The 57,671-nt window shown below is 59.5% G+C and carries 48 protein-coding genes and 1 pseudogene (2 of these 49 cut by a window edge); 27 read left to right on the top strand and 22 right to left on the bottom strand.

The annotated features are described in order from the left end of the window. The 5 genes in view from NQ559_RS15935 to dapB are tightly spaced (at most 47 nt apart) and all read right to left on the bottom strand, a layout consistent with a single transcriptional unit that may run on beyond the window. On the bottom strand, positions 1-259 hold the beginning of the coding sequence (locus tag NQ559_RS15935) for a M16 family metallopeptidase (protein ID WP_018695805.1). The gene continues 956 nt to the left of window position 1, outside the view; 259 of the gene's 1,215 nt are visible here — the first part of the coding sequence; its start codon is at positions 257-259; its stop codon lies off the left edge, out of view. Between the two features lie 47 nt (positions 260-306). Continuing rightward, positions 307-3,096 carry an excinuclease ABC subunit UvrA gene (gene uvrA, locus NQ559_RS15930; RefSeq protein ID WP_018695806.1) on the bottom strand — a complete coding sequence of 930 codons (2,790 nt, stop codon included), beginning with the start codon at positions 3,094-3,096 and terminating at the stop codon, positions 307-309. Further along, complete coding sequence (locus NQ559_RS15925; protein WP_018695807.1) at positions 3,097-3,702, bottom strand: IMPACT family protein; 606 nt, start codon at positions 3,700-3,702, stop codon at positions 3,097-3,099. A gap of 3 nt (positions 3,703-3,705) precedes the next feature. Beyond that, positions 3,706-5,058, bottom strand: a complete 1,353-nt coding sequence (gene lepB, locus NQ559_RS15920; protein WP_018695808.1) for a signal peptidase I — start codon at positions 5,056-5,058, stop codon at positions 3,706-3,708. Positions 5,059-5,072: 14 nt separating this feature from the next. Beyond that, a complete protein-coding gene (gene dapB, locus NQ559_RS15915; protein ID WP_018695809.1) occupies positions 5,073-5,828 on the bottom strand; it encodes a 4-hydroxy-tetrahydrodipicolinate reductase in 756 nt (251 codons plus the stop codon). Between the two features lie 751 nt (positions 5,829-6,579). Between dapB and NQ559_RS15910 the strand changes: the two genes are divergently transcribed. The 4 genes from NQ559_RS15910 (at position 6,580) to NQ559_RS15895 (ending at position 11,166) form a co-directional block, all read left to right on the top strand. Further along, positions 6,580-8,010, top strand: a complete 1,431-nt coding sequence (locus NQ559_RS15910) for an aspartate ammonia-lyase (RefSeq protein ID WP_018695811.1) — start codon at positions 6,580-6,582, stop codon at positions 8,008-8,010. A 40-nt stretch (positions 8,011-8,050) separates the two neighbouring features. Continuing rightward, on the top strand, positions 8,051-8,815 hold the full coding sequence (gene truA / locus NQ559_RS15905) for a tRNA pseudouridine(38-40) synthase TruA (RefSeq protein WP_018695812.1): 765 nt from the start codon (positions 8,051-8,053) through the stop codon (positions 8,813-8,815). Positions 8,816-8,837: 22 nt separating this feature from the next. Beyond that, complete coding sequence (locus tag NQ559_RS15900; RefSeq protein ID WP_026318354.1) at positions 8,838-9,026, top strand: hypothetical protein; 189 nt, start codon at positions 8,838-8,840, stop codon at positions 9,024-9,026. A 103-nt stretch (positions 9,027-9,129) separates the two neighbouring features. Further along, positions 9,130-11,166, top strand: a complete 2,037-nt coding sequence (locus NQ559_RS15895; RefSeq protein WP_033395206.1) for a sensor histidine kinase — start codon at positions 9,130-9,132, stop codon at positions 11,164-11,166. A 19-nt stretch (positions 11,167-11,185) separates the two neighbouring features. Here NQ559_RS15895 and NQ559_RS15890 read toward each other — a convergent pair whose 3' ends face one another. After that, positions 11,186-11,767, bottom strand: a complete 582-nt coding sequence (locus NQ559_RS15890) for a sigma-70 family RNA polymerase sigma factor (RefSeq protein WP_018695815.1) — start codon at positions 11,765-11,767, stop codon at positions 11,186-11,188. A gap of 314 nt (positions 11,768-12,081) precedes the next feature. Between NQ559_RS15890 and NQ559_RS15885 the strand changes: the two genes are divergently transcribed. The 7 genes from NQ559_RS15885 (at position 12,082) to NQ559_RS15855 (ending at position 23,174) form a co-directional block, all read left to right on the top strand. Continuing rightward, complete coding sequence (locus NQ559_RS15885; protein ID WP_015547829.1) at positions 12,082-13,029, top strand: FecR family protein; 948 nt, start codon at positions 12,082-12,084, stop codon at positions 13,027-13,029. A 177-nt stretch (positions 13,030-13,206) separates the two neighbouring features. Then, entirely contained in the window at positions 13,207-16,542 is a 3,336-nt protein-coding gene (locus NQ559_RS15880) for a TonB-dependent receptor (RefSeq protein WP_033395207.1), read from the top strand. A 12-nt stretch (positions 16,543-16,554) separates the two neighbouring features. Beyond that, positions 16,555-18,147 carry a SusD/RagB family nutrient-binding outer membrane lipoprotein gene (locus NQ559_RS15875; protein WP_026318356.1) on the top strand — a complete coding sequence of 531 codons (1,593 nt, stop codon included), beginning with the start codon at positions 16,555-16,557 and terminating at the stop codon, positions 18,145-18,147. 26 nt (positions 18,148-18,173) lie between these two features. Beyond that, the gene (locus NQ559_RS15870; RefSeq protein ID WP_018695818.1) at positions 18,174-19,070 is read left to right on the top strand and encodes a glycoside hydrolase family 18; all 897 of its coding nucleotides are present in this window, start codon (positions 18,174-18,176) and stop codon (positions 19,068-19,070) included. A gap of 8 nt (positions 19,071-19,078) precedes the next feature. Next, positions 19,079-20,443 carry a DUF1735 and LamG domain-containing protein gene (locus tag NQ559_RS15865; protein ID WP_018695819.1) on the top strand — a complete coding sequence of 455 codons (1,365 nt, stop codon included), beginning with the start codon at positions 19,079-19,081 and terminating at the stop codon, positions 20,441-20,443. A gap of 2 nt (positions 20,444-20,445) precedes the next feature. Continuing rightward, positions 20,446-22,071 carry a BT_3987 domain-containing protein gene (locus tag NQ559_RS15860; protein ID WP_018695820.1) on the top strand — a complete coding sequence of 542 codons (1,626 nt, stop codon included), beginning with the start codon at positions 20,446-20,448 and terminating at the stop codon, positions 22,069-22,071. A gap of 101 nt (positions 22,072-22,172) precedes the next feature. Beyond that, a complete protein-coding gene (locus tag NQ559_RS15855) occupies positions 22,173-23,174 on the top strand; it encodes a glycoside hydrolase family 18 protein (protein WP_026318358.1) in 1,002 nt (333 codons plus the stop codon). 472 nt (positions 23,175-23,646) lie between these two features. Here the strand turns inward: NQ559_RS15855 and lpdA are convergent, their stop codons facing one another. Together lpdA and NQ559_RS15845 are read right to left on the bottom strand one after the other, a co-directional pair. Beyond that, positions 23,647-25,023 (bottom strand): dihydrolipoyl dehydrogenase, encoded by a 1,377-nt coding sequence (lpdA, locus tag NQ559_RS15850; protein ID WP_018695822.1) that lies wholly within the window; start codon positions 25,021-25,023, stop codon positions 23,647-23,649. Positions 25,024-25,027: 4 nt separating this feature from the next. Further along, positions 25,028-26,722: a C69 family dipeptidase gene (locus tag NQ559_RS15845; RefSeq protein WP_018695823.1), complete on the bottom strand. Its 1,695-nt coding sequence runs from the start codon at positions 26,720-26,722 to the stop codon at positions 25,028-25,030. A 191-nt stretch (positions 26,723-26,913) separates the two neighbouring features. On the opposite strand from NQ559_RS15845, the gene NQ559_RS15840 reads away from it, so the two are divergent. The 3 genes from NQ559_RS15840 (at position 26,914) to proC (ending at position 29,742) form a co-directional block, all read left to right on the top strand. After that, a complete protein-coding gene (locus tag NQ559_RS15840; RefSeq protein ID WP_026318359.1) occupies positions 26,914-28,170 on the top strand; it encodes a WD40-like domain containing protein in 1,257 nt (418 codons plus the stop codon). Between the two features lie 116 nt (positions 28,171-28,286). Then, a complete protein-coding gene (locus NQ559_RS15835; protein WP_026318360.1) occupies positions 28,287-28,955 on the top strand; it encodes a YggS family pyridoxal phosphate-dependent enzyme in 669 nt (222 codons plus the stop codon). Between the two features lie 4 nt (positions 28,956-28,959). After that, on the top strand, positions 28,960-29,742 hold the full coding sequence (gene proC, locus NQ559_RS15830; protein ID WP_018695826.1) for a pyrroline-5-carboxylate reductase: 783 nt from the start codon (positions 28,960-28,962) through the stop codon (positions 29,740-29,742). A 146-nt stretch (positions 29,743-29,888) separates the two neighbouring features. Here proC and NQ559_RS15825 read toward each other — a convergent pair whose 3' ends face one another. Genes NQ559_RS15825 through NQ559_RS15800 form a run of 6 tightly spaced genes read right to left on the bottom strand, consistent with a single transcriptional unit; the run spans position 29,889 to position 34,772 of the window. Beyond that, positions 29,889-30,935, bottom strand: a complete 1,047-nt coding sequence (locus NQ559_RS15825) for a LysM peptidoglycan-binding domain-containing M23 family metallopeptidase (RefSeq protein WP_018695827.1) — start codon at positions 30,933-30,935, stop codon at positions 29,889-29,891. A 31-nt stretch (positions 30,936-30,966) separates the two neighbouring features. Then, positions 30,967-31,539 carry a DUF3109 family protein gene (locus NQ559_RS15820; RefSeq protein ID WP_018695828.1) on the bottom strand — a complete coding sequence of 191 codons (573 nt, stop codon included), beginning with the start codon at positions 31,537-31,539 and terminating at the stop codon, positions 30,967-30,969. After that, positions 31,536-32,522 carry a D-alanine--D-alanine ligase gene (locus NQ559_RS15815; RefSeq protein ID WP_018695829.1) on the bottom strand — a complete coding sequence of 329 codons (987 nt, stop codon included), beginning with the start codon at positions 32,520-32,522 and terminating at the stop codon, positions 31,536-31,538. Before NQ559_RS15815 ends, NQ559_RS15820 begins: the two co-directional genes overlap by 4 nt. A 2-nt stretch (positions 32,523-32,524) precedes the next feature. Next, positions 32,525-33,334 (bottom strand): nicotinate (nicotinamide) nucleotide adenylyltransferase, encoded by an 810-nt coding sequence (gene nadD / locus NQ559_RS15810; protein ID WP_018695830.1) that lies wholly within the window; start codon positions 33,332-33,334, stop codon positions 32,525-32,527. After that, positions 33,331-33,900, bottom strand: a complete 570-nt coding sequence (gmk, locus tag NQ559_RS15805; RefSeq protein ID WP_018695831.1) for a guanylate kinase — start codon at positions 33,898-33,900, stop codon at positions 33,331-33,333. Before gmk ends, nadD begins: the two co-directional genes overlap by 4 nt. Continuing rightward, positions 33,900-34,772 carry a YicC/YloC family endoribonuclease gene (locus NQ559_RS15800; protein WP_018695832.1) on the bottom strand — a complete coding sequence of 291 codons (873 nt, stop codon included), beginning with the start codon at positions 34,770-34,772 and terminating at the stop codon, positions 33,900-33,902. The genes gmk and NQ559_RS15800 overlap by 1 nt, the downstream gene beginning before the upstream one ends. Positions 34,773-34,973: 201 nt before the next feature. On the opposite strand from NQ559_RS15800, the gene serC reads away from it, so the two are divergent. The 9 genes from serC (at position 34,974) to NQ559_RS15755 (ending at position 42,986) form a co-directional block, all read left to right on the top strand. Continuing rightward, positions 34,974-36,047, top strand: a complete 1,074-nt coding sequence (gene serC / locus NQ559_RS15795) for a 3-phosphoserine/phosphohydroxythreonine transaminase (RefSeq protein WP_018695833.1) — start codon at positions 34,974-34,976, stop codon at positions 36,045-36,047. 90 nt (positions 36,048-36,137) lie between these two features. Beyond that, on the top strand, positions 36,138-37,061 hold the full coding sequence (locus tag NQ559_RS15790) for a 3-phosphoglycerate dehydrogenase (RefSeq protein ID WP_026318362.1): 924 nt from the start codon (positions 36,138-36,140) through the stop codon (positions 37,059-37,061). 70 nt (positions 37,062-37,131) lie between these two features. Beyond that, positions 37,132-38,376 (top strand): DUF1015 domain-containing protein, encoded by a 1,245-nt coding sequence (locus tag NQ559_RS15785; RefSeq protein WP_026318363.1) that lies wholly within the window; start codon positions 37,132-37,134, stop codon positions 38,374-38,376. 175 nt (positions 38,377-38,551) lie between these two features. Continuing rightward, a complete protein-coding gene (locus NQ559_RS15780) occupies positions 38,552-39,016 on the top strand; it encodes a DUF805 domain-containing protein (protein ID WP_018695836.1) in 465 nt (154 codons plus the stop codon). Positions 39,017-39,172: 156 nt separating this feature from the next. Next, complete coding sequence (locus NQ559_RS15775) at positions 39,173-39,400, top strand: 4Fe-4S binding protein (protein ID WP_022333079.1); 228 nt, start codon at positions 39,173-39,175, stop codon at positions 39,398-39,400. Positions 39,401-39,402: 2 nt separating this feature from the next. After that, on the top strand, positions 39,403-40,497 hold the full coding sequence (gene vorB / locus NQ559_RS15770; protein ID WP_018695837.1) for a 3-methyl-2-oxobutanoate dehydrogenase subunit VorB: 1,095 nt from the start codon (positions 39,403-39,405) through the stop codon (positions 40,495-40,497). Between the two features lie 5 nt (positions 40,498-40,502). Next, the gene (locus NQ559_RS15765; RefSeq protein ID WP_018695838.1) at positions 40,503-41,264 is read left to right on the top strand and encodes a thiamine pyrophosphate-dependent enzyme; all 762 of its coding nucleotides are present in this window, start codon (positions 40,503-40,505) and stop codon (positions 41,262-41,264) included. Positions 41,265-41,272: 8 nt separating this feature from the next. Further along, positions 41,273-41,818, top strand: a complete 546-nt coding sequence (locus tag NQ559_RS15760) for a 2-oxoacid:ferredoxin oxidoreductase subunit gamma family protein (protein WP_018695839.1) — start codon at positions 41,273-41,275, stop codon at positions 41,816-41,818. Positions 41,819-42,281: 463 nt separating this feature from the next. Next, positions 42,282-42,986: a peroxiredoxin gene (locus tag NQ559_RS15755; protein ID WP_018695840.1), complete on the top strand. Its 705-nt coding sequence runs from the start codon at positions 42,282-42,284 to the stop codon at positions 42,984-42,986. A gap of 101 nt (positions 42,987-43,087) precedes the next feature. On the opposite strand, the gene NQ559_RS15750 is transcribed toward NQ559_RS15755, so the two are convergent. From NQ559_RS15750 to NQ559_RS15735, 4 genes and pseudogenes are all read right to left on the bottom strand, one after another. After that, a complete protein-coding gene (locus NQ559_RS15750) occupies positions 43,088-44,449 on the bottom strand; it encodes a histidine-type phosphatase (RefSeq protein WP_018695841.1) in 1,362 nt (453 codons plus the stop codon). Beyond that, a complete protein-coding gene (locus NQ559_RS15745; protein WP_018695842.1) occupies positions 44,446-45,819 on the bottom strand; it encodes an FAD-dependent oxidoreductase in 1,374 nt (457 codons plus the stop codon). The genes NQ559_RS15750 and NQ559_RS15745 overlap by 4 nt, the downstream gene beginning before the upstream one ends. Before the next feature lie 269 nt (positions 45,820-46,088). After that, a pseudogene (locus NQ559_RS15740) lies at positions 46,089-47,069 on the bottom strand (MFS transporter); the annotation flags it as partial. Positions 47,070-47,138: 69 nt separating this feature from the next. Further along, positions 47,139-48,797 (bottom strand): ribulokinase, encoded by a 1,659-nt coding sequence (locus NQ559_RS15735; RefSeq protein WP_018695844.1) that lies wholly within the window; start codon positions 48,795-48,797, stop codon positions 47,139-47,141. Positions 48,798-49,025: 228 nt separating this feature from the next. Between NQ559_RS15735 and NQ559_RS15730 the strand changes: the two genes are divergently transcribed. After that, on the top strand, positions 49,026-49,913 hold the full coding sequence (locus NQ559_RS15730; protein WP_018695845.1) for an endonuclease/exonuclease/phosphatase family protein: 888 nt from the start codon (positions 49,026-49,028) through the stop codon (positions 49,911-49,913). Positions 49,914-50,139: 226 nt separating this feature from the next. On the opposite strand, the gene fmt is transcribed toward NQ559_RS15730, so the two are convergent. The 4 genes from fmt to NQ559_RS15710 form a co-directional block, all read right to left on the bottom strand. Further along, positions 50,140-51,111, bottom strand: a complete 972-nt coding sequence (gene fmt / locus NQ559_RS15725) for a methionyl-tRNA formyltransferase (protein WP_018695846.1) — start codon at positions 51,109-51,111, stop codon at positions 50,140-50,142. 64 nt (positions 51,112-51,175) lie between these two features. Further along, complete coding sequence (locus NQ559_RS15720; protein WP_018695847.1) at positions 51,176-52,399, bottom strand: bifunctional 3,4-dihydroxy-2-butanone-4-phosphate synthase/GTP cyclohydrolase II; 1,224 nt, start codon at positions 52,397-52,399, stop codon at positions 51,176-51,178. Next, the gene (locus tag NQ559_RS15715; protein ID WP_018695848.1) at positions 52,374-53,876 is read right to left on the bottom strand and encodes an LptF/LptG family permease; all 1,503 of its coding nucleotides are present in this window, start codon (positions 53,874-53,876) and stop codon (positions 52,374-52,376) included. The genes NQ559_RS15720 and NQ559_RS15715 overlap by 26 nt, the downstream gene beginning before the upstream one ends. Then, the gene (locus NQ559_RS15710) at positions 53,873-54,706 is read right to left on the bottom strand and encodes a metal ABC transporter permease (protein WP_018695849.1); all 834 of its coding nucleotides are present in this window, start codon (positions 54,704-54,706) and stop codon (positions 53,873-53,875) included. Before NQ559_RS15710 ends, NQ559_RS15715 begins: the two co-directional genes overlap by 4 nt. A gap of 112 nt (positions 54,707-54,818) precedes the next feature. Here NQ559_RS15710 and mtaB point away from each other — a divergent pair, with 112 nt between their 5' ends. The 3 genes in view from mtaB to NQ559_RS15695 are tightly spaced (at most 36 nt apart) and all read left to right on the top strand, a layout consistent with a single transcriptional unit that may run on beyond the window. Beyond that, positions 54,819-56,117 carry a tRNA (N(6)-L-threonylcarbamoyladenosine(37)-C(2))-methylthiotransferase MtaB gene (mtaB, locus tag NQ559_RS15705; RefSeq protein ID WP_018695850.1) on the top strand — a complete coding sequence of 433 codons (1,299 nt, stop codon included), beginning with the start codon at positions 54,819-54,821 and terminating at the stop codon, positions 56,115-56,117. Between the two features lie 36 nt (positions 56,118-56,153). Next, positions 56,154-56,939: a hypothetical protein gene (locus NQ559_RS15700; protein WP_018695851.1), complete on the top strand. Its 786-nt coding sequence runs from the start codon at positions 56,154-56,156 to the stop codon at positions 56,937-56,939. 4 nt (positions 56,940-56,943) lie between these two features. Continuing rightward, on the top strand, positions 56,944-57,671 hold the 5' portion of the coding sequence (locus NQ559_RS15695; RefSeq protein WP_026318364.1) for a TrkH family potassium uptake protein. It continues 718 nt past the right edge of the window; only the first 728 of its 1,446 coding nucleotides appear in the window; it begins with the start codon at positions 56,944-56,946; its stop codon lies beyond the right edge, outside the window.

The following is a 57,671-nucleotide window of genomic DNA, read 5'->3' as shown; positions in this document are numbered from 1 at the left end:
GTATGGTCGTGTCCTCCTTGGTGGTGAAGGCGTTGAGCTCGCCGCCGAGGTTTTCCAGCCGGCAGTTGACCTGCCAGGCACGGCGGCGCTGCGTGCCTTTGAAAAACGCATGTTCGGTCAGATGCGCCAGCCCGTACTGGTCGGGATGCTCGTCGCGGCTGCCGGCGTTGATGACCAGCGCACAGTGCGCCACGTTGCTTTTCACCTGGCGGTGGATGCCCCTGATGCCGTTGGGGAGTCGGTATGTGAAGAATTCCATTGTTGTTGCTTGTCGGGGAATTTCCGCCTTTACAGGGGCGGTGTTCGTTATAATTTCGTACGCAGGCGGAGGTATTTTCCCGTGTAACTCGCCGGGCATTGCTCCAGGTTGCGGGGCGTGCCCTCGAATACGACCCTGCCGCCGCCCGTACCGGCCTCGGGCCCGAGGTCGACGACCCAGTCAGCGCATTTGATGACGTCCATGTTGTGCTCCACGATGACGATCGTATGCCCCCGTTCGATCAGGGCGTTGAATGCCGCCAGCAGCTTGTTGATGTCGTGGAAATGCAGCCCCGTCGTCGGCTCGTCGAAGATGAACATCACGCCGCCCTGGGCGCTGTCCTTGGTCAGGAACGATGCCAGCTTCACGCGCTGGCTCTCGCCGCCCGAAAGGGTCGACGACGACTGCCCGAGCTTGATGTAACCCAGCCCCACGTCCTGCAACGGTTTGAGCCGTTCGACGATGCGTTTGCAGGTCGAGTCCTTTCTGTCCTCGCCGAAAAACGCAATGGCGTCGTCGACGGTCATCTCCAGCACGTCGTAGATCGACTTGCCGCGGTATTTCACTTCGAGTATCTCGTCGCGGAAACGCTTGCCGCCGCAGGCCTCGCACACCAGTTCGACGTCGGCCATGAACTGCATCGAGACCTTGATGACCCCCTCGCCCTGGCACTCTTCGCAGCGGCCTCCCGCGATGTTGAACGAGAAGGACGACGCCCCCAGTCCCGTATGCTGGGCGTAGGGCTGGTCGGCGAACAGCTTGCGGATCTCGTCATAGGCCTTGATATAGGTCACGGGGTTCGACCGCGACGACTTGCCGATCGGGTTCTGGTCGATCATCTCGACCGACCTGAGCAGCTGCACGTCGCCGCCGATGCCGTCGAAGTCGCCGGGCTTGACGCCCGTGTCGAAGAGCAGGCGCCGCAGCGCCGGGTAAAGGATGCCCTTGGCCAGCGACGACTTGCCGCTGCCGCTCACGCCCGTGATGCAGGTCATGACGCCCAGCGGAATCCGCACGTCGATGTTGCGCAGGTTGTTCTCACGCGCCCCTTCGATGAGGATCGAGTTGCTCCAGCCGCGTTCGGTGGCGGGGGGCGCTATCGCGCGGCGCCCGGTCAGGTAGTCGGCCGTGAGGCTCTTCCTGCTTTTGAGCAGTTGGGGCAGCGTGCCGCTGAAGACCACCTCGCCGCCGTTGTAGCCCGCCTTGGGGCCGATGTCGACGATGTAGTCGGCGGCGCGGATCACCTCCTCCTCGTGCTCCACGACGATCACCGTGTTGCCCAGGTCGCGCAATTGCTGCAAGACCTTGATCAGGCGGTTCGTGTCGCGCGGGTGCAGGCCGATCGAAGGCTCGTCGAGGATGTAGAGCGACCCCGTGAGGTTGCTGCCCAGCGACGTCGAGAGGTTGATGCGCTGGCTTTCGCCGCCCGATAGGGTCGACGAAAGGCGGTCGAGCGTCAGGTAGCCCAGCCCCACGTCGGCCAGGTATTGCAGGCGGTTGCGGATTTCCACGAGGATTCGCGCCGCGGTCTTCGTGTCGTGCCCGTCCAGTTCCAGCCCGGCGAAGAACGCGATCAGTTCGTCGACCGGCATCACCACCAGGTCGGCGACGGTCTTGCCGCCCACCTTCACGTAGAGCGCCTCCCTGCGCAGGCGGCTGCCGCCGCATTCGGGGCAGGTGGTCTTGCCCGTATAGCGGGCTTTCATCACGCGGAACTGAATCTTGCGGCGTTCCGAGTCGATGTAGGCGAAAAAGTCGTCCAGTCCGTGGAAATATTCGTTGCCGCGCCACAACAGGCGTTTCTGCTCCTGCGTCAGTTCATGGAACGGCGTATGGATCGGAAAATCGAACTTGTAGGCGTTCTCCACCAGCTGCTCCTTCCACTTGCGCATCGTCTCGCCGCGCCAGCAGGCCACGGCGTCCTCGTAGATGGTCTTGCTCTTGTCGGGGATCACCAGGTCTTCGTCGATGCCGATCACCTTGCCGTACCCCTCGCACCGGGGACATGCCCCCAGCGGGTTGTTGAAGCTGAAAAGGTGTTCCGAGGGGTGCTCGAACTGGATGCCGTCGGCCTCGAAGCGCGACGAGAACTCCGTGGCGCCCTTGTCGGTGATGACCGTGCAGATCCCCTCGCCGTAGGAGAACGCCCGGGCTACGGAGTCCCGCATGCGGGTCTGCGTATCGTCGTCCGCGGCGATGCGTGCCCGGTCTATGACCACGAGGATCTCCTCCGCCCGGGTCTTTTCGTCGACCTGGGGCAGGATATCCTCGATGAGCCGCGTTTCGCCCTTCGTCCAGACGCGCATCAGGCCGTCGGAGAGCAGCAGCGTGAGTTTCTCGATGATCCCCTGCCCCCTGCCCAGCGTGAGCGGCGCCGCGATCACGACGCGGCCGCCCTCGCCCTGCTGCTGGATGTAGGCCGCCACGTCGTCCACGCTGTAACAGCGCACCTCCTGCCCCGACACGGGCGAAAAGGTGTGCCCGATGCGGGCGTAGAGCAGCTTCAGGTAGTCGTATATTTCGGTCGTGGTACCCACCGTCGAACGGGGATTGCGCGTGTTGACCTTCTGTTCGATGGCGATGGCCGGCGCGATGCCCGTGATGATGTCCACGTCGGGCTTGCTGATCTTCCCGAGGAACTGGCGCGCATAGGCCGAGAGGCTCTCGACATAGCGGCGCTGCCCTTCGGCGAAGATCGTGTCGAAGGCCAGCGTCGATTTTCCCGAGCCCGACAGGCCCGTGACGACGACCAGCTTTTCGTGCGGGATCTCCACCTCGATATTCTTGAGGTTGTGCACCCGCGCACCTTTGATATAGATGGATTTTTCGTGTGCCATTTATTGCTCTTCGGGGACGGAGCCCCCGGCTTTTTTCAGTTTTTCAATCAGTTCCGCCGCACGGCTTTCGCGGATGGCGAAGACCATCGTGCACAGGTTGTCGAACTCCTGCGATACGATTTTCGGCTGCTGCTCCTTCACGACGCGCATGATGTTGTTCAGGACGATGTAGGGGAAATCCACGCGGACGGTGCGGTCGACGGTGCGCTCCACGATCCGGGCGGCCCCGATCGCCGCGGCCGCCGACTCCCGGTAGGCTGCGATCAGCCCCGGGACGCCCAGTTTCGTGCCGCCGAAATAGCGGACGACCACCACCAGGCAGTCCGTCAGCGAGTTCGCGAGCAACTGTCCGAGGATCGGCCGCCCGGCCGTCCCCGAAGGCTCCCCGTCGTCATTGGCGCGGAAATGCTCACCCCCGGGCCCGAGCCTCCACGCATAGCAATGGTGTGTGGCGTCGTAGTATCTCTTGCGCAGGGCGTCGAGTATTTCGCGTATCTGTCCCTCGTCCTGCACGGGATAGGCATAGGCGAGGAATTTGCTGCTCCGCTCCCTCGATGCCGCCTCGGCGGGCGCCGCGATCGTCAGATAGCTGTCCCCTGCTTCCACCCTTTAGCGTACTTTCTTGAAGAGGCGCTCCCAGCGGATATTCGACGGGAACGACTTGTTCGCGTCGAGCGACAGCCATACGAACGAAGCCTTGCCGACGATGTGGTCTTCGGGCACGAAGCCCCAGAAGCGCGAGTCGGCCGAGTTGTGGCGGTTGTCGCCCATCATCCAGTAGTAATCCATGCCGAACGTGTAACTGCCGGCCTCGGCGCCGTCGATGTAGATGCGCCCGTCGCGTTCTTCGAGCTCATGCCCTTCGTAGGTTTCGATGATGCGGCGGTACAGGGGCAGGTTTTCGGCCGTGAGCTGCACCGTGGCGCCCTTCTGCGGAATCCAGATCGGCCCGTAGTTGTCCTGGCTCCAGCGCGGTTCCGCCCACTGCGGGAAAACGTCCGTGTTGGGCGTGTAGATATAACGGCGCACGGAGAGCACGTTGCCGAGCGCCCTGACCTTTTCGGCCGCCTCGTCCGTGAGGAACATGTAGTACATTGAGCCGTTGCCCGTGTATTCGGTGATGCCGAGGTTGTCGAGGGCATATTGCGTCAGGGGCGAAGTGACCTGTACGACATACTGGTACTGGATGCCGGGGAACGGCTCCTGCGGCGATCCGTTGACCCACACCTGCCCGTCGCGCACTTCGAGCGAATCGCCCGCGATGGCGACGCAGCGCTTGATGTAATTCTCGCGCTTGTCCACCGGGCGGCTGACGATGGTGTACTTTTCCGCGAGGCGCTTGCGTCCCTCCTCCTTGCCGAACGACTCTTCGTAGCCGCGCAGCACGTCGTAGTAGGTTACCGCCTGGTTTTCGAGCAGTACGGTGTCGCCCGCCGGGAAATTGAAGACCACCACGTCGTTGCGTTTGATCCTGCGCAATCCCTTGAGCCGGTGGTAGGGCCACTTGACCGCCTCGGAAAACGATTTTTTCGTCTGCGAGAAGGGCATCGTGTGGTGTACGAACGGGAACGACAGCGGCGTGTTGGGCATCTGCGGGCCGTAGGTCACCTTGCTCACGTAGAGGTAGTCGCCGATCAGCAGCGACTTTTCCATCGACGAGGTGGGGATGACGTACATCTGGAAGATGAAGATGTGCACCAGCGACGCCACCACCGTGGCGAAGATGATGGCGTTGACCCATTCGTAGACGGTCTTGTAGGTTTTGCTCCGCTGGCAGAGGCGTACGTTGTGGCACCACACGTAGCGGTAGAAGAACTTCGAAATGTAGAGGTCGAAGATCACCACCAGCCCCAGCAGCAGCCAGAGGTTGCCCGTCCATACGACGAACCACAGCGTGTAGAGCAGCGAGGCGAGCGTGAAGCCGACCCATTTGTTACGGAAGAATGCCTTGATCTTTCCCATGTCCTAATCTTATCTTATTTCAGCAGGTCGTCCATCGAGTAGACGCCCTGTTTGCCGCAAAGGAACTCGGCGGCTATTACGGCCCCTATTGCTAACGTGCGGCGGTTCTTAATCGTATGTTTGAGCTCGAGAATATCGTCTTCCGACTCGTAGGTCACGGTGTGTATGCCCGGTACCATGCCCTCGCGTACGGAGTCGATCACCACCTGGCGGGGCGTCGCTTCGGCCGGGCTCCCGATGCGGTTCGCGGCGTGTTCGATCCCCGGGGCATAGTTCACCCACTCCGTTTTGGCGGGCAGGCCGGCGATGACGCCCTCGGCCAGCGTGATGGCCGTACCGCTCGGCGCATCCTTCTTCTGGGTATGGTGTATCTCCGCGATGCGTACGCCGTAGCCGCCCACGCGGCCGATCATCTCCGCCAGATAGCGGTTGAGGCGGAACATCAGGTTTACGCCCAGGCAGTAGTTCGAGGCGTAGAACAGCGCCCCGCCCTTTTCGCGGCACAGCTCCTGGAGCTCCGGCAGACGATCCGTCCAGCCCGTCGTGCCGCTCACCACGGGGATGGCGTTCTCGATGCAGGTGCGGATATTGCCGTAGGCGGTCGTGGGCATGGTGAATTCCAGCGCCACGTCTGCCTGTGCGAGGTTGGCGGCGTTCAGGTCGGCCGCATTGTCCGTGTCGATCACGAGCGCTACGCTGTGGCCGCGTTCGAGGAGTATCTTCTCGATCTCGTGCCCCATCTTGCCGTAACCTATGATAGCTGCTTTCATATTTTTCCGGATTATAAAGTCGTGCAAATCCCGTACGGGGGCTGCGGAGCCGGGCGCAGGTGCAGACTTTGCCTGCACGCTGCCGGGGCTGCCTGTCCGGGCGGGAATTTATTGTGAGGCAAAGATAATACAAGCTGCGCCGACTGCCAAATTTATTTGGCGGTTGTGGCCGTGCGGTTTATTTTCCGGGGAAATCGGCGCCCGTACGGCATACCTCCGCCCCGTCCTCTCCTCCTGTTCTCCTCCGCCATGCCCTGTTTCCTCGGCACGCCGAGTCGCTGCCCTCCTCCGCCATGTCCGTTCCCTTCGGCACGCCGCTCCTCTCTCGCCCCATCGCGGCCATCGGATTACCTGCTGCCCTCCCCTGCATCGTTTCCCGCCCCGGCCTTTTCCCGGACATCCGCCCGGTATCCACCCTACTCATGACAGACTACCCTCTTCTGTATCTGCCCTGCCCCGGTATTCCCTTTCTTGGCATCCGCCCTCCTCGCCCCCGCCCTTCCCCGTCCCTTCCCCGTCCCTTCTCGTCCCTTCTCGTCCCTTCTCGTCCCTTCTCGTCCCTTCTCGTCCCCTCCTCTGTATTCCCCGTTTCCGACCCCGGCCGTGCCGGTCGTTTTTTCGGGAGGCCGGCGATTTTGGCATGAAAATGCGAAATACTTCTTTATTTGAGAAATAATTGTTAACTTTCTGCTGCTTTTAGCTTTTAATGTGAAATAGAAACAAGTCGAAATATTTTTATATTGTAAGGGATATGAAAAACGAATCAAAGAAAACACGCACCGAATGCGACCTGCTCGGTTGCGTAGAGGTGCCGGACAACGTATTGTACGGCGTGCAGACCATGCGCGGACTGGAGAATTTCGCCATCAGCAAATTCCGCCTGTGCGAATACCCGCGTTTCATCGAGGGGCTGGCCATCGTCAAACTGGGTGCCGCCATCGCCAACCATGCGATGGGGCTTCTCTCCGACGAACTTTTCGGAGCCATATCGCAGGCTTGCCGCGAAATCATGGCGGGCAGGTTCCACGAGTTCTTCCCCGTGGACATGATCCAGGGCGGCGCGGGCACCACGACCAACATGAACGCCAATGAGGTCATCGCCAACCGTGCGCTGGAGATCATGGGGCACGCGCGCGGCGAATACCAGTACTGCTCGCCCAACGACCACGTCAACTGTTCGCAGTCGACCAACGACGCCTACCCTTCGGCCATCCACCTCGGGCTTTACGCCACGCACCTCGAACTGCGCCGGCACCTCGAAGCGCTGATCGCAGCCTTCGGGCGCAAGGGCGACGAGTTCGCCCGCGTGCTCAAGATGGGGCGCACGCAGTTGCAGGACGCCGTACCCATGACCCTCGGGCAGACGTTCCACGGTTTTGCGAGTGTCCTGCGGGGCGAGGTCGACAACCTCGACCATGCGGCGCAGGAGTTCCTGTCGATCAACATGGGCGCCACGGCCATCGGCACGGGCATCTGCGCCGAGCCGGGCTATGCCGAGCGCTGTACGGCGGCCATCCGGGAGATCACCGGCTGGGACGTGACGCTGGCCGAAGACCTCGTCGGGGCGACGTCCGACACGGTCTGCATGGTCGGTTACTCCTCCGCGATGAAGCGCATCGCGTCGAAGATGAACAAGATCTGCAACGACCTGCGGCTGCTGTCGTCGGGGCCCTGCTGCGGGCTGGGCGAGTTCAACCTCCCGGCACGCCAGCCCGGTTCGTCGATCATGCCCGGCAAGGTCAACCCCGTGATTCCCGAGGTGATGAACCAGATCGCCTTCAAGGTCATCGGCAACGAGCTGTGCGTGACGATGGCCGACGAGGCGGCGCAGATGGAGCTCAACGCCATGGAGCCGGTGATGGCGCAGTGCTGTTTCGAGTCTGCCGAACTGCTGATCAACGGCTTCGACACGCTGCGCATCCGCTGCGTCGACGGCATCACGGCCAACGAGGAGAGGTGCCTGCAATATGTCCGCAACAGCATCGGCGTGGTGACGGCGCTCAACCCGATCATCGGCTACAAGAACTCCACGAAGATCGCCAAGGAGGCGCTGGAAACCGGGCGCGGCGTCTACGAACTGGTGCTCGAACACGGCATCCTCAACCGCGACGAACTGGACGAGGTGCTCCGGCCCGAGAATATGATCCATCCCGTAAAACTGGCGATAAAACCGCGGCGCTAACCGATTTTTTTGTATTTTTGCGCAAACCACTCCGATCGCGATGCGCTATTTTCTGGAACTCAGGTACAACGGGGCCGCCTATTGCGGCTGGCAGCGGCAGCCCGACATGCCGTCGGTGCAGCAGACGCTCGAGAGGGCGCTCGCTACCCTGCTGCGGGAACCTGTCGAGGTGACCGGAGCGGGACGCACCGATACGGGTGTCAACGCCTCTTATTATGTGGCGCATTTCGATTGCCTGTCGCCCGTGCCCGACCCGGCGCATACGGTCTACAAGCTGAATTTCCTGCTGCCGGGCGACATTGCCGTGGGAAGCATGACGCCCGTGGACGACGGCGCGCACGCGCGTTTCGCGGCGCGCGAGCGCGAATACCGCTACTACATCGAGCCGCGCAAGAACCCTTTTACGCGGGGCACGACGTGGCAGTATTACGTGCCGCTGGATGTCGGGCGGATGAACGAGGCGGCGGCCTGGCTGCTGCGCTACGACGATTTTACGTCGTTCGCCAAGCTCAATTCGAACAACAAGACCAACATCTGCCGCGTCATGCACGCGGCATGGATGGTCGACGGGCAGGGCGTGCTCTGCTTTACGATCCGTGCCGACCGTTTCCTGCGCAACATGGTGAGGTCGCTGGTCGGGACGCTGGTCGACGTGGGGCGCGGGCGCTATGGCCCGCAGCAGTTCCGCGAGATCGTCGAAAGCCGCGACCTGTCGCGCTCGAGCGGCGGCGCCCCTGCGCAGGGGCTTTTCCTGAGCGATGTGGTCTATCCGCCGGAACTTTTCGAACGGAAGGTATTTTACTGATTTTTAATAAATATTATCGACTATGATTGGGACAGTTATTTGGCTTATCGGTGTCTTCTGCGCAATATGGTGCGTGATGGACATCTTCAAGAAAAACATTTCGACCGCGGGAAAGGTGATCGCTTCGATCGTGGTGCTGCTCACCAGCTGGCTGGGTTTTGCGGTGTATTATTTCTACGCCAAAGACCACCTGCAGGAGTGGTTCAAGTGAAAGGCGGAATGGGTTTGAACTGAGGGAGATTTCATTGCGAATCTCCCTTTTTGTTTTGATATTGGATTTAAATGCCTATATTTGATCGCCAATTCCAACTTATATGAAAAAATCCCTGTGGACGCTGTTGGCTGTCGGATGGATGGTCACTTCTTCCGCGACACCTCCGGCGCATCTCGTAGATTCGCTGGAATCTGCTTACCAGGCGGAGCCGGATGCCCGCAAACGTGTCGATATTCTGCTGAACCTGAAAGACCTGAACGACTCCTCGGAAGACGAATTGTATTACAGCCGCAAGCTGTTCGACGAGGCGGCCGCCGTCGGTGACGGATTTGCCGTCGGGGCGTCGCTGGGTTCGCTCGCTGCGCACTACATCTCCTCGCCCGGTGCCGGGGATTCGCTCGCCCGGGTGCTGGCGCAGGCGGAGCCGCTGATGCGGGGCAGCGGCATGGAGGGGCTCGGGGCTTATTACCGCATGGTGGAGCTGGCACGCAGGATACAGGTTGCCGGGGCGGAGGAGTCCGCGCGGCTGTGCCGTGAATACATCGACTCGGTACGGACATTGCCCCCGGGCGATGTATACGAAGAGGCGTCGCGGCTCTTCCTGAAAGGCATAGCCGCCTTCAGGCTGGTCTCGGCCGAAGGAAACCTGCAGATGGAGCGCGGCCTGCCTTTCTGGAATGACGAACTCGCCCTGCTGGGGCGGATGCGTCCCACGGCACGCCGGAATTTCCATGCCAACCTGATCACCTGCCTGATCGCGGCTTACAGCAGTTTGGAAGACCAAAGCGGGCTGGTACATGCGGCCGACGGTTACCTTGCGATGCTCGACGAGTATTACCGCGATCCGGAGATCGTACGGCGCAGGCCCTATATTTCCAAGGAGATGTCCTACCTGGTCTGTTACTATTCGATGTGCACCTCGCCGCTGCTCGACGAGCGCAATCTGCAGGCGTATTACGAGCGTTACCGCCGTTTCGCGGACTCCGCGGCGGCGGATGCGGGCAACCTGCTGACCAACAGGCAGGGATTCTATACGATCAGCGCAGAGTATTACAACCGCCGGGGCGATTACCCCAGGGCGCTGGCTTATCTCGATTCGCTGACTGTGCAGTTGCGCCCGGGCGGTGTCACGTCGCAGTTGGTGGCGATATCCGCTAACAAGGCCAAGATCCTCGAACGCATGGGGCGCTACAAGGAGGCATGCGGGGTTTATAACGAAGTGGTCGGCCTGCGCGACTCGCTCTCGTCGCACAGGTATGCCGAGAAGGTGGGCGAACTGGAAGTGCAGTATGGGCTGGACAAGGCTGAGCGTGATAAAGCATTGCTGCTGGCTCAGAAACGGCAGAACTCGCTCTACTTCGCCCTGACGATCCTGCTGCTGGCCATCATCGCCGTTGTCTACCTGTGGCGGAACCTGCTGCGCATCAAGCACCTGCAGCACAACCTGTCGGTCGAGTCGCAGCGCGCGCAGGAGAGCGAGCGGCTCAAGCGGGACTTCATGGGGTCGATGAGCCACGAAATACGCACGCCGCTCAATGCCATAAGCGGCTTTGCCGAGCTGATCGCCGGGGAGGATCTTTCGGAGGAGGAACGCCGGGAATTCGCACAGATCATCCGCGACAATACGCAGCTCTTTACTTCGCTGATCAACGATATGCTCGAAGTGTCGCAGCTGGATAATACGAGTGCCGAAATGCCCCGGAAGCTGCTCGACATCAGCAAGATTATCCGCGCCGAAATGGAACACCTGCCCGTAAAGGAGGGCGTTGAATACCGGCTGGAGCTCGCGGCCCCGGAGATCGTATTCCCGTTGCACCGGAGTTACGTGTCGCTGCTCGTACGCGAGTTGCTGAAGAATGCCGTCAAATTCACCGAACAGGGATCCGTGACGGTCGAATGCGGCCTGACGGGGCCCGGTACGCTGACCTTGTCGGTCACCGACACCGGCTGCGGCGTGGAACCCGGGCTGGCGGAAAGGGTTTTCGATCGCTTCTACAAGGTCGATCCTTTTGCGCAGGGGCTTGGACTGGGCTTGAGCCTCTGCCGGCTGATCGCGGAGAAATTGGGCGGAACGATCGGGCTCGACACGACCTATACCGGGGGTGCACGGTTCGTGGTGACGCTCCGGGATGCCTGACCTGCGGCTTTCTCCTTAATTATTTATGCAGCAGCATAAACATAATTACAATGCCCACCAGATAGTCTTTCAACGGCGTTCGCAGTAAAAAGCTCGCCCGCTGAATCTCCGAAGTAACCTGCCGGACGGTCAGGTTGAATTTTTCCGCAATTTGATGGTAAGTCATATCCTCCAGACGGCTTGCCAAAAATACATTACGGGTAAGAGACGGCATCTTGGCCAGTTCGCGCCGGTAAATCTCGATTATTTCGGATTGGAACAGTTTGCCGATCTGTTCTTCGTTGGATAATGTATTGATGCTCGATTCGATCCGCCATTGTTCCTTTTTATAAAGTTCACTTTGGGCTTTGAGCATGGATTTGCGCTTGCGCAGGTGCGAAATACAGCGAGTCTTGACGTAATTGTAAATATAGCCTTTGATATTCACGTCGAAGTCAAGGTGTTCCCGGTGTTCCCACAAATACATGAAGCCGTCGGTCGTAATATCCGTTGCCATCTCCATGTCATTTATATAGGAGTATGCGATTCGGATAAAACGCTCCTTGTCGTTGAACAGCTTGTCGAACTCTTCGGCTGTCAATATTTTCGTCGGCTTCCCCATCCCAATCTTTCGATACTGTTTCCAAAGATAGCAATTATTCCCGAAAATGCAAGTCGAGAATTCATCCCCGGTTTTTCGTTTCCGATGTTTTGAAAGCGCCTGCAAAAAAGAAATGAAAATATTTTTGAAACAAAATAAGGTTCCGGGAAGCAAACGCAGGCGATCAACACACTCATTGTCAATACATTGGCTAAATAAATAATTTTACATTATTATTAAATATATTTATTTATAAAAAAGGCTGTAAACTCGGTTCGCTCATGCGTTTAAAAAGAGAAAGCAATGAAGCCGGCATATAATTTAATTACAAGATAATGGATCAAGAGGTAATATACAAAGCTCTGCGCGGCGAAGCAACCCCAGATGAGCTGGAACAGGTGGCACGGTGGCATTCCGAAAATCCGGAGGACTTCCAGCGCTGCGCGGATGAGGTGCACATGCAGATCGACATGATGGAGTTGTACGGCGAAGAGATCCGTCCAGCAAGTTGGATCGCCGTGCACTGGAGAAAGGTAGTCCGTATTACCGTACAAGCTGCCGCCATGCTCGCCATCGGGCTGTTCGTCGGGGGATATATCAGCAAGGAACGCACCTACGATATGCTTGCCGAGCAAATCAACACGTTGCAGGTTCCTTACGGCCAACGCTTGAAGTTCACGCTTCCGGACGGTTCGAGCGTTCAGCTCAATTCCGGAGCAAAGATCGAATATCCATCCGTATTCAAAAAGAATCTCCGCAGAGTAAAGCTTTCCGGCGAGGCGGTATTCGATGTCGAACATGACGAGAGGTGTCCGTTCGTTGTAGAAACTTTCGCATCCGATATTCGGGTGTTGGGTACGAAATTCAACGTTGTGGCCGATGAGCGCCACCAACGCTTTTCGACTGCATTGCTCCAAGGTCGGGTGCAAATTACAAACCGGCTCGATCCCACGCAAAAAGACATTATACTGAAACCTAACGATATTGCTAATCTCTCGAACGGTCATCTTTTCATCGAACCGATAACCGATCCGGAAATATTGTGCTGGACGGAAGGTCTTATCAACATTTCGGGTCTGCCTTTCGATGAACTGATGGAGAAATTCGAGCGGGCATTCGACGTGAAGATCGACATCTCCCTTGAGAAACTTCCGAACATCAGAAACGTCAGTGGTAAAATTCGTGTGAACGACGGCATTGACAAAGCCCTTCACATTTTGCAGTATACCGCGGACTTTTCTTACAAGAAAAATTCGGAAACAAACGTAGTGACGATCTATTGATGTGAAAGCCTGATTGTTTAACGCCTAAAATGATTGCCTATGAAAACGTAACCAACATCGTTCATAGCTTGTTCAATGAAAAAGCCTGCGGAGGTAGAGATCCGCAGGCCGGATAATAGATTGAATCGAGCTTTTTTGAGACACTAATTAACCTATTATCTAAAACTTCGCAAAGATATGAATAAAACAGTATTCTTCAACAAGTTTCGAAGACTGTTTGGGTTCGTACTCACAATCTCTTTGCTTGGGAACGTATTCGCTGCATCTGCACAGAATGCCCGAATTTCCATTAAGATGGAAAACGTCCCTATTTCGCAGGTTATAAAAGAGATTGAAAATCAAACCCGTTACTTGTTTATCAACAAAGGCGTCGATACCAAAAACAAGGTCAGTATCAACGCTGTCCAAAAAACGATCCAGGATGTGTTGGCACAACTGTTCGCCGGCACGGAAATCGCTTACCGGATCGATGAATCCTACATTATCCTGACCAAAAAGAACGATGCGGGGAATCCGGTTTCCGTGACCGGAAAAATCAGGGATGCAAAAGGTAATCCGATCGTCGGAGCCAGTATCCTTGTTCAAGGAACTACAATAGGCGTCAGCTCCGACGCCGATGGTGCGTTTGCGCTTCAGGTACCCCCCCCCGCAGCAGACAGACAGCTGGAAATCAGTTTTATTGGTTATACTCCTGTGTCTATTGTCGTGGGCAGCCGGACTTCTTTCGAAATCACGCTCGAAGAGGCTGCGTCCGAGATCGAGCAGGTCGTGGTCACTGCTCTTGGTATTAAGCGTTCGGAAAAGGCCGTAGCCTACAATGTTCAGCAGATCAAGGCCGAAGACATCACAACCGTCAAGGATGCCAACTTCATCAACTCGTTGACGGGTAAAGTGGCCGGTGTCACGATCAACGCCTCATCGTCAGGTGTCGGCGGTGCCTCGAAGGTCGTACTGCGCGGCAACAAGTCCATTTCGCAGTCTTCGAACGCCCTTTACGTTATCGACGGCATTCCGATGTACAACTTCGGTGGTGGTGGCGGTACGGAGTTCGATTCGCGCGGTGCTACGGAATCCATCGCAGACCTCAACCCCGAGGATATTGAGTCGATGTCGGTGCTGACGGGTGCTGCCGCGGCCGCGCTCTACGGTTCGGAAGCCGCGAACGGCGCTGTGATGATTACGACGAAAAAAGGCCAAGCCGGGACTCTGAAAGCTACGTTTTCGAGTAATATCGAATTTCTCGCACCTTTCATCCAGCCGGAATTTCAGAATCGCTACGGTACGGGTTTGAACGGCCAGCGCAGCGGCTCGAGCATTTACAGTTGGGGCGAGAAATTACGCCCTGAAGCCCGTTACGGTTATACTCCGGACGATTATTTCGAGACGGGACACGTTTATACGAATGCTGTTACGGTTTCTGGCGGTACGGACAAGAACCAGACCTATTTTTCGGCTGCTTCGGTCAATTCGGACGGCATTATCCCCAATAACGAATACGACCGTTACAACTTCACGTTCCGCAATACTTCGTACTTTCTGAAAGACCGGCTCAAGCTCGATGCGAGCGCCAGCTACATCTATCAGAAAGACCAGAACATGACCAATCAGGGAGTCTATTCGAACCCGCTGGTTCCGGCCTACCTGTTCCCGCGGGGTGAGAATTTCGACCTTTACCGTCGCTTCGAGCGTTACAACGAAGGGACGAAACTCATGGAGCAATTCTGGAGTGCGGATATGGAAGGCGGTGATTTGCGCATGCAGAATCCCTACTGGATCAACTACCGCAACCTGCGCAATACGGACAAGAAGCGTTATATGCTGTCGTTCTCGGCCAGCTACGACATTCTTCCGTGGCTTAATGTTGCCGGACGTGTCCGCATTGATAATTCGAATTCGCTCTACACGCAAAAACTCTATGCCTCGTCGAACACCACGATTACGGAAGGCGGCAAAAACGGCCACTATACCGAAGCCCGTGCTTACGACACGCAGACCTACGCCGATCTGATGGTAAACATTAACAAGACTTTCGGCGAGGATTGGTCTCTGAACGCGAATATCGGCGCCTCGATCAACAATATCAAGACCGATGAGTTGTCATACCGTGGGCCGATTCAGGAGAACGGACTTCCCAACATATTCAATGTTTTCGATCTGGATGACACGAAAAAACGTGCCGAAAAGGTCGGCTGGCACGACCAGACGCAGTCGATTTTCGCCTCGGTCGAAGTAGGTTGGAAACAGATGCTTTACCTCACGGTGACGGGGCGTAACGACTGGGCTTCGCAACTGGCCAATTCGCCCGAGTCGTCGTTCTTCTATCCGTCAGTAGGCCTGTCTTGGGTGCCTTCTTCGACATGGGATCTGGGCAAGACGTTCAGCTATCTGAAGATCCGCGGTTCGATCGCCTCGGTAGGTATGCCTTTCCCGCGTCACCTGACGGTTCCGACCTACGAATACGACGCTACGAATAAAGTGTGGAAGGACAAGACGCACTATCCGATCGGCGACCTGAAGCCGGAGCGTACCATTACCTATGAGGTCGGTCTGGATGCCCGTCTGTGGCAGCATATCAACCTTTCGGCTTCGTGGTATCAGGCCGACACGAAAAACCAGACCTTCGACCCGTCACTTCCGCCCTCGTCGTCCTATACGACCATCTACCTGCAAACCGGACACGTTCGCAATACAGGTGTCGAGCTGTCGCTCGGGTATGACAATCAGTGGCGGAATTTCCGCTGGACGACGAACTTCACCTACTCATGGAACAAGAACGAGATCATCGAACTGGCAGCCAATGCCGTGAACCCGGTTACGGGCGAAGCGTTGAATCTTACCAAGTTGGACATCAAGGGGCTGGGTAAGGCGAAGTACATCCTCAAGGAAGGCGGTACGCTGGGCGACCTTTACACGACGTCCAACCTTCGCTTCAACGACAACGGTTATGTCGAGGTGGACAAGAACGGCAACCTGCTGATGACCGACGAAGGCGAGGACATCTATCTCGGATCGGTTTTCCCTAACCACAACCTCGCATGGCGCAATGACTTCAGCTATAAGGGTATTAACCTCGGCGTGCTGTTTACGGCCCGTCTGGGCGGTGTCTGCTATTCGGCGACGCAGGCCAACCTCGACCTGTACGGCGTCTCGGAGGCTTCGGCCGCGGCGCGCGATGCGGGCGGTGTTTTGATCAACGGCCGTGAGATGGTCGATGCCCAGAAATGGTATCAGGCGATCGGCTCGCAGTCGGGTTTGCCGCAGTATTATCTCTATTCGGCGACGAATGTCCGCTTGCAGGAGTTGTCGCTGGGTTACACTTTCCCGCGCAAGTGGTTCCGCAATAAGCTGGGGCTTACCGTGTCGTTCGTAGGGCGCAATCTGTGGATGATTTACTGCAAAGCGCCGTTCGACCCCGAAGCCGTCGCTTCGACGGGGCTGAACTATCAGGGTATCGACTACTTCATGATGCCCTCGGTGCGCAACCTCGGTTTCAATGTCAAATTCCAATTCTAAAGCGCAGCAACCATGAAAAAGATGAATAACAGATGGCAGTCGGTGCTGCTTTCACTGGCGCTGTTCGGATTGGCAGCCTGCACCGGCGATTTCGAAGACATCAACCGCAATCCCAATCAGGTTACGGACGACCAGATGGATGCCCTGAATTATAAGACCGGAACGAAGTTCAAAGCTCTTCAAAGTCTTGTGATTCCGGTGCAGGAGCATATGTATCAGTTCAACGAATCGCTTTCGGGCGGGCCGTTCGGCGGTTACATCGGTGCTACGGTCGATACGTGGCAGACCAAGTTCGAGACGTATAATCCGTCTGCCGACTGGCGTAAATGGCCTTTCGCCAACGTCATCACCGAGACCTATACCCCCTATAAGGGCATCATCAACGGCACGGAAGACGAAGTGGCCATCGCTTTCGCCCGCCTGTTGCGTGTGGCCATCATGCACCGTGTGACCGATTCCTACGGCCCGATCCCCTACACGAAGCTGGAAAGCAACGAGTCGATCTATGTGGAGTACGACTCGCAGGAGGCGGTCTATACGAAGATGTTCGAGGAGCTGGACGAGGCCATCGAGATACTGGGCCGCAATACGACGCTCCCAGCCGAAGCATGGAGCCGCTACGACGGCGTCTATTACGGCAATATCGCGCAGTGGCTCAAATATGCCAATTCGCTCAAGCTGCGGATGGCGATGCGTCTTTCCTACGTGAAGCCCGGCATTGCCCAGGCCAAAGCCGCCGAGGCGATCGCCGGCGGCATCATCACGGCCAATGCCGACAATGCGGCGATGCACGCAGCCGAAAACCGCATGACGCTGATCTATAACGATTGGGGCGACCACCGTGTCGGGGCCGACATCATCAGCTATCTGGACGGTTACGACGACCCGCGTCTGGAAAAGATGTTCCTGCCCAACGACGTAGACGACTACGTGGGTATCCGCATCGGCATCGACGTGGCGGGAAAATCGACGGCCATGTCGAAGTATTCGAATATGATCGTTGCGAGCGATACGCCCTATTTATGGTTCAATGCCGCGGAAGCGACCTTCCTGCATGCAGAGTACGAACTGCGCTGGGGATCGGCCGAGACGGCGAAGACACTCTATGAACAGGCTGTCCGGCTTTCGTTCGAGGAGCGGGGAGCATCGGGGGCCGACGCCTACCTGGCCGACGCCACGAAGAAGCCCGCGCCTTATACCGACCCGCTGGGCAATTACAGCGCATCGGCCCGGAGCGAGATCACCGTTCCCTGGGAAACGGCTGTGGCATCTACCGATGCGGAGGCCGTGAAAGAACGCAACCTCGAACGCATCATCGTGCAGAAGTGGATCGCCATCTTCCCGCTGGGCGTCGAGGCGTGGTCGGAACACCGCCGCACGGGGTATCCCAAGCTGTTGCCCGTGCCTACCGACAAATCGGGCGGCACCGTGAATGTGGAACAGGGTGCCCGCCGTCTGCCGTATCCCGTCGAGGAGTACCAGCAGAACAACGCAAACCTCCAGGCGGCAATCCAGACACTCGGTGCGGAGCAGCAGAACGGCGACCGTTCGGGCGATGTCATGGGAACCCGCGTATGGTGGGATTGCAAACCGTATAACAAGTAATCGCTATGAATATGAAACCAAACCGAATGATACGTTTCTTCGTCCTTTGTGCCGCCGTCGCAACGTTTGCGGCCTGCAACGACTGGACGGAGATGGAAACGGTGGACAGCAAGGTCGAGAAGCCCTGGGAGCAAGATCCGGCACTATGGGCCGAATACACCGCAGCGCTGAGGGCCTATAAACAATCGGAGCACTTCATCGTTTATGCCCGCCTGCACAACTCGCCCGAAAAGGCTTCGAGCGAGCAGGATTTCATGCGCTGCCTCCCGGATTCGCTGGACATCGTGACGCTGACCAACGCCGATAACTTCTCGAAGTTCGACGCCGAGGATATGGACGTCATGCGCGAGAAGGGGACGAAAGTACTTTATCAGGTCGATTATGCCGCACGCGCGGAAGAGTTCGCCGATATGCAGGCGCTCGATGCCTATCTGGATCGGGTTGTCGCCGCCGTCGCCGCCAACGGCATGGACGGCTACTCGTTTACGACCGACCCGCTGGCGACGGATGCCACAGCCCGCATCGTCGAGAAATTCGCTGCGGCGAAATCCGAGGGCCAGCTCCTCGTCTTCGAGGGCAACCCGCTGTCGCTTGCGGCCGCCGACCGTCCCAGGGTCGATTTTGTCGCCCTCGATACGGAGAAACTCGAAAATGTGCAGGAGGTGAGGCTCCGGGTGATGAATGCCACGGGGTATGCCGGTATCGCGCCGGAGAAGCTGCTGCTGGCGGCCGAGATCAGCGCACCCCTGCTGGATGAGGATCGCACGGAGTTCGCGGCCGTCGAGGAGATGTCGCGCCGCGTCATCGAGTTCGGCCCGCTGGGCGGTCTTGCAGCTTATAACATCGCTGAGGACTATTACCATGCGGAGATGAACTACCAGACGATCCGCAAGGCGATCCAGACGTTAAATCCCGCTAAATAGTGAACGCCATGAAAAAATACGGAAAATATCTGATTGCAGCCGTCGCGGGGCTCGTGTTTTTCGCGGCCTGCGATAATTATGAGGCCGACGACCACAAGTTCGGAAACGCCGTTTATCTCGACGTCGCTGAAACGAACGAGGTGCAGCTTACGACCTTCGGCAACAATAAACCGACCTACGACTGCGCCTTGCAGGCGGAGCTGACCTATCCTGCGGGACAGGATGTGGCGGTGACGCTCACGGTCGACCCGTCGCTCGTCGGGACGTACAATGCCCGCTACGGTACGGAGTGGACGATGCTCGATGCCAAGTATTATGAACTGTCGGCCGGGAGTGTCACGATTCCCGCAGGGAAAACGACCTCGGACGTCGTAACCCTGAAGCTCAAGGAGCTGATGGGCCAAGGCGAGGAGCAGGCCGGCGCACTCCCCATCGACGAAACCTATCTCGTCCCCGTGCGCATCGGCCATGCCTCGATGGACGTGCTTCACGGTTCCGACGTCGCCTATTATGTCGTGAAACGATCCTCGGCCATCACCGTCGCAGCGCAGCTCACCGACAACTGGATCGAGTTCCCGACCCTCGACAAGTATTCGGAAAGCAGCAAGGCTTGGAACGGTCTGACGGCCGTGACCTACGAGGCCCTTATCTACCTCGACGATTTTGCGACGAGCAACGCTACGGGCAGCCCCGTCAACATCTCGTCCATCATGGGTGTCGAGCAGTATCTGCTGCTGCGTATCGGCGACACGAATTTCGAGCGTCAGCAGTTGCAGTTCGACGGATCGGGTGCCGGCTCGTCCTTCGGGAAGATTCCCGGACGCGATGCGACGAAGAACCTCGAAAAGGGGCGCTGGTACCATGTCGCCTGCACATATGACCAAGCGGCGCGTACCGCACGCATCTATGTCGATGGCCAGATTCAGAGCGAAGCGACCGAGGTCGGCATCTCGGCGCAGAGCAAGAAGAACCAGATCAATCTGGCCATGCGGGCGCTCTACGACCTGTGGAATACGGCTCCCGACAACGAAAAACCGCAGTACGAGACCGACGACACGGGTTACAACAAGCTGGGCGAGGCTTACCAGTTCTTCCTCGGCCGCTCCTACGACGATTACCGTCCTCTGAACGGCAAGATCGCCGAAGCACGTGTCTGGTCGGTGGCCCGGACGCCCGAACAGATTTGGGAGAGCATGTACGAGATCGAGAACCCGCAGGACGACCCGACGCTTCTTGGCTATTGGAAGTGCAACGACGCTTCGGGAAATACGGTCAAGGACTACTCGATGTACGGCAACGACGGCGTAGCCAAGTACGATATTATCTGGCCTCAGGGCATCGAGATTCCGAAACTTAACGAAAACAACGAGTGATTATGAAGACGATTTTTAATTTGCAAACAGGGATGGTGACGCTTCTTTGTACGGCGGTATTCGCGGGCCTTACGGCCTGCGAAGCCGATACCGTGGAATGGGAAGGCGGAAAACTCCCCGATAAGGAACCGTTGGAAACCGTATCCGGGATGCTGCGCAGCGGTAATTCTTCGGAAAAGACGATAGACGTGCTGCTGACCGAAGGCGGCGGCGGGTTCGTGATGAGGAATTTCTATTTCCAACAGACAAAACCGGCCTCCGACGGTTTTTCGCTCGACGCATGGGTCGACGCAACCCTGCTCGACGATTACAACGCTGCCGATGGGGTCGAACGAACCCTGCTTCCGGAAGCGAATTACGAATTCCCCGACGGTAAGGTGCTCGACCTCTCGTCCGAGGCGCAGCGCTCGGCACTGAAACGTGTCAAATTCACGGCGGCGGGGCTCGCTGCCGGAGAATATGTGCTGCCGCTTACGGTCGCCGGGCAGGATGCTCCGGACGCGAACAAGACGCTTTACTACAACGTCTCGGTTCGCCAGCCCTATACGGACGAGTATGCGCTGCACGACGGGCATGACCTGTTCTTCGTGTTCTACATCAACACGAACGATTTTCAGCCGCTGCTGGCGCAGGACTACATCATGCGGAAGAAACTGGCCCGCGGAACGACCGTGGCCTGGTACGATGCCGTAGGCAACATCATCAACCTGCGCACCGTGATGCTCGATTACGATGCGGCTACCGGCCGTGCGCTGCTGAACCTCGGAAACGACATGCGCTATGTCCTCGACCATGCCGTGAAATACATCCGTCCGCTGCAGGAGCATGGCAGCAAGGTCTGCATCTCGATCGAAGGCAGCGGGAAAGGGCTCGGATTCTGCAACCTGACCGACGAACAGATCGTCGATTTCGTAGCGCAGGTGAAAACCGTGGTCGAAGAGTTCGGTATCGACGGCATCAACCTGTGGGATCGCAGCGCCGGATACGGCAAGGAGGGGATGCCGGCCATGAACACCGCCTCTTACCCGAAACTCATCAAAGCGTTGCGCGAGGCGCTCGGCGGGGAGAAACTGCTGACGGTCACGGTTTACGAGGAGCCGACCTCTACCTTCTGGGATACACAGGCGACGGGCGGCATCGCCGTCGGGGACTATATCGACTATGCCTGGTCGGGCTACAACAGCGAGAGCGAAGTCCCGCAGTTGCTCGACCCGTGGCATCCCGAACTGGCGTATGTATCCGACTATACGCAGAAGCCGATTGCCAACCTGCCCAAGGAGCGATACGGATGTATCAATTTCCCGATATATTCGACCACATCCGTGGATATATCAACAGATATAGAGCAAGTACTTAATGGTGACCTGCTTGACTGGGTGCCGAATTACAAGCCGAACAACATCATCGTCTTCGACGATCTGCATACCAATTTGCAGGACAATTACGAAGCGTATTGGGATACTATGTTTGCGAATTGTTGCACGGCTATGGACTCAGAAAATCGCAATATTCTCGGCAGCAGAAGCGGATATTCTTATCTATTTGATAATTATAGACTTGGCACACTACCCAATGAAGCAGGCGAATGGATAGGCGGATACGGCAAATGGAAAAAGGATTGGCAATAAAATCGGTCGATGCGACATATCGAACTTCCCTAATCACTCTCTCACGGCTCCTTAACCGGAGCGACAAACAACCTTATTTTATTACTAATTTCACTTGAATTATGAAAAAGACTTTTAAACTGATGGCAGCCCTCGTGATGGGCGCCGGTATGATGTTCTCCTGCCAGCAGGCAGAGGAACCGACGATGGACAAGGCTCAGGAACCCGTCGTCGAAACGCGTGCTTACGGGGACAAGACTCCGACGGTCACGATCTATGTCGAGACCAATGACGTGAACCCGCTCAACGCCGGGGATTACAAACTTCCTAATGGCAAGCCCTATGCCGACATCGTGGAGTTTTTCGCATCGAACATCCACAAGCGGACGGTGAACGGCGTTGTCGAGCCTACGCTCTACCTGAACGACAAGATGACCAACCTGCTCGAAAACGGCGGCGCCGCGACGTATGTCCAGGGGTTGCAGGCCAAAGGCATCAAGGTGGTGCTGACCGTGCTGGGCGACTGGCAGGGCATCGGTGTCGCCAACATGAACGATACCCAGACCACGAAGTTCGCCAAGATCCTGGCCCATGCCGTTGAGAAATACGGTCTGGACGGAATCGGGTTCGACGACGAATACTCCAACTACTCGTCCTCGCTCATCAGCGGTTCGTTCGGCAGCATTATCACCAAGTTGCGCAACCTGATGCCCGCCGGAAAGCTCATCACCGTATTCCAGTGGGGCAATTACGGTTCTTCGCAGATCAATGCGACGGCCGGCGCCCAGATCGACCATGCTTATGCCAACTTCGGCTACAGCACCTCTATCGGTATTTCCGGCGTAACCAAGGATCGTTTCGCTCCGCTATCGATCAATCTGGGTTCTATTGGAAATGTAACACGTTACGGTGATTATGCCTATGAATTGGCCGAAGCCGGTTACGGTTCGATCATGCATTTCAACCTGCGTACGAGAAGCCAAGCCGATCCGCTGCCGCTGTTCAAGGCGATCGCCGACGGTGCCTGGGGTGAAACCAACGTCACCTGCGACAACGGTAACCGTTCGCAGGACTGGACTTTCGTTCCGTCCGGGTATGAAATCACCATGGACGAAGTGGAATAACATGATGGCGATGTGTTCGCATTGGCTGATTTGAGTTGGTTATATACCCGAAAGTGACCGATTCCAGACCCGCACACCTGACAGGTGTGCGGGTCGTTTTTTGCCGGCGAAGGGGGGGGGATAGAAAATGTGTTTCCCCATCCGGAAAACGAATGGGGAAACAGAAACTACCGCAAATGCATGGCCGATTCGAGTCGATATATACCCGTAAGTGACCTTTCAATATAAACTCTCCGGCAGGTTTGTGATAGTATTTATCTAACGTACGGATTTGTGAATTCGTATTCAGCCATTGTGTTTTATCGGCACAATAAACTGGGATGGCAAAAAGGCACGGGTCGCAGCCTGCACTTCCCGGCCGTAGATCGACCGATGGTGCTTGGTGATCCGTGGCCTGCTGTTTTCAAGGGGCTGGCGGAGGTCGCCGGGTGCTCCCTGACTATGCGCCCTGTGCGATTTATTCCCGGCGGGCTCAGAGGTGTATGGCCTCCCCCAATGCCGCCTCGGCGGCCTCCATGACCCCTTCGTTCATCGTCGGGTGGGCGTGTATCGTGCGGGCGATCCGGTGTGCCGTGGCGCCCAGCATGCGTGCCAGCGTCGGCTCGGCGATCATCTCGGTGACGTTCTGTCCGACCATGTGCGCCCCCAGCAGGGTGTCGTCCTCGCCGAAGAGGAGCTTCACGAAGCCGTCGCGGTCGCCCGCGGCGGTCGCCTTGCCCGATGCCGTGAACGGGAAACGCCCTACCTTATAGGCGATGCCCCTCTCCTGCGCCTGCTGCTCGGTCATGCCGACCGAAGCCACCTCGGGCGAGGTGAATACGCACGACGGGATGGCCGAATAATCCACCGGTGCTGGATCCAGCCCGCAGATGGCCTCTACGCAGCAGATACCCTCGGCCGAGGCTACGTGCGCCAGCGCCGGGCCGCCCACGATGTCGCCGATGGCGTATACGCCCGGAACATTGGTGCGGTAGAACCGGTCGACGAGCACTTTGTCGCGCTCCACGGCGATACCCAGCTCTTCGAGGCCGATCCCCTCGATGTTGGACTTGATCCCCACGGCCGAGAGCACGATGTCCGCCGTCAGGGTTTCGGGGCCCTTTTTGCCCTCGATCTCGACCTCGCAGCGCCCTTCGGCGTTGACCCTGACCGATTTCACGGTCGTCGAGGTCATCACCGCCGCCCGCAGTTTGCGGAATGCGCGCTCCATCGCCTTCGACACCTCCTCGTCCTCGAGCGGCATCATGCGGGGCATGTACTCCACCACGGTGACCTTCACGCCCAGCGCGGCGTAGAACCACGCGAACTCGCTGCCGATGGCGCCCGAGCCTACGACGATCATCGTTTCGGGCAGCCGGGTGAGCGTCAGCGCCTGGCGCGACGAAATCACGTGCCGGCCGTCAATGGGCATGAACGCCATTTCGCGCGGGCGCGCCCCCGTGGCGAGGATGATATGGTCGGCTTCGTAGTGCGTGCCGTCGACCTCGAGCCTGCCTGCCGCCGTCAGGCGCCCGAAGCCCTGTATGAGGTCTATGTTGTTTTTCTTCAGCAGGAAGGCCACGCCCTTGGACATGGTTTCGGCCACGCCGCGCGAGCGCGCCACGATCTTTTCCGGGTCGGGGCACACCTCGCCCGCGAGGGTGAGCCCGTAATGCTCCGCCGATTTGCAATAGGTGTAGACCTGTGCGCTTTTCAGCAGCGCCTTGGTCGGGATGCAGCCCCAGTTGAGGCATACGCCGCCCGCCTCGGCACGCTCCACGAGTGCGACCTTCCGTCCCAGCTGCGAAGCCCGGATTGCGGCCACATAGCCGCCCGGGCCGCTTCCTACGACGATGATATCGTATTTCATAGCTCTATTTTATCACTTTGAGTATTTCTCCGTTGTCTTTGGCCACGGCACGTTTCCACTTCTCGCCGTAACCCGGGAACTGGATCTTGTCGGGGATCTGTTTGCCGTTGCCGTTGTCCACGAAATGCGCCGGGCCGCCCTTGCCGTCGAGGTATTCCAGCACGCCCGCATGTTCGCTTTTCACGTTGCCGTCCATGTATTTCACCAGCAGGTACTTGTCGAGCTTCGACCAGCGGTCGAACAACTGCTGCGCCGTGGCGATGCTGAACTCCGAGAGGAATTTGCCGCGGGCCTTGGGCGAGAGCGTCATCGCCTCGGCATCGACGTCGCGCACCAGGCGGAGCGCCTCGTTTTCCCATTTGTCCACGACCTTGCGGATGTCGCCCGCGATCATGTCGTAACGCAGGTAGGCGAAGTTCGAAACGCGGTTGAAGAGCCAGAACGCCGACGTCGGCGAATATTCGAGCATCGAGCCGTTGCCTTCGCTCAGGCACTCGGGGACGCCCTGCGTGCAGCAGTAGATGGGCGTCAGGCACGACGTGGCCGCATCGTCCACGCCGAACCAGAGGATGCCCATGTTGTCGGGCACGTCGGGGCGTGCCTGCGCCACGAACCAGAAGCCGGTCTGCTGCGTGGCCGTCGCACGTTCGTTGCAGTATTCCACGCCGTCGACCTCGAAATACATCGGACGCCAGCGGTAGGGGCATGCGCTGCCCCCGGCGCCTATGTCGGTGGTCATGTCCATCGGCGTGCCTTCGTAGTGGTCGCGCATGCAGTCGAAGACTACCTTGGGCGACACCTTCGTGCGGGGTTTCACCCACAGGGGCATGCGGTTTTCGGCATTGTGCCCCATCGCATAGTCCACGTATTTGTCCATTCCGTCGGCCACCGTGCGGAAGAATGCCCACACGCGGGCCTCGCAGCCTCGCAGCGCGCCGAAATCGGCCGGGGCGTAGGCTTCGCAGAAACTGAAATCCTCGTCCGTGCCGTCGTAGTAACCCATCTCGCGGGCGAACGCCGCCACGTCGGGCGAATAGAGGCAGTTCTCGGGGTCGTCCTTCGGGAAGGTCGTGATACGCGCCTGGTTGGCGTGCGCCGAGACATAGCCGTCGGGGATGCGGCGGGCCACCCATACGATGCCCTTGCGGGCGTTGCCGCCCTTGCCGTCGTCCTTGTAGCCCTTGCCGATCAGCTCCATGATCCACGCCTCTTCGGGGTCGACGATCGAGAACGACTCGCCGCTCGAGGCATATCCGTAGGTGTTCGCCAGCTCGGCGATCGTGAGGATCGCCTCGCGGGCGGTCTTGGCGCGCTGGAGCGTGATGTAGATCAGCGACCCGTAGTCGATCAGTCCGGTCGAGTCCTCCAGCTCCGGGCGGCCTCCGTAGGTCGTTTCGCCGATGATGAGCGAATGTTCGTTCATGTTGCCGACGGTCGAATAGGTTTCGCCCGCCTGCGGGATGTCCGTCAGGTAGCGTCCCGTGTCCCACTCGTAGACGGGCAGCATGGCCCCGGCCCTGAATTTCCCGCCGGGGGTGTGGTACAGGGCGCCGTAGAGCGCGTGCGAATCGGCGGCATAGGAGACCATGGCCGAGCCGTCGGTCGATGCCCCTTTGGTTACGATGAAATTGGTACAGGCTGCGGCTGCGCCATAGGTGAAGAGGGCTGCCGCCGCGAGGCAATACTGGAGTTTTCTCATAGGTTTTCCGGTTTTGATCCCAAATGTACGAAACAAATCCTAAACGGCAAAACGCAGCGGGTACGATATGTCGTATTTTATTTGGATATTAGGGCTTTATGTCATATCTTTACGACGTATGCAAGCGCATTGCATTCCGGCGGATACCCCCCCCCGGTGCGGAGGTATGTAATTGTTATATAGTAGGTTATATGAAGAAACTATTGTTTTTATCCTTTTTCGGGCTTTTCCTGCTGGCATGTACCACGGACGAGGGCGATGGTGCGCCGTTCGTCACCGACGTGGTGATGCCCCCGTCATCGCAGCTTTTCGTGCCCGGCGACGAGGTGACCGTTTCGGCGCGCGGCTTCGAGGCCGACGACGACATCATGCTGCGGATCGCGTGGCCCCTGTCGCAGGCGGCTCTCCCGGAAGGATATGCCGACGGTGTCTGGGCCGTCGTGACGAAACATACCGAATTGGACATTACGTTCCTGGCCCCCGGAGGCTACCCCGCCTCTACGACCGAGGTGAAGCTCTTCCGCCGCGGCAAGGCCATGACGCTGGGTAAAATATCCGTATCCGACGGCCGCCCGCCCGAGGAGCCGTCGCTCTACGGCGTCGCACAATGCCTTACGGGCGAAACGGCGGTCGACCGCATCGACATGGCGACCGGCGGGCTGACGCGCATCGAAACCCTGGGTGTCCCCGAGGGGATGCGGTGCGTGGTGAATACCCCCGGCTCGAACCGTATCTATGGCCTGGCGCCCGGCGGCAATATCGGCGCCGCGGCGTTCTACGACCTCACGATGCGTTATTTCCGGGATTCGGGCTACGACAATGTCGCCGTGGCGGGTACGCTCGGCAATTCCGCAGCGTTCCTGCGCTGTGAGGACGGGCGGCTCGTGCTGATGGAGCTGAATATGACCCGTACCAACGTTGCACCTGTGCCCCCGTCGTGGATGCTGCCTTCGGACATTGCGCCCGAGATGCTGGGCGAAAATCCTTTCGTGACCGTCTACGGCGGTTACCTCCTGCTCGCGGCACGCACTGCCCCGGATACCTGTACCCCGCTGGTGCTTACCGGCCTCATCGACGGCGGGGGATTCGCCGTAAAAACGGGCGATGCCGAACAGGCCGACGCGATGGTGCCGTTCGGAGTGCTGGACAAAGGGCAGGACGGCGAGATCTATTACGCCGTCGGCGGCTATGCCGTGTCGAAGGACGGTGTGACCGAACTGCGTCTGTATAATCCCGTGTCGATGGAGTTCGACAGGACGCTGGCGACGGTGCAGGCCACCGTCCGCTCGATCGCCGTTCGTCATGACGGCGGGAAGACCGAGGAGATATTCATGCTCTGCGACACCGGCGACGGCGGCAACCGGATCCGGGTCTACGACATGGAGTCCGGCTCGGAGCGGGTCTTGGACGGAGCCGTCCCCTGCTCCGAAATCGTATTGGCCCGATAACCCGTCCGGGACGGGATAGCGGACGGATAAAACGGTATGCAGGCCCGGAATTTTTCCGGGCTTGTTTCGTCTTGTACGAATTTTGCGTATTTTTACACACCAAAACCGAACAGATTATGTCGATAGCATACCAATTGTCCTTCGTGCGCGGCACGCTGCCCGAGGATGTCACGCTGGTCGCCGTGTCGAAGACCCACCCCGCCGGGGCGATCCGCGAGGCCTACGATGCCGGGCACCGCATTTTCGGCGAGAGCCGTCCGCAGGAGCTGCGTGAAAAATACGACGTGCTGCCCAAGGATATCGAGTGGCACATGATCGGCCACCTGCAGACCAACAAGGTGAAGTATATCGCCCCGTTCGTGTCGCTGATCCATTCGGTCGACAGCGCGCGGCTGGCCGGGACTATCCAGCGCGAAGCCGCCAAATGCGGCCGCACGATCGAGATACTGCTCGAAATCCGCGTCGCCGACGAGGAGAGCAAATCGGGCTGGGAACTGGACGACCTGATGCACTACCTCCGCACGGCGCCGTTCGCGCAGATGCCGAACATCTGCGTACGCGGCGTGATGGGCATTGCGACCAATACCGACGACGGGGAGGTGATACGCCGCGATTTCAGGGAACTGAAACGCTGTTTCGACCTGTTGCAGCCCAATTTCGGGGCGCGGTTCAACACCCTGTCGATGGGCATGTCGCACGACTACCCCATTGCCGTCGAGTGCGGCTCGACGATGGTGCGCGTCGGGTCGTTGATATTCGGGGAGAGAGATTATTCCAAACAATGATGATATGAAGGTAGGATTTATCGGATTCGGAAACATGGCGCAGGCCCTGGCCGCGGGACTTGCCGCATCGGGGGCCTTGCAGCCCGGGCAGATCGGCGCATGCGCCCGCGACCGGGCGAAGCTGCACCGTAATACGGAACCCCACGGGTTCCTCGCTTTCGACGATGCCGCAGGAGTCGCGGGGTTCGCCGACGTGGTGGTCGTGGCGGTGAAACCGTACCAGGTCGAAGCCGTGCTGGCCCCCGTCAAAGGGATGCTGGCAGGCAAGGTCGTCGTTTCGGTAGCCGCCGGGATGACGTTCGACCGCTACGAGGAGATCCTCGCGCCCGGGACGCATCACCTCAGCACGATTCCCAATACGCCCGTGGCGGTCTGCGAGGGTATCGTCGTCTGCGAACGCCGCCATTCGCTGTCCGAAGCCGAGTGGCAGTCGGTGCAGGCGTTGCTGTCGCATGTGGGGCTCGTGGTGACGGTGGATACCGCCCAGCTCGGCATTGCGGGGACGGTCTGCGGTTGCGGCCCGGCCTTCGTGGCGATGTTCATCGAGGCGCTGGCCGACGCTGCCGTCAAGCACGGCATCGTGCGTGCCGATGCCTACCGCATGGCCAGCCAGATGGTCGTCGGTACGGGAAAGCTGCAACTCGCCACGGGGCAGCATCCCGCCGTGATGAAGGATGCCGTCTGCTCGCCTGGCGGCACGACCATCGTCGGTGTGGCGGAGCTGGAGCGCAAGCGTTTCCGGGGAGCCGTGATCGACGCCGTCGACGCCATCCAGGACAAGAAATAGATTCCCGCGGGAGGGGCATACGCCGGGGCGTGAGCTGTCCCGGGAACTCCGCGCCCCGCGCCTTATGTCCGGCATTGTCCGGCAAAAATATCGGCAGGAGCCGGAAGCATCGCTTCCGGCTCCTGCCGTTTTGCATAATATGCTTCTTATCGTACCCGCAGCGAGCGTCCGATGCGCAGCGTCGTGGTCGACTTGATGCCGTTCAGTCGGCAGATGTTTGTCACGGTCGTACCGTACTTGCGGGCGATGGCGCCCAGCGTGTCGCCCGACTTGATGCGGTGGTACTTCATGGCTGCCTTTTCGGCCGCCTCCTTCTTGTCCTGCTCTTCGTTGGCGATTTCGTCGTCGAAGTCCTGCCCGGCGTTCGAGTAGATGCTGAAGAATGATTTTTTCAGCAGGAAGGTCTCGCGGCACAGCAGTCCGTTCTTGAAGTCGATCAGCCGCTCGGGGTCGAACGACTGCCCGTAATAGCGGGTCTCGAAATGCAGGTGCGGCCCCGTGCTGCGCCCCGTCGAGCCGCCCAGACCGATGATCTGCCCGGCCTCGACCCACTGGTTGGGCTCGACCATGCGCTCCGAAAGGTGCCCGTAGTAGGTCTCGAGCCCGTTGTCGTGGCGGATGATGACCAGGTTGCCGTAGCCGCCCTTGTTATATTCCGAAATACGCACGCGGCCGCAGAACGTGGCGTAGACCGGGTCGCCCACCTTGAGCGGCAGGTCGACGCCCTGATGCTGGCGCCGGCGGCGCGGGCCGTATTTGCCGCGCGGGTGCACCGAACCCTGGTAGGGGCAGTGGTAGCTCGTGACCGAGTCCACCAGGTCGATGACCACCGATTTGGGCATCGACGACATGTCCACCTCCTTGTAGGGGAAGAGCGTCGTCGTATCCCAGTATTTCTCGAAGATGGTGCTGTCCTTGGCGACCTCGCGGTTGCGGACGTATTTCCACGTATTGTTGCTGTAAAGCACCACCTGTATGGCGTCATTGCCCGAATCGAGCGTGTCGATGGCCACCACGTCGTTGGTGTCGAAAATCGACTCGATCTGCTTGGGCTGGAGCCGCAGGCGCATTGCGACGATGGAGTCTATGGTCGCAGTCTCCCTGGGCGAGAGGGATGCGATGTGCAGCGAATCGGTTTTGCGTTCGGCCTGCGGTGCTGCGGCCGATGCCGAGAGTGCCGCAACGGCGGCCATACATGTGAGGCAGTATTTTTTCATGTGTATTTTATTGTTGTCGGATAAATTCTTCGGCGGCTTCCAGCGCCTTGTAAAATTCCTCGCCGAAACGGCGCACGATCGGTTCGCGCAACGCCTTGTAGACCGGGATTCCCAGCCTGCGGCCGCATTCGCGCGCCGGGGCGCAGACCGACCAGCGGTGGTAGTTGAGCCCTGCCGTGCCGTTCGAAAACCGCACGACGCGGATCGGATAGAGGTGGCATGAGATCGGTTTGCGGAAGGCGGTCTTGCCCTCCAGCCACGCCTTTTCGATGGCGCAGAGCGTGATGCCGTTCTCCGAGTAGGTGTAGGCGCATTCCGCGTCGCCGACCAGCGGCGTGGTCAGGTCGCCGTCTTCGTCGATGACCATGAAGCCCTGCCGCTCGACGGCCTCGATGCCCTCGGGCGTCATATAGGGCTTGTAGGCCGCATATTCGCGTTCGAGTATGCCGACCTCCTCCGCTTCGAGCGGCGCCCCGGCATTCCCCTCGACGCAGCAGATACCCTTGCACTGCGCGATGTCGCAGGCGAAACATTCGCGCAGCAGGTCTGCGCTCACGATTTTGTCGTCGATTTCGATCATTTGCGGCAGGTGTCGGCGATAATCAGGTCGAACATCTCTCCCAGCGACATGCCCATGGCCCGTGCCTGCTTGGGGACGATGCTCCCGGCGCTCATGCCGGGGATGGAGTTGATTTCGATCAGGTAGGGTTTGCCCTCGGGCGTGACGATGAAATCGACGCGTACGACACCCGAGCAGCGGCATGCCCTGTAAGCGATGCGGGTCATGCGGTGCAGTTCTTCCGCAATTTCCGGGGCGATGTCGGCGGGGGTTATCTCGTCCGAATAGCCTTCGGTGTATTTGGCCTGGTAGTCGAAGAAATCCTTTTTCGATACGATCTCCGTGATCGGGAACAGGTATTCCCTGCCTCCGGCCACCATTATGCCGCAGCCCATTTCACGGCCCGCGATGCACTCTTCGATCAGCACCTCGTCGCTTTGGGCGAAGGCCGCCTCGATGGCGGGCAGCACCTCGTCGCGCGTATGGACTTTCGTCACGCCGAACGAGCTGCCGCTGGCGTTGGGCTTGATGAAGAGCGGCAGTCCGAACTCCGCGACCACCCTGTCCGGGTCGGCCGTTTCGCCCTTGCAGAGGAAAATCTCGCGGGCGAGGTTGATGCCCCGTCCCGCTACGGTGCGCTTGGTGGTGATCTTGTCGAAGGTGATGACCGACGAGGTCATCGAGCACGACGAATAAGGGACGCCCATCATGTCGAGGTAGCCTTGCAGCTTGCCGTCCTCGCCGGGTGTGCCGTGGATGATGATCAGGGCGTAGTCGAATGCTTTGCGCTCGCCTTCCACCGTGAGCGAAAAATCGTTCTTGTCGACCTGCCACTCGCGTCCGTCGGGGGCCGTGTAGTGCCAGTCGCGGTGGTGGAGGTCGATGACCGTGATGTCGTATTTCGTATGGTCGAGCGCCGCTTCGATCTGTGCGGCGCTCTGGAGCGCGATCCCCCGTTCGGGCGAATCTCCGCCCGCCATGAGGGCAATCTTCAGGCGTGTCATTGTCAGGGGTTGTATATGTCCTTATATCTGAATTCCAGTATTTCCCGTACCATCTGCGCATACTGCCGCGCCTCGGCGTGGCTGTCGTCTGCTTGCAGTACGCGGTTGAAGTCGTTGAGGGCTGCGCCCCATTCGTTGAGGCGGTAGTGGAGCTTGCCCCGTTCCATATAGAGCGCCGTGTTTTCCGGATCGGCGGCGATCTGTGCCGTCAGGGCCGATTTGCGGGCCGTCGGGTTCCACAGCCCCTTGCGGCGGATATGTTCGGCGACGCCCTTGTCGAGCATCTGCGAGACATCCTCGCCCCGCCCGATGCGCCCGCGGATTTGGGTCGCGGAAAAATCCTGCAGCGGGGCGTCTTCCAGCACCGTGATACGGCCGGGGAACCTGTCCACCCTTTCGCCGCGGCGGGGATAGACGTATACCGGGTATTCGAGGATGCGGTCGTACTCTTTCCAGCCGTCGAGCCGTTCTATCTGGTCGGCGCCCATGAGGATCGAGAACTCCATATCCGCGCCGTGGTTCTCGGCCAGGTAGCGCAGCGTGTCGATCGTATACGACGGCTTGGGCAGCAGGAATTCGACGACCGAGGGTTTTATCCGGTCGGGATAGCGCGATGCCGCGCAGGCCGTCTCGGCCATTTCGAACCGATCCATCTCGGGGGCCAGCTCTTCGGCCTGTTTATAGGGGCTCTGGGGCGAAACGACGAGCACCAGCTCGTCGCACAGTCCTTTTTCCACGGCGTATTCCGCCAGGGCGATGTGCCCTTTATGGATGGGGTTGAACGACCCGAAATAGAGCATGACGCGTTTCATGGCTGCCGTGCGATGAATTGGTCGATGATCGCAGTCGTTTCGCGGATCGCCTCGTCGAGCGAGTCGTTTACGACGATGTGGTCGAATTCGGGGGCTTTCGTCAGTTCGAATTCGGCTTTCGCCACACGGCGGTCTATCACCTCCGGGGCGTCCGTGCCGCGGCATACGAGCCTGCGGCGCAGCTCCCCGATCGAGGGCGGCATGACGAATATCGAGCAGGCGTCGTCGCCGAAGATGCGTTTGAGGTTGATACCCCCGATGACGTCCACGTCGAAGACGATGATGTTACCCTTGGCCCAGATGCGTTCCACTTCCGAGCGCAGCGTGCCGTAGCAAGTGCCCTGGTAGACCTCTTCCCACTCCACGAAACGGTTTTCCGCGACGGCACGCATGAACTCTTCGTGCGTCATGAAGTGGTAGTCGCAGCCGTGGCGCTCGCAGCCTCGGGGTGCGCGACTGGTCGCCGATACCGAAAATTCGAACTGCGGGAAACGCTTCAGCAATTCGCGTACGATAGTCGTCTTCCCGGAACCGCTCGGGGCGGAGAATATGATAACCTTGCCCATTATAATATGTTCAGTACCTGTTCTTTGATCTTCTCCAGCTCGTCCTTCATCTTAACTACGAGTATCTGGATGTTCGATTCGTTGGCCTTCGAGCCCATCGTGTTGATTTCGCGGCCCATCTCCTGTGCGATGAAGCCCAGTTTGCGGCCTGCGCCCTCCTCTTGGGCGGCCACCTCGCGGAAATACCTGCAGTGGTTGGCCAGGCGCACCTTCTCCTCGGTGATGTCGAGTTTTTCGAGGTAGAAGATCATCTCCTGCTCCAGCCGGTTGCGGTCGACGTCGACCTGCAGCTTTTCGAGGTTTTCCAGCAGGCGGGCCCTGACCGTCTCCGTGCGGGCCTTTTCGAAAGGCACGACCTCCTGTTTGTAGCCTTCGATCTTGTCCACGCGGCTCAGCAGGTCGGCGATCAGGATCGCGCCTTCCTGCAGGCGGAACGCGTCGAGCTGCGCCACGGCGGCTTCGGTGGCGGCGACCAGCGCCGCGTGTTCCTCGTCGGAGATGCTCTCCGCTTCGGTCGATACGACCTCCGGCAGGCGCATGATGGCCTGCAGGGCGGCGCTGTCCCATCCGATCCCCGCATAGTTGAGTCGGGCGTTTCGCGCCGCGTCGCGCAGTTGCCCGGCATAGGCGGCGAATACCTCTTTATTAATACGCGCCGGGGTCTCCACGGTCTGCGATTCGACGGTCACGAAGACATCGACCTTGCCGCGCTGTACCGTGCGGGTGATGATATTGCGGATTTCGTATTCCGACTGGCGGTAAACGGCCGGAAGCCGCAGCCCGAGGTCGAGCTGTTTGGAGTTGAGCGAGCGGATTTCGACCGTGATCTTCTTATTTTGCAGCGTGGCTTCGCCCTTGCCGAAGCCCGTCATGGATTTTACCATTTGCGGAGGATGTTAAGTTTGGGCAAAAGTAATAAAAACAATTCAAAATGCCGAGCGTTCGGGACGCCGAGTGAAATTTCTTTGAACAAGTTTTGCACAACTGTTGTATTCTCCGGAATATTTTACCTATATTTGTGTTAGTAAACTAACAGGCTGGAGTCCGAAACACTAAATTCACATCCGAATATTATGAAAAAGCACAATTTCAACGCGGGACCCTCGATCCTCGCAGACGAAGTCATCCAGAACGCAGCAAAAGCTATCGTAGATTTCAACGGTTCGGGCCTTTCCCTGCTTTCGATTTCGCACCGGACGAAGGATTTCGAGAACGTGATGGCCGAGGCCGACGCGCTCTTCCGTGAGATGCTCGACATCCCCGACAACTACAAGATCTTCTATATCGGCGGCGGTGCCAGCACGTTCTTCTACGAAGTGCCCGCCAACTTCCTGGGCAGGAAGGCCGGCTATGTGAATACCGGTGTCTGGGCCAAGAAGGCCATCAAGGAAGCCAAGCGTTACGGCGAGGTCGAGCTGCTCGCTTCGTCCGAAGACCGCAATTTCACCTACATCCCCAAGGGTTTCGCGATCCCCGCCGACCTGGACTATGTGCATATCACCTCCAACAATACGATCTACGGCACCGAGTACCACGAAGACCTCGCTTCGCCCGTGCCCCTGATCGCCGACATGTCGTCGGACATCCTTTCCCGCCCGGTCGACGTTACGAAATACGCCATGATCTACGGCGGTGCGCAGAAGAACCTCGCCCCGGCCGGCGTGGCGTTCGCCATCATCCGCGAGGACATGCTCGACCGTGTCGTGCGCGACCTGCCGACGATGGTTGCGTTCCGCACCCATGTCGAGAACGGCTCGATGTTCAACACGCCTCCCGTATTCCCGATCTACGTGCTCATGGAGACCCTCCGCTGGCTCAAGTCGATCGGCGGCGTACCCGAAATCTACCGACGCAACAAGGAGAAGGCCGCCCTGTTGTACGACGAGATCGACCGCAACCCGCTGTTCCGCGGTACGGTCGACAAGCAGGATCGCTCGCTGATGAACATCTGCTTCGTGATGGCCGACGGCTACGAGGAACTGGCTCCCGAGTTCATGGAATTCACCAAGGGACGCGGTATCGTGGGCATCAAGGGCCACCGCCTGGTGGGCGGCTTCCGCGCATCGTGCTATAACGCACTTCCGAAGGAGAGCGTCGAGGTGCTCGTAGAGTGCATGCGGGAGTTCGCCGCCAAACACGCGAAATAACGGACGGCCATGGCGCATTTCTTTACGTTCACTCCGAAGAAAAAGGCGGCCACGGACATCGATTTTATTCATCTGATAGAAAGTACAGGTATGAAAATATTAGTTGCGACCGAAAAGCCTTTTGCCAAGGAGACTGTCGACGGCATCCGCAGGATCGTCGAGGACGCGGGCTATGAACTGGCCCTGCTTGAAAAATATACCGACAAGGCCCAATTGCTGGCCGCCGTGGCCGATGTCGATGCGCTCATTGTCCGCAGCGACAAGGTGACGGCCGAAGTCATCGGGGCGGCGAAGAACCTCAAAATCGTGGTTCGTGCCGGTGCGGGTTACGACAACGTGGATCTCGCGGCCGCCACGGCGCGCGGTATCGTGGTGATGAATACTCCGGGGCAGAACTCCAACGCCGTGGCCGAGCTGGCGCTCGCCATGATGGTCTTCATGTCGCGCAACCGCTTTACGCCCGGTACGGGTTCGGAGATACAGGGCAAGACCCTCGGCATCCACGCCTACGGCAATGTGGGCAAACTCGTGGGGCGCAAGGGCAAGGCGCTGGGCATGAACGTCATCGCCTACGACCCCTTCATCACGGATGCGGCGGTGTTCGAAGCCGACGGTGTGAAGAAGGTGGATTCCCTCGAAGATTTGTACAGGCAGGCCGATTTCCTGTCGCTGCACATCCCGGCTACGGAGCAGACCCGCGGCTCGATCGGTTACGAACTGCTGATGTCGATGCCCAAGGGTGCCACGCTGGTCAACACCGCCCGCAAGGAGGTGATCGACGAACAGGGTGTCGTGCGTGCGCTGACCGAACGCGAAGACCTGAAATACATTACCGACATCGCTGCCGGGAACCAGGCCGAGCTGGACGAGAAATTCGGCAAGCGGGTGTTTGCCACCGCCAAGAAGATGGGGGCCGAGACCGCCGAGGCCAATATCAACGCGGGTCTGGCCGCAGCCACCCAAATCGTCGATTTTTTCAGGAACGGCAATACGCGGTTCCAGGTGAACAAATAGCGGATAACGGCGCGTGAAAGGCGGGAGCGAAGGCTGCGCCCGCCTTTTTCGCTTTAATACATTAATTCATATGGTGAAAATCAAACCTTTTTGCGGGATACGTCCCCCGAAACAGTATGCGTCCGAAGTGGCGTCGCGCCCCTATGACGTGTTGAATTCCGCCGAGGCCAAGGCCGAGGCCACCGAACGCTCGTTGCTGCACATCATCAAGCCCGAAATAGATTTCGAGCCTATTGCCGACGAACATTCGCAGGAGGTTTACGACAAGGCGGTCGAGAATTTCCGTGCATGGCGTGAGAAGGGCTGGCTCGAACAGGATCCCGGGGAGTATTATTACATCTATGCGCAGACGATGGACGGCCGCACGCAATACGGACTGACCATGTGCTGCCATTACGAGGATTACCTCTCGGGGGCGATCAAGAAACACGAACTGACGCGTCCCGACAAGGAGGAAGACCGCATGATCCACGTCCGCAACCAGCAGGCCAATATCGAACCGGTGTTCTTCGCCTATCCCGACAACGCCGAGATCGACGCCATCGTGGCCGACGTGGTGAAGAACAACGACCCGGAATACGATTTCACGGCTGCCGACGGCTTCGGCCATAAGTTGTGGGTTATCCGCGACAAGAAGACCAACGACCGTATCACGGAGATTTTCGCGGGCATCCCGGCGCTCTATGTCGCCGACGGGCATCACCGCACAGCCGCCGCGGCGCGCGTGGGACAGGAGTGCCAGGCAAAGAACCCCGGTCATACGGGCAACGAGGAGTATTGCTATTTCCTCGCCGTGACTTTCCCCGCGGGGCAGCTTCGGATCATCGACTACAACCGTGTCGTGAAAGACCTGAACGGTCTGACGCCGGAGCAGTTGCTCGAAAAGCTCGCCGAAAGTTTCACGGTCGAGGACAAGGGCACGGAGGAGTACCGTCCGACGGGGCTGCATAATTTCTCGATGTATCTCGGCGGGCACTGGTACAGCCTGACGGCCAAGCCCGGGACATACGACGACAACGACCCGATCGGTGTGTTGGACGTGACGGTGCTGTCGAACCTCGTGCTGGATAAAATACTGGACATCAAAGACCTGCGCACGTCGAAGCGGATCGACTTCGTGGGCGGAATCCGCGGCCTGGGCGAGCTCAAACGCCGTGTCGACAGCGGCGAGATGAAGGCGGCGTTCGCCCTCTACCCCGTTTCGATGCAACAGCTCATCAACATCGCCGACACGGGCAACATCATGCCCCCGAAGACGACGTGGTTCGAGCCGAAACTCCGCTCGGGCGTGGTGATCCACTCGTTCGAAGAGTAACCGCCCCGCGACGCTCGGGGGGCCGATAAGTCATTCAACCCTCGGGGAACCGCCTGTCCGGCGTGTTTTCGAACAAGCTGAAAAGGCTGCCTGAACCATTCGGGCAGCCTTTTCGTTTTGCGGATCGGCGGAAAATCGTTATCTTGCATGGTGATCCCCTTAAAAACCCTTTGCGATGAAATGGTTTGTCAAATGCCTGCGCCATTATGCCGATTTCCGGGGGCGGGCGTCGATGCCCGAGTTCTGGTATTTCGTGCTGGGACTCTTTCTCGTGCTGTTCCTTTTGCTGGCCGTTATCCTGGGTATTAGCTCACTCTGTACGGTCGGCGCCACAAGCAGGCGTTACGTCGTTTGCCTTGTCGGACTGCCGTTTGTGATGCCCTACCTAGCCGTTATGGTGCGCCGCCTGCACGATTGCGGGCGCAGCGGATGGTGGGCGGGCGGATATCTGGCCGTCAGCATCGCCGGCCGGGTCGTCAGCCACTTCTCCCTCAAACCCGGCGGGGCGGCATGGCTGACGGATGCCGATCTGGGCCTTGCCATTTTGCAGGGGGTGTATCTTATTTTCTTGTTTTACTGGTGGTGCCGGCCCGGGGTGCCGGGCGGGAATCGATACGGCCCCGATCCGAAGGCGGAATAAAATGGCGGAAATATTTTGTACGCAGTGCGTTCGGGCGGGTTATTCCGGGCGTACTGCTTTCATTTATCCGTTTTTCATGATAAGATTTGTTGCATTCGTTTAGAATTTCCGGTATTTTTTCATATATTTGTAAGGAACTTAACAATACTACGGCTTATGGCTAAAATAAAAGGAACAATCGTTGTCGACAAGGAACGGTGCAAAGGGTGCGGGGTCTGTGTGGCTTCGTGTCCGTGCGACGTGCTGGAATTGTCGGCAGAGGTGAACAGCAAGGGCTATCCCATATCCCGGATGGTAAATCCCGATGCCTGCACGGGGTGTGCTTCGTGTGCGGTGATTTGCCCCGATAGCGTCATCACGGTTTATCGTCAAAAATTCGAGTAGCTATGGCAGAGAAAGAGGTAAAACTGATGAAAGGCAACGAAGTGATAGCCCATGCGGCGATTCGCTACGGTTGCGACGGATATTTCGGGTACCCGATCACTCCCCAGTCGGAAGTGATGGAGACACTGATGGAACTCAAGCCGTGGGAGACCACGGGCATGGTCGTGCTGCAGGCCGAATCGGAGATCTCGTCGATCAACATGGTCTACGGCGGCGCATCGACCGGCAAACGGGTGATGACCTCGTCGTCGAGCCCCGGCATCAGCCTGATGTCCGAGGGGCTGAGCTACCTGGCGGGGGCGGAACTGCCCTGCCTGGTGATCAACTGCCAGCGCGGCGGCCCGGGGCTGGGTACGATCCAGCCTTCGCAGGGCGACTATTTCCAGGCCTGCAAAGGCGGCGGCCACGGCGATTTCCACATGATCGTACTGGCGCCCAATTCGGTGCAGGAGATGCACGACCATGTGGCCGAGGCGTTCGACCTCGCGTTCAAATACCGCAACCCGGCGATGATCCTCGCCGACGGGGCGATCGGGCAGATGATGGAGAAGGTGGTGCTCGCGCCGCAGCGCCCCCGCAAGACCGACGAAGAGATCGCTGCCGAGTGCCGCTCGTGGGCTACCTACGGCAAGCCTGCCGACCGCAAGCGCAATATCGTGACGTCGTTGGAGTTGCAGTCCGAGAAGATGGAGATCATCAACAAGCGCCTGCAGGAGAAATACAAGGCGCTCGAAGAGAACGAGGTGCGTTATGAGGAGATCGGCTGCGACGATGCGGATTACGTGATCGTGGCGTTCGGTTCGTCGGCCCGTATCTGCTCGGCCACGGTCGAGATGGCGCGCGCCGAAGGGCTGAAGGTCGGCCTGCTGCGGCCGATCACGCTCTATCCTTTCCCCAAGAAGCCGCTTGCCGAACTGGCCGCGCGCGGTGTCAAAGGCTTCCTTTCCGCCGAGCTCAATGCCGGCCAGATGGTCGAGGACGTGCGGCTGGCCGTGAACGGCGTAGCTCCCGTCGAGCATTTCGGCCGTCAGGGCGGTATGATGTTCGCGCCCGACGAAGTGCTCGCGGCGCTCAAGGAAAAACTGATTAAAAAGTAAAGGCTATGGCAGAGGTTGAAATCAAAAACGAAAACCTGGTTTACGCGAAACCGAAGCTCATTACCGACAACGTCATGCACTACTGCCCCGGCTGCAGTCATGGTACGGTACATAAACTGATCGCCGAGGTCATCGAGGAGATGGGCTTCGCGGAAAAGACCGTAGGCGTTTCGCCCGTGGGCTGCTCCGTATTCGCATACAATTATATCGACATCGACTGGATCGAGGCCGCCCACGGACGCGCCCTGGCCGTAGCTACGGCCGTGAAGAGGCTCTATCCCGGCAACCTGGTTTTCACCTACCAGGGCGACGGCGACCTGTCGGCCATCGGCACGGCAGAGTCGATCCACGCGGCCGCACGCGGTGAGAACGTCGTGGCGATCTATATCAACAACGCCATTTACGGCATGACGGGCGGCCAGATGGCCCCGACTACCCTGCTGGGTATGAAGACTGCGACGACACCCTACGGCCGTGACCCGCGCCTGAACGGCTACCCCTACAAGATCGCCGAGATGATGGCGCACCTCGACGGTGCCACCTTCATCACGCGCCAGAGCGTGCATACGCCCGCCAACGTGCGCAAGTGCAAGCGTGCGATCCGCAAGGCGTTCGAAAATTCGATGGCCGGCAAGGGCTTTTCGCTCGTGGAGGTCGTTTCGACCTGCAATAGCGGCTGGAAACTCTCGCCCGTGGCCTCGAACGAGTGGCTCGAACAGAACATGCTGCCCTATTATCCGCTGGGCGATATCAAGGACGTAAAATAAGGGATGCTATGAAAGAGACTTTAATTATCGCAGGGTTCGGGGGCCAGGGCGTCCTCTCGATGGGTAAGATACTGGCCTACTCGGGCGTAATGCAGGACTTCGAAGTCACGTGGATGCCCTCGTACGGCCCCGAGATGCGCGGCGGTACGGCCAACGTGACGGTAATCCTTTCGGACAGGAAGATTTCTTCGCCGATCGCCCACGAGTTCGATACGGCCATCATCCTGAACCAGCAGTCGATGGAGAAATTCGAGCCGATGGTCAGGCCCGGCGGCATCCTGATCTACGATACGAACGGTATCACGCGCCATCCCGTGCGCGAGGACATCGAGGTCTACGCGATCGACGCCACGGCCGAATGCGCCCGGATGGGACAGGCCAAGCTGTTCAATACGATGATTCTGGGCGGGTACCTCAAGGTGCGCCCCGTCGTTGAGATGGAGAACGTGATGGTCGGCCTCAAGAAGTCGCTGCCCGAACGTGCGTGGAAGATGCTTCCCGCCAACGAGGAGGCGATCCGCCACGGCGGCGAGATCATCCGCAAGGTACGCTGACGGATCCGGGTTCCGATGGGTTCCCGAAGGAAAGAGCGGCAGGCCATGTGCCTGCCGCTCTTGTATTTGACAAGGAGCCTTCCGTTTTTCGCGCCCCGTTCCGCCCGACGTGTGTTCCCTGGATTCGTTTCTTAACCTTGTTCCTTGTGCCCCGTCCCCTTCTGCCTGTCCGCCGTGTTTTTCCCGTCACCCGCTTTCCAACCCCGTTGGCTGAGCCTGCCCCCGTATTCCGGCTTTCGGCCTCCATCGGTGCGATGTCCTTTCCGGACGCCGAGATCGTCCGGGAAAGCCGGGCCCTACCCAAAAGCGCCGTTTGTGTATACGCTTCCGTATTCCCGCGTAAACCAGAGGGTTTCGGATTAGGAATATTCCTGTGAAAACCGTAATTTAGTAGAAAGATCCCCGGTTCGCATCCATCGGCACCGACTTTGCGGGCCCCGGCATAAAACTAATATTTCGGATTATGGAAAAGAACGAACAGCAACTGCCGCGCCTGGGTGAACCCGTCCCGGCATTCGAAGCGATGACAACACAGGGAAAGATCAGCTTTCCCGCCGATTACAAGGGCAAATGGGTGATCCTGTTCAGCCACCCCGCCGACTTTACGCCGATCTGCACCTCCGAGGTGCTCACGTTCGGTGCCCGTACGGCCGAATTCAGGGCTTTGAACTGCGAACTGATCGGATTGTCGGTCGACAGCCGCAACAGCCATATCGCATGGCTGCGTACGATCCGTGAGAAGATCGAATACCGGGGCATGAAGGATATCAAGGTCGAATTCCCGATCATCGACGACGTGTCGATGAAGGTGGCGAACCTTTACGGCATGATCCAGCCCGGTGAAAGCCAGACGGCAGCCGTGCGTGCCGTATTCTTCGTCGATCCCGAGGGCAAACTGCGCGCGATGATCTACTATCCGCTGGCTCTGGGACGCAATTTCGAGGAGATAAAGCGTGTCCTGGTGGGTTTGCAGTCCATCGACGCATTCGGGGTCGCCATGCCGGCCGACTGGCGTCCGGGCGACGAGGTGATCGTCCCGATGCAGGGCGAGGATATGGACGACCAGCCCGAAGGGGTAAAATGCTACGACTGGTTCTTCTGCACCCGTCCTCTCCCGAAGGAGGAGATCGAGAAAAAACTCGGCAAAGGCATAGCTATCAAGGGATAGTCCGGTTCCGGCCGGCAATGTAAAAGGGGGGGAGGCTTTACAAAGCCCCCCCCCTTTCGTTGAATACGCCGCGCCTCCCGGATCGGAAGCCCAACAGCCGGTTATGCTCCGGGTGCCTGTCGTGTGCCTGCTGACGGCGGTTCCGCGGCCGTGGCTTTCGCTTCGGCGATCCTTCGGCGGTAGAAGGCCCGCAGGTCATCCCATTTGTAGTACGGCGGCCTTGCGGAGGCGAGCGGAAAGTACATTTCATGTTCGTTGTGGAGTATCCTGACCAGGATGTCCGCCGTCCCCTCTTTCCGGTAAAAGATCATCTGGATGTTGGCCGCCATCGGTGAAATACGGTAATCGCGCCATGCGTCCGCGATCAGATCCGGATCGGAAACCTCGGCCGTGCAGCCGTCGAAAGCCATCAGGCAGGTCAGAGGCATGAGGTTGCCGTCGTGCCCGAAGCGCAGGTCGGCCGAGGGCACGCCCCGCACGAGCGCACTGTCGGCGCGGGCGATGATCTCTTCGAGCAGCGCCGTCGCATAGCGCAGGGCATATCCCCGGTTGAACGCCCCTGGGCCGCGCTGGTGGTAGAAACGGTAGTTGACGCACTCCCAGACGGCATACAGTTCTTCGGGGGTGAACAGGTCGCGGAACGTGATTCCGCTGCGGGTGTCCTGTTCGTTTACGGCCAGGGCCCAGAGCTGTTGCATCAGCTCCCGCGGGTCGATGTCCGCCGGAGCTTTCCCGCCTGCGAATAACCTGGCCATCAGGCGCTCCGGATGCATCCGGCTTTTACGGAACCTCTCTTCGGCCTGTATCCAGCTCTCGCTTTTCAACAGGTTCAGGTACTCCGGGGCGAGCCCGGGGTTTGCCGCCGTGCTGAAAAAGTTCAGGTATCGGGTCGTGCGGTTGTTGGCCGTCCGCGTGATTTCCAGTTCCGGGTTCATTCTTCGCAGCCGGTCGCAGAATGCCGCCATGCTCAGCACGCAGCGTACCACGACGGTCGATTGTGCGTCGACACGTGCGTTGCCCCGGAAGACCTCCGGGTAGGATTCGAACATCCGTTCCGCAATCCCGTAATGCTGTTCGGCCCCCAGCGGCGTGAGGTCGCCAGCCCTGCCCTCCCCGTCCGAGCAGGCCCGTTCCACGCGGCGTAAGACATCCTGCCCGAACTCCGACAAAGCGCCCTCGCGGGCGGCCTTGCCGAAAGTTTCCAACACCTCCGTATATTCCGACGCCCTGAGCAGCCAGCGTGAGCCGTGGCGGCCGTAGTGGCTGATGTAGAAAGGTTCGTAACCTTCGGGCGCGGGAGTCCGGGCCGGATTGTCGTACGTGTAGGCATAGTATACCCCGCCGGCTTTGTCGGGGTTGGCATAAATCTCCTGGCGGGCGTTCTGTCCGGACAGGGGCCCTGCACAGGCCGCCAGAACGAGGCCGAGCAGCAGTTTCGTAAACCGCATGATCCGCACCGTCATCGGAGGTAGGCTCCGGTTCGTTTCAATTCGCTGCGCAGCTTCGCCACGTCGGCCTGCGACGGTTTCACTCCGTCCCGCAGGGCGATGCGTGCGGCGCGTCCGGCGGCTTCGCCGAGGGCCATGCAGGTCGACATCACGCGTGTCGAGGCCATCGCTTCGTGGGTGAACGAGGCGCAGCGGCCTGCGACGAGCAGGTTTTCGACCTTTTCGGGCACAAGCACCCGGTACGGGATGTCGTAGCAGTCGCCGCAGTATTCCAGCGTGCAGTCCCCGCCTTTGGGATGGTGCAGGTCGACGGGATAGCTGGCTACGGCAACGGCGTCGTCGAAGTGTCGGCAGGCCAGGATATCCTCGGCCGTGAGGACGTATTTCCCGACCGTGACGCGGCTCTCGCGGATACCCATGAACGGTGCCACCCGATCCATCCACGCGTTTTCGAACCCCGGGACGAACTGCCGCAGGTATTTCCGGATTCGGTAAACCTGCTTCCTGGCTTCGATCTCCCCACGAGTGTAACTCCCGGGATCGGTCGGGTCTACGCCGTTCACACGCGACATGTTGACCCATATTTCGTCCTCGGACATGCCCGTGATAAGGATCGTACGGGCCACCGGGAGGTCGATCCCCGCCTCGCGTGCCTTGGCGATCTGGTTGCGAAGCCCCACGGTGATGAACTTCTCGTTGCGGAACGACTCCGCAGGCATGATGTCCATGTCGTAGATGTCCGGGTGCTCTGCGATCGCGTCGCGCAGGCGTTGCGTGGCGACACCGCGCATCGAGAACATCAGCGTCGGGGGCTGCATGCCGCCCTCGGCATCGCCTTTGCGGCACTCGACGCCGGCACGGAAGGCCACGTCGGCGTCGCCCGTGCAGTCGATCACGGTGCGGGCGAGGATTGCCTCGCGCCCGGCCTTGCTTTCGATGACCACCCCCTTTACTTCGTTGCCCTCCCTGATGACGTCGGTGCAGAAAACATACATCAGTACCTCGACGCCGGCCTCCTCCATCAACTGCTGTGCGAGGGTCTTGCTCTCCTCCGGGTCGATGATCGTCAGGCTTACGTGGAGCTTGCAGGGTCGGTGTCCGTTCGCAGCGCCCCGCTCCTGCAGCCGGTCGATAAACCGCTGCGGGAGCCCCTCGATGATCTGGTTGCCCTTCTGCCCCAGGAATCCCAGGATCGGGAGCCCGATCGTGAGGTTTCCGCCCAGGTAGCCGCGGCTTTCGACCAGCATTACCTTCAGTCCCTCGCCCGCTGCGGCCTGTGCGGCCATGAGCCCCGCCGGGCCCCCGCCGACGATGAGTATGTCCGCCGATGCGCGTACGGGGATGTCGCGGGCGGGTTCGCGGACGGTCGTAATTTTCTTTTCCATGGTTTCGGTTTTTATTTTTGTACAGCTTGTTTTTCCTGCGGGATTTCGGGGCGTGTCATTTTCCAGAGTATCACGACGGCGATCCAGTGCAGGACGCCCATTACGAGGAAAAGCGACGGCCCCATGGTGCTCAGCAGCTGCCCGACGTAGTAGTTGAAGATCGCCCCGCCCACGGCCCCGAAGCCTGCCGTGATGCCGACTACGCTGGCCACGTTGCGTACGGGGAATGCCTCGGCGATCACCACGCAGATCGTGTAAAGCCAGCTCAGGCACATGATGGCGATCAGGCTGAACGAGGCGATGATGGCCGCGACGTTCCAGTACGGCGGCAGGGCGTTGAAATAGGGCGTGAAGATGCACAGGGGCGCCGCGACGGCCACCAGCGTCATCATGCGCTTGCGCGCGCGCAGCGGATCCATGCCCCTTCGTACCATTTTGTCCGACCATGCCGAGGTCAATACGCCGCCCACGGCGCCGAACAGGAACGGGATCCAGCCGACCCACCCCACCTGTATGAGCGTCAGTCCCGAATCCTCCTGCAGGTAACCGGGCAGCCAGAAGAGACAGAAATACCAGACCGGGTCGCTGACGAAACGGATGAGCAGCACGCCCCACAGCGTGCGCGTCTTCCAGAGCCCGCCCCACGTGAAGGCTTTGCCGTGGTGCCGGTTGGCGGCGCTTTCGCTGAGCGTGACGTCGAGTATCTCTTTGGGCGGGTCGGCGTAGACGGCCATCCAAACGATGGCGATCAGGATGCCGATGGCCCCGGCCAGGACGAAGACGTCGTTCCACGGAAAGATCGTCGAGAGCCATGCGATGACGATCGGGGCCACGACCGTGCCGATCGAACCGCCCGCCGTACAGAGGCTGTTGGCCGTGGCGCGCTGGCGTTTTTCGAACCAGACGGTCACGGCGACGATCTGCCCGGCGAAGATCGTGGGCTCGGCCAGCCCCAGCAGCCCGCGGAAAAATGCGAACTGTTCCATATTGGTCGAAAGGCCGCCTCCAATGCAGGCCGCCGACCATGCCAGGATGCCCAGAAACATCACCTTTTTCGGGCCGAACCAGTCGACCAGGATGCCCGATATGGGATACATGACGGCGTAGCATATCAGGAAGATGTTGACGATGAAGGCATAGCCGTCGTCGTTCATGTCGAAGGCCGCTTTGATCGTCGGCTTGAGGATCGAAAGCAGCTGGCGGTCGAGGTAATTGCAGATGATGGCGATGAAGATCGTCACCACGATCATCCATTTCCGTTTTTCCGGGTTGTTCAGCAGGTTCATGCGTGTCGTCGGTTGTATGTGTTTGCGTGTCGGTTAGCGTTGCGGGAGCCCTCCCTGGGCTTTGTAGCGTTCGTATCGCTGCATGAGCAGCGGGTGGCGCCCTTCACGGGGCGCATAGCGCCGTGCAGGGAAGTTGCAGAGCGCCCGCTGCGCCTCCTCCACCGAGCCGTAGCAGCCCGCGATGACCGTGGCGTAGACCACCGAACCCATGGCGCAGGCCTGTTTGCAGTCGATGACCGAGATTTCCCGGCCGGTTACGTCAGCCAGCAGCTGCATGACGAAGGGCGATTTCTGCGATATGCCGCCGATCCCCGTGAGGCGCTCGATCGCCACGCCGTTCGCTGCGAGGTGGTCGAGGATCGCCTTCGTGGCGAACGCCGTCGCTTCGGCCAATGCGTAGTATATTTCGGGCGCCGTTGTCGAGAGCCGCAGCCCCGTGAGCGTCCCGGTCAGCTCCGGTGCGGGGTACGGGTTGCGGCGGCCGTTGAGCCAGTCCGTCGCCAGCGGCATGTCCGCCCGGAGCTCCAGCCGCTCAGCCTCTTCGGTGAGCCTGCCCATGATTTTGTCGCGGCACTCTTCGGCCAGCCGCTGCCGGGCCTGCGCGTCGGGCGCCCCAGGCTGCACGAGCAACTCTTCCAGGGGCCAGCACAGCAGGTTCCTGAACCACGCATAGATATCCCCGAAGGCGGATAACCCGGCTTCGAACCCGACCATGCCGGGTACGATCGAGCTGTCCACTTGTCCGAATATCCCTTCGACGAGGCGTCCGCCCATCTCATCCGAAGGCATCAGCGCCATGTGGCAGGCCGAGGTGCCGAGGTTGAGTACGACCGTGCCGCAGCGGATTCCGGCGCCTACGGCTCCCGCATGGGCGTCGATGTTGCCCACCCCTACTACGACCCCCTCGGGAAGTCCGAGCGCCTGCGCCCACGCGGGCGTGATCGTCCCGGCAGCGTGGTCGCACGTGCGGTTCGTCTTGCTGATGTTGCGCACGATGGGTAGCAATGCGGGGTCGAGTGCTTCGAAAAACGTCTCCGGAGGGAATCCTCCCCAGGCCTCGGCCCACATCTGTTTCGACCCTGCGGCGCAATGGCTGGCGCGTATCGCGGAGGGATCGTCCGCTCCGGTGAGCACGGCGGGTATCCAGTCGCAGAGCTCGACCATGGCATATGCGTCGCGGCGGAGCCGCCGGCTGCCGCGCAGCAGGTGCAGGCATTTGGCCCAGAAGCATTCGGCCGAGTAATGGTTGCCCGAATGGCGGGCATAATTGATCTCGCTGCGGGCGCACAGGGCTGTGATTTCTTCCGATTCCCGCTGCGCCGTGTGGTCTTTCCACAGGACGAACATCGCGTCCGGATCGTCGGCGTATTCGGGGCGCAGCGCCAGCGGCGTGCACGTGCGGTCTACCAGGCACGGCGTGCTGGCCGTCGTGTCGACCGAAACCGCCCTGATATGCGGCGCCGCGTCGGGCCGTGCGGCCACCACTTCGCCTATCACGTGGCGCAGGCCGTCGAGGTAATCTTGCGGATGCTGGCGGAAGCGTGCCTCCGCCGGGGAGCAGTATTCCTGCCTGCCCCAGCGCGGGTAGCTGAATACCGAGTCGGCGATTGTTTCGCCTGTCGCGGCATCCGCCAGAAGGGCACGCACGGAATCCGTGCCGTAGTCGATGCCTATGACGTATGTTTCCTTCATGGTTTGTTAGGTGTGGATCGTGTTTTTTTGCGGTTGGTTCCGGCTCCATTCCGGCGGGCCGGTAATGCAAAGGTAAAATTATTTTATTCTTTTTATGTTTATTTTATGCTTTATTATTTCTTTTTTTTTGTATTATTGTGTGTTTTGTAGTTTCTATTTGTTTTTATTATGCTTCCATGTGCATTTCTAAACACCTGTTGGAGGCGTTGCAATTTAAGGAGGATCGGTATGAAACGGATTCTGATCGTGTGTGCCGCGCTGTTGCTGTGCGGTGTGGCCGCCGCCCGGGAGCGCGGCGTACACCGCGTGGCGTCGTGCAATATCCGGGTGGCCCTGCCGCAGGATGAGGAGGGCGGAAACGGCTGGTCTGCGCGTAAATATGTTTGCGAGCGGGTGATGAAGCGCTGCAAAGCGGATATCTATTGCCTGCAGGAGGTGACCGTCGGCCAGTACGAGGACATGTGCCGGATGTTCCCGGGGTATTTCGTCTTCGGCTACCCGGGCCCCGAGACGGATGCCCTGCCCGACCGGGAGTACCACGGTATCGCCAAGAACCTCGTGATGTTCTCGAAGAGGCGCTACGAGATGACGGGCGCCGGGGTTTACTGGCTGTCGGACACCCCGCTCGTGGGCGGCTCCTCGTCGTGGGGCACGGCCCGCCCGCGCCATGTCAATTGGGTACGGCTCAGGGATCGCCGTTCGGGGCGCGAGTTCCGGGTGTTGTCCCTGCACCTCGACCATATTTCGCACGAGGCGCGGCTTGCGCAGGTGCGGGCCGTGGAGGAGGAAACGTCGCAGTATCCTGCCGGTGTGCCGCAGGTGCTGGCCGGGGATTTCAATTCCAGGCCTTCGAACCCCGTTGCCGGGGTGCTTGCCGGTGCCGGCTGGGTCGATGCGTTCGTCGAGGCCAACGGCGAAGATGCGGAGCAGATGTCGTTCCACCGGTTCGAGGGCGATGCCTATAAGCCGAAGAAGGGGACGCCCGGGCGTATCGACTACATTTTCCTGAAAGGCACGGGTATCCGGGTCGTCTCCTCCGCATTGGTAAAAGACTGTGTCGGCGGCAAGTATCCCAGCGACCACTATTTCCTTACGGCGGATATCGTGATCGAATAGCCGTCGCGAAGGGGCGCATTGCGTATGCTTCGGCTGCGAATCCCCGGCTCGTGCAATGGCTTCCGGCAGTTGTTGTCCCGGGATGGTTCGGGCGCATGGCGGTCGTTGTCGCGCAATGAAACTCCCCGGCTCGATTCACGAGCCGGGGAGTTTCGTAATGTCTTTGTCGGAGCGGGGCGTCTGCAGCCGGGCATTGCAGGCTGGCGGGCGTCCCTGCCCTCGCCCTTTATTTCCGGAACCTGTACCGCCCTATGTCGCGCAGGCCGAGCAGCAGTTCGCGTACGGCGAGGCGTTTCTTCCCGGCTATCTGGATCTCCCCGAGGGCGATCCAGCCGTCGGCGCAGGCTACGCGGAGCAGCGTGCGGCCGTCGCTTTCGATGCTGCCGGGTTTTTCGCCGTGGGCGGCGGGTTCGAAAGCGGCCGAATATATCTTGGCCGCCTGCGGCATCTGTGAGCCTTCCCTGTATAGTTCCGTCCAGGCTGCCGGATAGGGCGACAGCCCGCGTACGAAATTCACGATCCTGCGTCCGTCCCACGACCAGTCGATGAGGCAGTCCTCCTTGAATATCTTGGGCGCCGGGTGCAGTGCCGATTCGTCGACGTGCTGCTGTTCGATGGGGCTGATGTCGCCTGCGGCGATCCTGTCGACAGTTTCGGTCACCAGCGACGTGCCCCTGTGCATCAGTTTGTCGTAGAGCGAACCCACGTTGTCTTCGGGCAGGATCGGCACGCGAACCTGTCCGATGATGGCGCCTTTGTCGATCTCGTGGTTCAGCAGGAAGGTCGTGACGCCCGTTTCCGTCTCCCCGTTGATGACCGCCCAGTTGATGGGCGCCGCACCGCGGTATTGCGGCAGCAGCGAGGCGTGGAGGTTGAACGTCCCCAGGCGCGGCATGGCCCAGATTACCTCGGGCAGCATCCGGAATGCGATGACGATCCCCAGGTCGGGCCGCAGTGCCTGCATCGCCGCGACGAATTCCGGGGCCTTGAGTTTCTCGGGCTGCAATACCGGCAGCCCCAGTTCGAGTGCGGCCAGTTTCACGTCGCTCCGGTGGAGTTTCTGCCCGCGGCCGGCGGGTTTGTCGGGTGTGGTCACCACGCCCACGACGTTATAGCCCCCGGCGACCAGCGCCCGGAGCGACGGCACGGCGAATTCGGGCGTGCCCATGAATACGATACGCAGTTCTTTCGGGTTCATCGTTGTCTGACGTTTTTCCGGCCTGCATCCCGTCGCCGGGCGCGGCCTGTTTCATCGCACGGGTTTATTGCTTGTCCAGCCCCAGCGTGTGGTGCATACGCTGCTCCTTGGTCTTCAGGTAGCGCAGGTTGTGCTCATTGGGGGCGATGACGATAGGCACGATCTGGTCGATCTTCAGCCCGTAGCCCTCCAGCCCTGCGCGCTTGAGCGGGTTGTTGGTCATCAGCCGCATGTGCTTGATGCCCATTTCGCGGATGATGCTCGCCCCGACGCCGTAGTCGCGTTCGTCGACGCCGAAGCCCAGCCGGACGTTGGCGTCGACCGTGTCGAGCCCTTCATCCTGGAGCTTGTAAGCTTTGATTTTATTGCAAAGGCCGATGCCGCGTCCCTCCTGCTGGAGGTAGATGATGGCACCCTTGCCCTCCCGTTCGATCATGCGCATCGCCTCGTGCAGCTGGTCGCCGCAGTCGCAGCGGCACGAGCCGAAGATGTCGCCCGTGGCGCACGACGAATGCACGCGCGTCAGCACCGGTTCGTCTTCCGTCCACTCGCCTTTGGTGAGCGCCACGTGCTCCAGCCCGTTGCTCTTCTGCCGGAACGGCGTGATGCGGAAGTCGCCCCATGCGGTCGGCAGGTCGACGGTCTCGCCCTTCTCGACGATGGATTCTTCGCGCAGCCGGTATTCGATGAGCGATGCGATCGAAATGATCTTGAGGCCGAATTTCCGGGCGATCTCCGTCAGTTGCGGCAGGCGCGCCATCGTGCCGTCCTCGTTCATGATCTCGATCAGTGCGCCTGCGGGCTGCAGGCCGGCCAGCCGGGCGAGGTCTATCGCGGCCTCGGTATGCCCCGGACGGCGCAGCACGCCTTTCTGGCGGGCACGCAGCGGGTTGATGTGCCCCGGGCGGCCGAGGTCGGTGGCCCGGGTCGCGGGGTCGGCCAGGGCGCGTATGGTGGCGGCGCGGTCATGGATCGAGACGCCCGTGGTGCAGCCGTTGCCGAGCAGGTCGACCGTCACGGTGAAGGGCGTGCCCAGCAGCGAGGTGTTGTTCTCTTCCATCATGTTGAGCCCCAGTTCGGCGCACCGCTCCTCCGACAGCGGGGCGCAGAGCACGCCGCGTCCCTCCTTGAGCATGAAGTTCACGATTTCGGGCGTGATTTTCTCCGCCGCGACGATGAAGTCGCCTTCGTTCTCGCGGTCTTCGTCGTCGACGACGATCACTATCCTGCCGTTGCGGAAATCTTCAATAACCTCTTCTACACTATTCAGAATCGTGCTTTTTGCCATTTCGTTTGAGTTTTATCGCGTTTTTCAATTTGTTGATCGCAGGTCGCATGCGCTCGTTCAATGCCTTGAGTCTTCCGGCATACCAGTCCGTGTCGAGCAATGCCGAGTCGTTGGTGGCCTTGTAGGTCAGGTATATGGCGATCGGCGTGAGGATGAACGTCGAGAGCCAGATGCCGTACACGGCTTCCCAGCTACCTTCCTTGGCCAGTTTTTCGCCCGAGAGGCTGATGATGTAGTAGATCACGAAGAAGATGATCGACACCACGACCGGAAGTCCCAGGCCGCCCTTGCGGATGATGGCGCCCAGCGGAGCCCCGATCAGGAAGAAGATCATGATCGACACGGGGAGCGATATTTTCTTGTGCCACTCGACCTTGCTGCGGTACAACTGGTTGAGCGCCTCCTTGGCGGCCGACTCGTCGAACGAGAACATGTTGCGCGAGCTTTTGGCCAACGTCCGCGCCTGGTTCCAGATCCGTTCCTTGTCGCGGAGTTTGAGCGCCGAGAGGGAGTCCATCGCCACGAGGGTGCCGAAGTTGCTCTTGTCTTTGCGCAGGCTGTCGGGCTGCGGCAGCACGGAGTTGTCGCGTGAGAATATCTGTTCCTTGAGCAGCGGTTCGTACGAACGGGTCGTGGCGTTGTTCACCAGGATTTCCAGCGAGTCGATATCCTGCTGCAACTCGTTGATGTTCTTGGTCTGGCTGTTCGAAAATTGGTTGGCGTCGCTGCGCTGCATGGCGAAGCCTTCCATGGGGATCGTCTGATCCTGCTTGTCGAAGATGTGGTGGCGCAGCCTGCTCTGGGTGAACCACTGGCTGTTGCGGGTCTGCTCGTACATCTCGCCGTTGAAAAGCGTCACGAGCAGGAACCGCTTGTCGTCCGACAGGCGGATGTAGCCCGAGTCGGCCACGATGGTGTTCATGTTGCCGTCGGCGATGCAGTTGTCGTAGATCAGCACGTCGCGCAGCAGGTGCGTTTCGGGTTCCTGCCGGCTCACGCGGATCGACATGTTGTCGATGCCGTTGAAGAACAGGCCGTCCTGGAATTCGAGGCTCTGTTTCTGCTGGCGGATATCGTAGATGATGCTGTACACCTTTTTGTTGGCATACGGCACGAGGTTGTTGCCGATGAAGAAACTGCCCACGGCGATCACGCTCACCAGGATGATGAGCGGCTTGGTGATGCGGACGAGCGACATGCCGGCCGATTTCATCGCCAGCAGCTCGTAGTTCTCGCCCAGGTTGCCCATGGTCATGATCGCGGCCAGCAGCATGGCCAGCGGCAGCCCCAGCGGGATCATGTTGGCCATGAAATAGGTCATCAGCTCGATGATGATGCCGGCGCTCAACCCCTTTCCGACCAGCTCGTCGATGTAGCGCCACACGATGTTCATCATCAGGACGAACATCACGATGAAGAACGTGAGCACCATCGGCCCCAGGTAGGCTTTCAGTACGAGTTTGTGGATGGTTTTCATGCGGCGGCTCCGGCTTTTTTCTGACGCAAAGGTAATAGTTTTACTATAATAAGCGTAAGGGTGAGGGTAAATATTATGGCCGCCCCGGGCGGAACTTCGAAATTGTAGCTTGCGACCAGTCCGGCCACATTGCCGGCCACGGCGACCAGCGGGGCGCAGAGCGCGATGGTGCGGTAGGATTTGGAAAGGGCGTTGACGATGGCGACGGGCATGGTGAGCAGCGAGATGAGCAGCACGATGCCCATGATGCGGATCGAGAGGACGATCGTGACGGCGACCAGCGCCGCCATGGCGTAGGAGATCACGCGCGTCGGGATGCCGCGGCTGCGGGCGAAGTCGCGGTCGAAAGCCATGTACATCACGGGGCGCAGCCACAGCAGAGCCCCGGCCATGATGGCCGCGGTCAGGATGGCGAGCGCCACGACGTCGCCGTGCGTCACGGTGACGATGCTGCCGAACAGGTAGGCCGAAAGGTCGCCCGAAGTGTAACCCGGCCTGAGGCTCATGAAGAGCGCCCCGACGGCCATGCCCACCGACCAGATGATGCCGATGGCCGAATCCTCGCGGATGCGCCCCTGGCTCCCGGCCCACTCGATGCCCAGCGCCGAAAGCACGGCGAAGACCATCGCCCCGGCTATGGGGTTGGCTCCCGCGTAGAAAGCTATGCCCAGCCCGCCGAACGAGGCGTGCGTGATGCCGCCCGCGAGAAAAACCATCCTCCGGCATACGACGTAGGTGCCTACCACGCCGCAGGTTATGCCCGAGAGGACACATGCCGCCAGCGCATTCGACAGGTAGCCGTATTGGATCAGGTCGCTGAAAAATTCCATCCTCGTGCTCTCGATTCTCTTTAATTGCGCGCAAATTTACGTTTTTTTATCGGAAAAGACGCCCCTTTTCGTACGGTTTTCGTAATTTCGCCCTGCAAAACACACATTTTTTATGCAACAACGCCGAGTCAATTTTCATACCCTGGGTTGCAAGCTCAACTTTTCGGAGAGCTCCACCCTCGCCCGGGAGTTCGAGCAGGGCGGTTTCGTCCGCGTGGCGCCGGATGCCGAGGCCGATATCTGCGTCATCAACAGCTGTTCGGTCACCGAACATGCCGATAAGAAATGCCGTAACCTGATCCGCAAGCTGCACCGCCGCAACCCCGATGCCATCATCGCCGTGACGGGGTGCTACGCGCAGCTCAGACCGCAGGAGATCGCGGCAATCGAAGGTGTGGATATTGTACTGGGCAACAACGATAAGGGCGATTTATATAAACGTGTGCTCGAACTGTCGGGCAAGGGCCGTGCGCAGGTTTACAGCTGCGACACCGATTCGCTCACTTCGTTCTTTGCGGCCTTTTCGAGCGGCGACCGCACGCGGGCCTTCCTCAAGGTGCAGGACGGCTGCGACTACAAGTGCGCATACTGTACGATCCACTACGCCCGCGGGGGCAGCCGGAACATGCCGGTCGCCGACCTGGTCGCCGAGGCGCGCCGGATCGCGGCGGCCGGACAGAAGGAGATTGTCCTGACGGGCGTCAACACGGGGGATTTCGGCCGGACGACGGGCGAGAAGTTCATCGACCTGCTGCGGGCGCTGGACGGCGTGGACGGGATCGAGCGTTACCGCATCTCCTCCATCGAACCGAACCTTTTGACGGACGAGATCATCGCCTTCTGCGCCGCTTCGCCGAAGTTCCAGCATCATTTCCACATCCCCCTGCAGAGCGGTTCGGACAAGATCCTGGGGCTGATGCGCCGCCGTTATACCACGGCGCGCTTCGCCGAACGGATCGCCGCCGTACGCGCGCTGATGCCCGACGCCTTCATCGGCATCGACGTGATCGTCGGTTTCCCCGGTGAGACGGAGGAGGATTTCCGCACGACCTACGACTTCCTTGCCGGGCTGGAACCGGCCTTCCTGCATATTTTCCCCTTCTCGGAACGTCCCGGTACGCCGGCCGTGGAGATGCCCGGCAAGGTGCAGGCTTCGGTGGCGACGCGCCGCGCGGCCCAGCTGGAGGCGCTGTGCGCGAAGCTGCACGCGGCATTCTGCGCCCGTGCCGTGGGGAGCGAGGATTCCGTGTTGTTCGAAAGCACGCGGCGCGGGGGCATGATGTTCGGCTTTACGGGCAACTACCGCCGGGTGAAGGCTCCCTACGACAAGGCCCGCGTCAACACCATTTGCCGCGTCAGGCTGGGGGCTATGGACGAATCTCACGACCTGATGGGTGAAATTCGGGATTAAATCATTATATTTGCCACTACAAAATTCATAAGGAGTATGACGGGTTTGCGCAAAAGGGTGACGGTGGGCTTCCTGAGCATCGTATGCCTGCTGTTTTTTTCGGGCATGGTTTCGTTCGTGGAGTTGAGCCATCTGAGCCGCGACACGGGCGAGATTCTCAAGGCCAACATGCGCAATATCGAGCTGGCCAAGGAGATGCTCGACGCCGCGCACGAACAGAACGTGGCGCTGATCCGCCTTTCGGTATTCGGCGACCGCTCGTGCGACAGCCTTTGCCGCCGGAGCCTCGAACGGCTGGAGAATACGCTGCTCGTGGCGCAGGACGAGGCGCTCGAAAAGTCGTTCCTCGACTCGCTCGCCTTCGCGACGACCGAGCTGCGCCTGCTGACTGACAACTACCTGGCCTTCGGAACCGCTGCGCCGGAACTGTCGGGGCCTGTTTCTCCCGATTCCGTGGGGGTCAAGTGGTACAACGACGAGTACGTGGCGCTCTACGGGCGCCTCACGTCGGCCATCAAGAACTATATGACTTCGACGCAGAGTTCGCTGGCGCCGCGTGCCGAGCAGATGAAGAAGAACGCCTACCGGGCCGTGACGCCCGTGCTGATCTCGCTGGCGGTGATGATCGCCATCGTGCTGATGCTCTATTATTTCATGTCCGTCTACTGTGTCAACCCCATCCTGCGCATGAACAAGGGGCTGGGCGATTACCTTTCGTTCCGCGTGCCGTTCGTCGTCAAGGCCGACTGCAAGGACGAAATGCTGGAGCTCAAAGAGAAGATCGAGACGCTGATCACCATTTCCAAGCAACCGAAAGCCTGATGCGATGCGAGTAGACGTGGTATTGCGATATGTCGGGGTCGTGATGATATTCATCGCGCTGTTCATGCTCCTGTCGGCGGGTATCTCCTACGTCAGCGGCATGGACTCGGCGTTCTACCCGCTGCTCCTGTCGTCGTTGCTCACGGCCCTGCTGGGGGCTTTCCCGCTGATTTTCGTGGAACGTACGGAGCAGATCACCAACAAAGAGGGCTTCTGCGTGGTGGTCGGCTCGTGGCTGGTGGCCTGTGTGGTCGGGATGTTCCCCTACCTGATCTGGGGCGGGGAGTTCAGCCTGGTGAATGCCTGGTTCGAAAGCGTTTCGGGCTTTACGACCACCGGGTCGACGATCCTGAACGATGTCGAGGCGCTGCCCCGCGGGTTGCAGTTCTGGCGCTTTTCGACGACCTGGGTCGGCGGTATGGGTGTGGTGATGTTCGCGCTGCTGATCCTGCCCTCGCTGGGTCGCAATAAATTGACGCTCTCCAATGTGGAGCTGTCGACGCTCGCCAAGGACAATTACCGCTACCGCACGCAGATCATCGTCCAGATACTGCTGGTGGTCTATGTGGGGCTTACGGTGCTTTCGACCGTGCTGCTCAAGATGTCGGGCATGAACTGGTTCGATGCGCTCTGCCACGCCATGTCGGCCTGCGCCACGAGCGGATTTTCGACCAAGAACGCCAGTGTCGCCTATTTCAACAGTCCGATGATCGACACGATCCTGATTTTCAC

Source organism: Alistipes onderdonkii, assembly GCF_025145285.1.
In the GTDB taxonomy this organism is placed as follows: domain Bacteria; phylum Bacteroidota; class Bacteroidia; order Bacteroidales; family Rikenellaceae; genus Alistipes; species Alistipes onderdonkii.
This window is presented reverse-complemented; position numbering and strand designations above follow the sequence as displayed.

What these genes read in the sequence shown, in the direction of transcription:
- uvrA (WP_018695806.1), bottom strand. Translation starts at nt 3,096, where the DNA reads ATGGCACACGAAAAATCCATCTATATCAAAGGTGCGCGGGTGCACAAC.
- lepB (WP_018695808.1), bottom strand. Translation starts at nt 5,058, where the DNA reads ATGGGAAAGATCAAGGCATTCTTCCGTAACAAATGGGTCGGCTTCACG.
- dapB (WP_018695809.1), bottom strand. Translation starts at nt 5,828, where the DNA reads ATGAAAGCAGCTATCATAGGTTACGGCAAGATGGGGCACGAGATCGAG.
- NQ559_RS15910 (WP_018695811.1), top strand. Translation starts at nt 6,580, where the DNA reads ATGAAAAACGAATCAAAGAAAACACGCACCGAATGCGACCTGCTCGGT.
- truA (WP_018695812.1), top strand. Translation starts at nt 8,051, where the DNA reads ATGCGCTATTTTCTGGAACTCAGGTACAACGGGGCCGCCTATTGCGGC.
- NQ559_RS15900 (WP_026318354.1), top strand. Translation starts at nt 8,838, where the DNA reads ATGATTGGGACAGTTATTTGGCTTATCGGTGTCTTCTGCGCAATATGG.
- NQ559_RS15895 (WP_033395206.1), top strand. Translation starts at nt 9,130, where the DNA reads ATGAAAAAATCCCTGTGGACGCTGTTGGCTGTCGGATGGATGGTCACT.
- NQ559_RS15890 (WP_018695815.1), bottom strand. Translation starts at nt 11,767, where the DNA reads ATGGGGAAGCCGACGAAAATATTGACAGCCGAAGAGTTCGACAAGCTG.
- NQ559_RS15885 (WP_015547829.1), top strand. Translation starts at nt 12,082, where the DNA reads ATGGATCAAGAGGTAATATACAAAGCTCTGCGCGGCGAAGCAACCCCA.
- NQ559_RS15880 (WP_033395207.1), top strand. Translation starts at nt 13,207, where the DNA reads ATGAATAAAACAGTATTCTTCAACAAGTTTCGAAGACTGTTTGGGTTC.
- NQ559_RS15875 (WP_026318356.1), top strand. Translation starts at nt 16,555, where the DNA reads ATGAAAAAGATGAATAACAGATGGCAGTCGGTGCTGCTTTCACTGGCG.
- NQ559_RS15870 (WP_018695818.1), top strand. Translation starts at nt 18,174, where the DNA reads ATGATACGTTTCTTCGTCCTTTGTGCCGCCGTCGCAACGTTTGCGGCC.
- NQ559_RS15865 (WP_018695819.1), top strand. Translation starts at nt 19,079, where the DNA reads ATGAAAAAATACGGAAAATATCTGATTGCAGCCGTCGCGGGGCTCGTG.
- NQ559_RS15860 (WP_018695820.1), top strand. Translation starts at nt 20,446, where the DNA reads ATGAAGACGATTTTTAATTTGCAAACAGGGATGGTGACGCTTCTTTGT.
- NQ559_RS15855 (WP_026318358.1), top strand. Translation starts at nt 22,173, where the DNA reads ATGAAAAAGACTTTTAAACTGATGGCAGCCCTCGTGATGGGCGCCGGT.
- lpdA (WP_018695822.1), bottom strand. Translation starts at nt 25,023, where the DNA reads ATGAAATACGATATCATCGTCGTAGGAAGCGGCCCGGGCGGCTATGTG.
- NQ559_RS15845 (WP_018695823.1), bottom strand. Translation starts at nt 26,722, where the DNA reads ATGAGAAAACTCCAGTATTGCCTCGCGGCGGCAGCCCTCTTCACCTAT.
- NQ559_RS15840 (WP_026318359.1), top strand. Translation starts at nt 26,914, where the DNA reads ATGAAGAAACTATTGTTTTTATCCTTTTTCGGGCTTTTCCTGCTGGCA.
- NQ559_RS15835 (WP_026318360.1), top strand. Translation starts at nt 28,287, where the DNA reads ATGTCGATAGCATACCAATTGTCCTTCGTGCGCGGCACGCTGCCCGAG.
- proC (WP_018695826.1), top strand. Translation starts at nt 28,960, where the DNA reads ATGAAGGTAGGATTTATCGGATTCGGAAACATGGCGCAGGCCCTGGCC.
- NQ559_RS15825 (WP_018695827.1), bottom strand. Translation starts at nt 30,935, where the DNA reads ATGGCCGCCGTTGCGGCACTCTCGGCATCGGCCGCAGCACCGCAGGCC.
- NQ559_RS15820 (WP_018695828.1), bottom strand. Translation starts at nt 31,539, where the DNA reads ATGATCGAAATCGACGACAAAATCGTGAGCGCAGACCTGCTGCGCGAA.
- NQ559_RS15815 (WP_018695829.1), bottom strand. Translation starts at nt 32,522, where the DNA reads ATGACACGCCTGAAGATTGCCCTCATGGCGGGCGGAGATTCGCCCGAA.
- nadD (WP_018695830.1), bottom strand. Translation starts at nt 33,334, where the DNA reads ATGAAACGCGTCATGCTCTATTTCGGGTCGTTCAACCCCATCCATAAA.
- gmk (WP_018695831.1), bottom strand. Translation starts at nt 33,900, where the DNA reads ATGGGCAAGGTTATCATATTCTCCGCCCCGAGCGGTTCCGGGAAGACG.
- NQ559_RS15800 (WP_018695832.1), bottom strand. Translation starts at nt 34,772, where the DNA reads ATGACGGGCTTCGGCAAGGGCGAAGCCACGCTGCAAAATAAGAAGATC.
- serC (WP_018695833.1), top strand. Translation starts at nt 34,974, where the DNA reads ATGAAAAAGCACAATTTCAACGCGGGACCCTCGATCCTCGCAGACGAA.
- NQ559_RS15790 (WP_026318362.1), top strand. Translation starts at nt 36,138, where the DNA reads ATGAAAATATTAGTTGCGACCGAAAAGCCTTTTGCCAAGGAGACTGTC.
- NQ559_RS15785 (WP_026318363.1), top strand. Translation starts at nt 37,132, where the DNA reads ATGGTGAAAATCAAACCTTTTTGCGGGATACGTCCCCCGAAACAGTAT.
- NQ559_RS15780 (WP_018695836.1), top strand. Translation starts at nt 38,552, where the DNA reads ATGAAATGGTTTGTCAAATGCCTGCGCCATTATGCCGATTTCCGGGGG.
- NQ559_RS15775 (WP_022333079.1), top strand. Translation starts at nt 39,173, where the DNA reads ATGGCTAAAATAAAAGGAACAATCGTTGTCGACAAGGAACGGTGCAAA.
- vorB (WP_018695837.1), top strand. Translation starts at nt 39,403, where the DNA reads ATGGCAGAGAAAGAGGTAAAACTGATGAAAGGCAACGAAGTGATAGCC.
- NQ559_RS15765 (WP_018695838.1), top strand. Translation starts at nt 40,503, where the DNA reads ATGGCAGAGGTTGAAATCAAAAACGAAAACCTGGTTTACGCGAAACCG.
- NQ559_RS15760 (WP_018695839.1), top strand. Translation starts at nt 41,273, where the DNA reads ATGAAAGAGACTTTAATTATCGCAGGGTTCGGGGGCCAGGGCGTCCTC.
- NQ559_RS15755 (WP_018695840.1), top strand. Translation starts at nt 42,282, where the DNA reads ATGGAAAAGAACGAACAGCAACTGCCGCGCCTGGGTGAACCCGTCCCG.
- NQ559_RS15750 (WP_018695841.1), bottom strand. Translation starts at nt 44,449, where the DNA reads ATGACGGTGCGGATCATGCGGTTTACGAAACTGCTGCTCGGCCTCGTT.
- NQ559_RS15745 (WP_018695842.1), bottom strand. Translation starts at nt 45,819, where the DNA reads ATGGAAAAGAAAATTACGACCGTCCGCGAACCCGCCCGCGACATCCCC.
- NQ559_RS15735 (WP_018695844.1), bottom strand. Translation starts at nt 48,797, where the DNA reads ATGAAGGAAACATACGTCATAGGCATCGACTACGGCACGGATTCCGTG.
- NQ559_RS15730 (WP_018695845.1), top strand. Translation starts at nt 49,026, where the DNA reads ATGAAACGGATTCTGATCGTGTGTGCCGCGCTGTTGCTGTGCGGTGTG.
- fmt (WP_018695846.1), bottom strand. Translation starts at nt 51,111, where the DNA reads ATGAACCCGAAAGAACTGCGTATCGTATTCATGGGCACGCCCGAATTC.
- NQ559_RS15720 (WP_018695847.1), bottom strand. Translation starts at nt 52,399, where the DNA reads ATGGCAAAAAGCACGATTCTGAATAGTGTAGAAGAGGTTATTGAAGAT.
- NQ559_RS15715 (WP_018695848.1), bottom strand. Translation starts at nt 53,876, where the DNA reads ATGAAAACCATCCACAAACTCGTACTGAAAGCCTACCTGGGGCCGATG.
- NQ559_RS15710 (WP_018695849.1), bottom strand. Translation starts at nt 54,706, where the DNA reads ATGGAATTTTTCAGCGACCTGATCCAATACGGCTACCTGTCGAATGCG.
- mtaB (WP_018695850.1), top strand. Translation starts at nt 54,819, where the DNA reads ATGCAACAACGCCGAGTCAATTTTCATACCCTGGGTTGCAAGCTCAAC.
- NQ559_RS15700 (WP_018695851.1), top strand. Translation starts at nt 56,154, where the DNA reads ATGACGGGTTTGCGCAAAAGGGTGACGGTGGGCTTCCTGAGCATCGTA.